The 55,713-nt window shown below is 63.8% G+C and carries 57 protein-coding genes and 1 pseudogene (1 of these 58 running past the window's edge); 30 read left to right on the forward strand and 28 right to left on the reverse strand.

Annotated elements, in window-relative coordinates; translation table 11 throughout:
- Positions 1-78 precede the first annotated feature (78 nt).
- Positions 79-435 carry a hypothetical protein gene (locus H7F36_RS08115; protein ID WP_187054187.1) on the forward strand — a complete coding sequence of 119 codons (357 nt, stop codon included), beginning with the start codon at positions 79-81 and terminating at the stop codon, positions 433-435.
- A 6-nt stretch (positions 436-441) separates the two neighbouring features.
- On the opposite strand, the gene aqpZ is transcribed toward H7F36_RS08115, so the two are convergent.
- Complete coding sequence (aqpZ, locus tag H7F36_RS08120; protein ID WP_187054188.1) at positions 442-1,185, reverse strand: aquaporin Z; 744 nt, start codon at positions 1,183-1,185, stop codon at positions 442-444.
- Positions 1,186-1,296: 111 nt separating this feature from the next.
- On the opposite strand from aqpZ, the gene H7F36_RS08125 reads away from it, so the two are divergent.
- The 4 genes from H7F36_RS08125 (at position 1,297) to H7F36_RS08140 (ending at position 6,503) form a co-directional block, all read left to right on the forward strand.
- A complete protein-coding gene (locus H7F36_RS08125; protein ID WP_187054189.1) occupies positions 1,297-2,340 on the forward strand; it encodes an ABC transporter substrate-binding protein in 1,044 nt (347 codons plus the stop codon).
- A 67-nt stretch (positions 2,341-2,407) separates the two neighbouring features.
- On the forward strand, positions 2,408-4,402 hold the full coding sequence (gene htpG, locus H7F36_RS08130; protein ID WP_187054190.1) for a molecular chaperone HtpG: 1,995 nt from the start codon (positions 2,408-2,410) through the stop codon (positions 4,400-4,402).
- 2 nt (positions 4,403-4,404) lie between these two features.
- Positions 4,405-4,704, forward strand: coding sequence for a hypothetical protein (locus tag H7F36_RS08135; RefSeq protein ID WP_187054191.1), 300 nt, complete (start codon positions 4,405-4,407; stop codon positions 4,702-4,704).
- A gap of 164 nt (positions 4,705-4,868) precedes the next feature.
- Positions 4,869-6,503, forward strand: a complete 1,635-nt coding sequence (locus H7F36_RS08140) for a hypothetical protein (protein WP_187054192.1) — start codon at positions 4,869-4,871, stop codon at positions 6,501-6,503.
- 24 nt (positions 6,504-6,527) lie between these two features.
- On the opposite strand, the gene H7F36_RS08145 is transcribed toward H7F36_RS08140, so the two are convergent.
- The 7 genes from H7F36_RS08145 to H7F36_RS08175 form a co-directional block, all read right to left on the reverse strand.
- Positions 6,528-7,586: a serine/threonine protein kinase gene (locus tag H7F36_RS08145; RefSeq protein WP_187054193.1), complete on the reverse strand. Its 1,059-nt coding sequence runs from the start codon at positions 7,584-7,586 to the stop codon at positions 6,528-6,530.
- A 90-nt stretch (positions 7,587-7,676) separates the two neighbouring features.
- Positions 7,677-8,774: a DUF2855 family protein gene (locus tag H7F36_RS08150; RefSeq protein WP_187054194.1), complete on the reverse strand. Its 1,098-nt coding sequence runs from the start codon at positions 8,772-8,774 to the stop codon at positions 7,677-7,679.
- A 115-nt stretch (positions 8,775-8,889) separates the two neighbouring features.
- The gene (locus H7F36_RS08155; protein WP_187054195.1) at positions 8,890-9,315 is read right to left on the reverse strand and encodes an organic hydroperoxide resistance protein; all 426 of its coding nucleotides are present in this window, start codon (positions 9,313-9,315) and stop codon (positions 8,890-8,892) included.
- A gap of 70 nt (positions 9,316-9,385) precedes the next feature.
- On the reverse strand, positions 9,386-9,835 hold the full coding sequence (locus tag H7F36_RS08160) for a MarR family winged helix-turn-helix transcriptional regulator (protein ID WP_187054196.1): 450 nt from the start codon (positions 9,833-9,835) through the stop codon (positions 9,386-9,388).
- A 124-nt stretch (positions 9,836-9,959) separates the two neighbouring features.
- Positions 9,960-11,291, reverse strand: a complete 1,332-nt coding sequence (locus tag H7F36_RS08165) for a serine hydrolase domain-containing protein (RefSeq protein WP_187054197.1) — start codon at positions 11,289-11,291, stop codon at positions 9,960-9,962.
- Between the two features lie 14 nt (positions 11,292-11,305).
- Positions 11,306-12,121: a crotonase/enoyl-CoA hydratase family protein gene (locus H7F36_RS08170; RefSeq protein ID WP_187054198.1), complete on the reverse strand. Its 816-nt coding sequence runs from the start codon at positions 12,119-12,121 to the stop codon at positions 11,306-11,308.
- A gap of 32 nt (positions 12,122-12,153) precedes the next feature.
- Complete coding sequence (locus tag H7F36_RS08175) at positions 12,154-13,002, reverse strand: 3-hydroxybutyryl-CoA dehydrogenase (protein WP_187054199.1); 849 nt, start codon at positions 13,000-13,002, stop codon at positions 12,154-12,156.
- Between the two features lie 104 nt (positions 13,003-13,106).
- On the opposite strand from H7F36_RS08175, the gene purT reads away from it, so the two are divergent.
- Both purT and H7F36_RS08185 read left to right on the forward strand, forming a co-directional pair.
- On the forward strand, positions 13,107-14,351 hold the full coding sequence (gene purT / locus H7F36_RS08180) for a formate-dependent phosphoribosylglycinamide formyltransferase (RefSeq protein WP_187054200.1): 1,245 nt from the start codon (positions 13,107-13,109) through the stop codon (positions 14,349-14,351).
- Positions 14,352-14,414: 63 nt separating this feature from the next.
- On the forward strand, positions 14,415-15,353 hold the full coding sequence (locus H7F36_RS08185; RefSeq protein WP_187054201.1) for an alpha/beta hydrolase: 939 nt from the start codon (positions 14,415-14,417) through the stop codon (positions 15,351-15,353).
- Between the two features lie 115 nt (positions 15,354-15,468).
- Here H7F36_RS08185 and H7F36_RS08190 read toward each other — a convergent pair whose 3' ends face one another.
- From H7F36_RS08190 to H7F36_RS08200, 3 genes are all read right to left on the reverse strand, one after another.
- Positions 15,469-15,903 carry an RNA recognition motif domain-containing protein gene (locus H7F36_RS08190; RefSeq protein ID WP_187054202.1) on the reverse strand — a complete coding sequence of 145 codons (435 nt, stop codon included), beginning with the start codon at positions 15,901-15,903 and terminating at the stop codon, positions 15,469-15,471.
- Positions 15,904-16,079: 176 nt separating this feature from the next.
- The gene (locus H7F36_RS08195; RefSeq protein ID WP_187054203.1) at positions 16,080-16,316 is read right to left on the reverse strand and encodes a DUF3820 family protein; all 237 of its coding nucleotides are present in this window, start codon (positions 16,314-16,316) and stop codon (positions 16,080-16,082) included.
- A 5-nt stretch (positions 16,317-16,321) separates the two neighbouring features.
- Positions 16,322-16,705, reverse strand: coding sequence for a translation initiation factor Sui1 (locus tag H7F36_RS08200; protein ID WP_187054204.1), 384 nt, complete (start codon positions 16,703-16,705; stop codon positions 16,322-16,324).
- A gap of 50 nt (positions 16,706-16,755) precedes the next feature.
- On the opposite strand from H7F36_RS08200, the gene H7F36_RS08205 reads away from it, so the two are divergent.
- The gene (locus tag H7F36_RS08205; protein ID WP_187054205.1) at positions 16,756-18,048 is read left to right on the forward strand and encodes a DEAD/DEAH box helicase; all 1,293 of its coding nucleotides are present in this window, start codon (positions 16,756-16,758) and stop codon (positions 18,046-18,048) included.
- 130 nt (positions 18,049-18,178) lie between these two features.
- On the opposite strand, the gene H7F36_RS08210 is transcribed toward H7F36_RS08205, so the two are convergent.
- Positions 18,179-19,621, reverse strand: coding sequence for an NAD-dependent succinate-semialdehyde dehydrogenase (locus H7F36_RS08210; protein ID WP_187054206.1), 1,443 nt, complete (start codon positions 19,619-19,621; stop codon positions 18,179-18,181).
- A 259-nt stretch (positions 19,622-19,880) separates the two neighbouring features.
- Here H7F36_RS08210 and H7F36_RS08215 point away from each other — a divergent pair, with 259 nt between their 5' ends.
- Positions 19,881-20,198: a hypothetical protein gene (locus tag H7F36_RS08215; protein ID WP_187054207.1), complete on the forward strand. Its 318-nt coding sequence runs from the start codon at positions 19,881-19,883 to the stop codon at positions 20,196-20,198.
- 61 nt (positions 20,199-20,259) lie between these two features.
- Here H7F36_RS08215 and H7F36_RS08220 read toward each other — a convergent pair whose 3' ends face one another.
- From H7F36_RS08220 to H7F36_RS08230, 3 genes are read right to left on the reverse strand one after another with little or no spacing between them, the layout of a single operon-like run.
- The gene (locus tag H7F36_RS08220; protein WP_187054208.1) at positions 20,260-21,099 is read right to left on the reverse strand and encodes an ABC transporter permease; all 840 of its coding nucleotides are present in this window, start codon (positions 21,097-21,099) and stop codon (positions 20,260-20,262) included.
- Between the two features lie 2 nt (positions 21,100-21,101).
- A complete protein-coding gene (locus H7F36_RS08225; protein ID WP_261802535.1) occupies positions 21,102-22,040 on the reverse strand; it encodes an ATP-binding cassette domain-containing protein in 939 nt (312 codons plus the stop codon).
- Between the two features lie 23 nt (positions 22,041-22,063).
- Positions 22,064-22,954, reverse strand: a complete 891-nt coding sequence (locus H7F36_RS08230; RefSeq protein ID WP_187054210.1) for a LysR family transcriptional regulator — start codon at positions 22,952-22,954, stop codon at positions 22,064-22,066.
- A gap of 116 nt (positions 22,955-23,070) precedes the next feature.
- Between H7F36_RS08230 and H7F36_RS08235 the strand changes: the two genes are divergently transcribed.
- The 4 genes from H7F36_RS08235 (at position 23,071) to H7F36_RS08250 (ending at position 26,329) form a co-directional block, all read left to right on the forward strand.
- Complete coding sequence (locus tag H7F36_RS08235; protein ID WP_187054211.1) at positions 23,071-23,751, forward strand: glutathione S-transferase family protein; 681 nt, start codon at positions 23,071-23,073, stop codon at positions 23,749-23,751.
- A gap of 14 nt (positions 23,752-23,765) precedes the next feature.
- Positions 23,766-24,716 carry a pyridoxamine 5'-phosphate oxidase family protein gene (locus tag H7F36_RS08240; protein WP_261802624.1) on the forward strand — a complete coding sequence of 317 codons (951 nt, stop codon included), beginning with the start codon at positions 23,766-23,768 and terminating at the stop codon, positions 24,714-24,716.
- A 91-nt stretch (positions 24,717-24,807) separates the two neighbouring features.
- Positions 24,808-25,566, forward strand: a complete 759-nt coding sequence (locus H7F36_RS08245; RefSeq protein ID WP_187054212.1) for an ArsR/SmtB family transcription factor — start codon at positions 24,808-24,810, stop codon at positions 25,564-25,566.
- The gene (locus H7F36_RS08250) at positions 25,553-26,329 is read left to right on the forward strand and encodes a sulfite exporter TauE/SafE family protein (protein ID WP_187054213.1); all 777 of its coding nucleotides are present in this window, start codon (positions 25,553-25,555) and stop codon (positions 26,327-26,329) included. Before H7F36_RS08245 ends, H7F36_RS08250 begins: the two co-directional genes overlap by 14 nt.
- A gap of 15 nt (positions 26,330-26,344) precedes the next feature.
- On the opposite strand, the gene H7F36_RS08255 is transcribed toward H7F36_RS08250, so the two are convergent.
- The 4 genes from H7F36_RS08255 to H7F36_RS08270 are packed head-to-tail and all read right to left on the reverse strand — an operon-like array spanning position 26,345 to position 30,994.
- Positions 26,345-27,862: an AMP nucleosidase gene (locus H7F36_RS08255; protein ID WP_187054214.1), complete on the reverse strand. Its 1,518-nt coding sequence runs from the start codon at positions 27,860-27,862 to the stop codon at positions 26,345-26,347.
- Positions 27,863-27,896: 34 nt separating this feature from the next.
- Positions 27,897-29,255, reverse strand: coding sequence for a glutathione-disulfide reductase (gorA, locus tag H7F36_RS08260; protein WP_187054215.1), 1,359 nt, complete (start codon positions 29,253-29,255; stop codon positions 27,897-27,899).
- A gap of 56 nt (positions 29,256-29,311) precedes the next feature.
- Complete coding sequence (locus tag H7F36_RS08265; protein WP_187054216.1) at positions 29,312-30,502, reverse strand: alpha/beta hydrolase family esterase; 1,191 nt, start codon at positions 30,500-30,502, stop codon at positions 29,312-29,314.
- A 51-nt stretch (positions 30,503-30,553) separates the two neighbouring features.
- Complete coding sequence (locus tag H7F36_RS08270) at positions 30,554-30,994, reverse strand: CopG family transcriptional regulator (RefSeq protein WP_187054217.1); 441 nt, start codon at positions 30,992-30,994, stop codon at positions 30,554-30,556.
- 91 nt (positions 30,995-31,085) lie between these two features.
- Here H7F36_RS08270 and H7F36_RS08275 point away from each other — a divergent pair, with 91 nt between their 5' ends.
- Both H7F36_RS08275 and H7F36_RS08280 read left to right on the forward strand, forming a co-directional pair.
- Positions 31,086-31,523 (forward strand): rhodanese-like domain-containing protein, encoded by a 438-nt coding sequence (locus H7F36_RS08275; RefSeq protein ID WP_187054218.1) that lies wholly within the window; start codon positions 31,086-31,088, stop codon positions 31,521-31,523.
- 25 nt (positions 31,524-31,548) lie between these two features.
- Positions 31,549-32,334 (forward strand): type III pantothenate kinase, encoded by a 786-nt coding sequence (locus H7F36_RS08280; RefSeq protein ID WP_187054219.1) that lies wholly within the window; start codon positions 31,549-31,551, stop codon positions 32,332-32,334.
- 37 nt (positions 32,335-32,371) lie between these two features.
- Here the strand turns inward: H7F36_RS08280 and H7F36_RS08285 are convergent, their stop codons facing one another.
- The 3 genes from H7F36_RS08285 to H7F36_RS08295 form a co-directional block, all read right to left on the reverse strand.
- Positions 32,372-33,481, reverse strand: coding sequence for a M14 family metallopeptidase (locus tag H7F36_RS08285; protein WP_187054220.1), 1,110 nt, complete (start codon positions 33,479-33,481; stop codon positions 32,372-32,374).
- Complete coding sequence (locus H7F36_RS08290; RefSeq protein WP_187054221.1) at positions 33,478-34,677, reverse strand: M20 aminoacylase family protein; 1,200 nt, start codon at positions 34,675-34,677, stop codon at positions 33,478-33,480. Before H7F36_RS08290 ends, H7F36_RS08285 begins: the two co-directional genes overlap by 4 nt.
- A 91-nt stretch (positions 34,678-34,768) precedes the next feature.
- Positions 34,769-35,962, reverse strand: coding sequence for a glycerophosphodiester phosphodiesterase (locus H7F36_RS08295; protein WP_187054861.1), 1,194 nt, complete (start codon positions 35,960-35,962; stop codon positions 34,769-34,771).
- Between the two features lie 100 nt (positions 35,963-36,062).
- Between H7F36_RS08295 and argE the strand changes: the two genes are divergently transcribed.
- Genes argE through H7F36_RS08320 form a run of 5 tightly spaced genes read left to right on the forward strand, consistent with a single transcriptional unit; the run spans position 36,063 to position 42,241 of the window.
- Positions 36,063-37,277, forward strand: a complete 1,215-nt coding sequence (gene argE, locus H7F36_RS08300; protein WP_187054222.1) for an acetylornithine deacetylase — start codon at positions 36,063-36,065, stop codon at positions 37,275-37,277.
- Positions 37,278-37,335: 58 nt separating this feature from the next.
- A complete protein-coding gene (locus tag H7F36_RS08305; protein ID WP_187054223.1) occupies positions 37,336-38,559 on the forward strand; it encodes a DUF445 domain-containing protein in 1,224 nt (407 codons plus the stop codon).
- A 51-nt stretch (positions 38,560-38,610) separates the two neighbouring features.
- A complete protein-coding gene (locus tag H7F36_RS08310) occupies positions 38,611-40,713 on the forward strand; it encodes a molybdopterin-dependent oxidoreductase (protein WP_187054224.1) in 2,103 nt (700 codons plus the stop codon).
- Between the two features lie 18 nt (positions 40,714-40,731).
- Complete coding sequence (locus H7F36_RS08315) at positions 40,732-41,913, forward strand: aminopeptidase (RefSeq protein WP_187054225.1); 1,182 nt, start codon at positions 40,732-40,734, stop codon at positions 41,911-41,913.
- Positions 41,906-42,241 (forward strand): polyhydroxyalkanoic acid system family protein, encoded by a 336-nt coding sequence (locus H7F36_RS08320; RefSeq protein ID WP_187054226.1) that lies wholly within the window; start codon positions 41,906-41,908, stop codon positions 42,239-42,241. Before H7F36_RS08315 ends, H7F36_RS08320 begins: the two co-directional genes overlap by 8 nt.
- A gap of 23 nt (positions 42,242-42,264) precedes the next feature.
- Here the strand turns inward: H7F36_RS08320 and H7F36_RS08325 are convergent, their stop codons facing one another.
- From H7F36_RS08325 to H7F36_RS08340, 4 genes are read right to left on the reverse strand one after another with little or no spacing between them, the layout of a single operon-like run.
- Positions 42,265-42,528, reverse strand: a complete 264-nt coding sequence (locus tag H7F36_RS08325; protein WP_187054227.1) for an acyl-CoA-binding protein — start codon at positions 42,526-42,528, stop codon at positions 42,265-42,267.
- 28 nt (positions 42,529-42,556) lie between these two features.
- Positions 42,557-43,387, reverse strand: coding sequence for a hypothetical protein (locus H7F36_RS08330; protein WP_187054228.1), 831 nt, complete (start codon positions 43,385-43,387; stop codon positions 42,557-42,559).
- An 8-nt stretch (positions 43,388-43,395) separates the two neighbouring features.
- Entirely contained in the window at positions 43,396-44,103 is a 708-nt protein-coding gene (locus tag H7F36_RS08335; protein ID WP_187054229.1) for a TetR/AcrR family transcriptional regulator, read from the reverse strand.
- 58 nt (positions 44,104-44,161) lie between these two features.
- Entirely contained in the window at positions 44,162-44,608 is a 447-nt protein-coding gene (locus tag H7F36_RS08340) for a phasin family protein (protein WP_187054230.1), read from the reverse strand.
- Between the two features lie 132 nt (positions 44,609-44,740).
- On the opposite strand from H7F36_RS08340, the gene rfbB reads away from it, so the two are divergent.
- The 10 genes and pseudogenes from rfbB to rfbC (H7F36_RS08385) all read left to right on the forward strand — a co-directional run bounded on the left by rfbB (position 44,741) and on the right by rfbC (H7F36_RS08385) (position 53,228).
- Positions 44,741-45,820, forward strand: coding sequence for a dTDP-glucose 4,6-dehydratase (rfbB, locus tag H7F36_RS08345; RefSeq protein ID WP_187054231.1), 1,080 nt, complete (start codon positions 44,741-44,743; stop codon positions 45,818-45,820).
- On the forward strand, positions 45,817-46,707 hold the full coding sequence (gene rfbD / locus H7F36_RS08350) for a dTDP-4-dehydrorhamnose reductase (protein WP_187054232.1): 891 nt from the start codon (positions 45,817-45,819) through the stop codon (positions 46,705-46,707). The genes rfbB and rfbD overlap by 4 nt, the downstream gene beginning before the upstream one ends.
- 31 nt (positions 46,708-46,738) lie before the next feature.
- Positions 46,739-47,626 carry a glucose-1-phosphate thymidylyltransferase RfbA gene (gene rfbA, locus H7F36_RS08355; RefSeq protein ID WP_187054233.1) on the forward strand — a complete coding sequence of 296 codons (888 nt, stop codon included), beginning with the start codon at positions 46,739-46,741 and terminating at the stop codon, positions 47,624-47,626.
- A gap of 34 nt (positions 47,627-47,660) precedes the next feature.
- The gene (locus tag H7F36_RS08360) at positions 47,661-49,175 is read left to right on the forward strand and encodes a glycosyltransferase family 2 protein (RefSeq protein ID WP_187054234.1); all 1,515 of its coding nucleotides are present in this window, start codon (positions 47,661-47,663) and stop codon (positions 49,173-49,175) included.
- Between the two features lie 7 nt (positions 49,176-49,182).
- Complete coding sequence (rfbC, locus tag H7F36_RS08365) at positions 49,183-49,740, forward strand: dTDP-4-dehydrorhamnose 3,5-epimerase (protein WP_187054235.1); 558 nt, start codon at positions 49,183-49,185, stop codon at positions 49,738-49,740.
- 2 nt (positions 49,741-49,742) lie between these two features.
- A pseudogene (locus tag H7F36_RS22365) lies at positions 49,743-49,874 on the forward strand (class I SAM-dependent methyltransferase); the annotation flags it as partial.
- Between the two features lie 129 nt (positions 49,875-50,003).
- Complete coding sequence (locus H7F36_RS08370) at positions 50,004-50,969, forward strand: class I SAM-dependent methyltransferase (RefSeq protein ID WP_315971455.1); 966 nt, start codon at positions 50,004-50,006, stop codon at positions 50,967-50,969.
- 44 nt (positions 50,970-51,013) lie between these two features.
- A complete protein-coding gene (locus H7F36_RS08375; RefSeq protein ID WP_222620448.1) occupies positions 51,014-51,814 on the forward strand; it encodes an NAD-dependent epimerase/dehydratase family protein in 801 nt (266 codons plus the stop codon).
- A gap of 78 nt (positions 51,815-51,892) precedes the next feature.
- Positions 51,893-52,630: a cephalosporin hydroxylase family protein gene (locus H7F36_RS08380; RefSeq protein WP_187054238.1), complete on the forward strand. Its 738-nt coding sequence runs from the start codon at positions 51,893-51,895 to the stop codon at positions 52,628-52,630.
- 49 nt (positions 52,631-52,679) lie between these two features.
- The gene (rfbC, locus tag H7F36_RS08385) at positions 52,680-53,228 is read left to right on the forward strand and encodes a dTDP-4-dehydrorhamnose 3,5-epimerase (RefSeq protein ID WP_187054239.1); all 549 of its coding nucleotides are present in this window, start codon (positions 52,680-52,682) and stop codon (positions 53,226-53,228) included.
- Positions 53,229-53,272: 44 nt separating this feature from the next.
- On the opposite strand, the gene H7F36_RS08390 is transcribed toward rfbC (H7F36_RS08385), so the two are convergent.
- Positions 53,273-55,240 carry a hypothetical protein gene (locus H7F36_RS08390; RefSeq protein ID WP_187054240.1) on the reverse strand — a complete coding sequence of 656 codons (1,968 nt, stop codon included), beginning with the start codon at positions 55,238-55,240 and terminating at the stop codon, positions 53,273-53,275.
- Positions 55,237-55,713: the 3' portion of an NAD(P)/FAD-dependent oxidoreductase gene (locus H7F36_RS08395; protein ID WP_187054241.1), read on the reverse strand. The gene runs 852 nt beyond the window's last position; the window shows 477 of its 1,329 coding nt (coding positions 853-1,329); its start codon lies beyond the right edge, outside the window — the gene reads right to left on this strand; it ends in the stop codon at positions 55,237-55,239. The genes H7F36_RS08390 and H7F36_RS08395 overlap by 4 nt, the downstream gene beginning before the upstream one ends.

Below are 55,713 nucleotides of genomic sequence, written 5' to 3' on the forward strand. Positions count from 1 at the left end.
CATGCCTAGAGTGATCTCAGGTCGGCCGACGAGCATGTCGCTTCCGGTGCAAGACCGACGATCCCCAAGGAGACCACCATGCAAGCTTCCACTCGATTTCTGGCACTCGGCGCCATTGCTGCCGTCACCGCTTTCGGCTCTGTCGCGGCCTCGGCGCAGACCGCCAAATGGGACGGCGGCGGTAGCGAGGCGATCGGCCAGTCCACCAGCATGTCCATCGAAGGCACGGCGTCCAGCGACGAAGTGACCAAGGGTGCGATGGCCGCTGCCCGCCCGACCGACACCGAGGCAAGAGGTCAATCGACCTCGATGCCGATGCCCGCCGGCGGCATTTCGTCGGACGAGGTCTACAAGGGCGCCGTGCTGGCCTCCCATCCGAGCGGCACCGAAGCGCTCGGCCAGTCGACCTCGCTGCCAATGGGCTCTGGTTCCTGAACGGCCTCAGGCCACCGGAACGTCGCGCGCCAGCGTCGGGTGCGGTTCATCCGCAGGCGAGGTGAGCAACAGTTTGTAGATCAGCGCACCGAGGATGGCGCCGACGATCGGCGCGACCCAGAACAACCACAGCTGGTCGAAGGCATAGCCGGGGCCGAACAGCGCAGGGCCGGTGCTGCGGGCCGGGTTGACCGACGTGTTGGTCACCGGGATCGAGATCAGGTGGATCAAGGTCAGGCACAGGCCGATGGCGAGACCGCCGAAGCCCGCCGGATTGCGCTTGGAGGTGGTGCCGAGGATGACGATCAGGAAGATGGCCGTAAGCACCACTTCGATCAACAGCGCAGACATCATGTTGTAGCCGCCGGGCGAGTGCACGCCATAGCCGTTGGTGGCAAAGCCGCCGATGTCGGCGCCCGTCTTGCCGGTCGCGATCAGATAGAGCACGCCGGCACCGGCGATGGCGCCGAGCACTTGCGACACCACATAGCCCGCGAGTTCGCTGGCGCGAAAGCGGCCACCGACCACCAGACCGACCGATACGGCCGGGTTGAAGTGGCCGCCCGAGATGCCGCCCAGCGCGTAGGCACCGGTCAACACGGTCAGGCCGAATGCCAGCGAGACGCCGGCAAAGCCGATGCCGAGTGCCGGGAAGGCCGCAGCCAGAACTGCGCTGCCGCAACCGCCGAAAGTGAGCCAGAACGTTCCGATGAATTCGGCCGCCCACTTTTTATAAGTGCTGTGTTCCATATCCCTAATTCCTCGTTGTGTGTGAAGGGCGGATTCTAGGCAGACACGTAGGACGAGTCGTACATTCATATGGAGGGGAGCGCAGGCCGCTTTGCCGCTACGCTTTCGGGCATGAATCCTCGCGCCTTCAAAAACCTCACTGTCGGCGTTCTGGTTGCCAGCGCTTTCGCCATGGCCCCGGCCAGCACACAGGCGCAGCAGGGCAGCGTCAATGCGCTGTGCAGCACCGACGTCGGCTGGTGCGAGCAGGCCGCGGCGGCGTTCACTCGTGCGACCGGCATCAAGGTGAATCAGGCGCACAAGGGAACCGGCGAGATCGGTGCGCAGCTGCGCGCGGAGGCGGCCAACCCCAAGACCGATATCTGGTGGGGCGGCACCGGCGATCCGTTCTTGCAGGCCGCCGAGCAGGGCTTGCTCGACCCTTATCGGCCGGCCTATATCAACGACCTGCACGACTGGGCCGTGCGGCAGTACGCGATGTCCGGCAACCAGGTCGGCGGCTTCTACACGAGCGTGATCGGCTTCGGCTTTAACACCGACGTGCTCAAGAAAAAGAAGCTGGCCGAGCCCAGGTGCTGGGCCGACCTGGTCAAGCCCGAGTACAAAGGCGAGATCGAAATTTCTCACCCCGCATCGAGCGGTACGGCCTACACGATCATCGCTGGCCTGGTGCAGCAGATGGGCGAAGACGCCGCCTTCGACTACCTCAAGAAGCTGCACAAGAATGTGACGACCTACACCCGGAGCGGACAGGCGCAGGCACCCAGCGTGGCCAAGGGCGAGGTCGCCATCGGCGTCAGCTTCTTGTTCGGCTTCGAGAAGTGGCGCTACGACAAATTCCCGGTGAAGACGGCGGCGCCGTGCGAAGGCACCGGTTACGAAATCGGCGGCATCGCGCTGGTCAAAGGCGCACGCAACAAGGCCAATGCCGTCAAGTACTACGACTTTTTGATGAGCCCGGAGGGCCAGGCGATCGGCGCCGCGGCGGGCAGCTATCAGACCCCGGCCAACAAGACCTTCAAGCCCGATCCGCGCATCCCGTCGTCGAACGGCATCAAGCTCATCAAGTACGACTTCGAGAAGTACGGCAAGGCAGCCGAGCGCAAGCGGCTGATCGAACGCTGGACTCAGGAAGTCGAGTCGCAGCCGCGCTGAACGGGGTGTTCAGGGCGGGCGGCGCGGGGCGTCTAGAATTTTCGTCTTTCGCACCCACGTCTGAGTCATGTCCGATACCTCCAGCACCAAACTCCCCTTCCAGGCCGAAGTCGCCCAACTGCTTCACCTTGTCACGCACGCCTTGTATTCGAACAAGGAGATCTTTCTTCGCGAGCTGATCTCCAACGCGTCGGATGCCTGCGACAAGCTTCGCTTCGAAGCCATCGACCAGCCCGACCTCTATGAGAACCAGCCCGAGCTCGATGTCCGCATCAGCTTCGACAAGACGGCCCGCACGCTGACCATCGCCGATCGGGGCATCGGCCTGTCGCGGCAAGAGGCGATCGACAACCTGGGCACGATCGCCAAGAGCGGCACCAAGGACTTCATGAGCAAGCTCTCCGGCGACCAAAAGGCCGACGCACAGCTCATCGGCCAGTTCGGCGTGGGCTTCTACTCCGGCTTTATTGTGGCCGACAAGATCACGGTCGAGTCGCGCCGTGCCGGCCTGCCGACCGAAGACGGCGTGCGCTGGGTCAGCGGTGGCGCCGGCGACTTCGACGTCGACACCATCACGCGCGTCGACCGCGGCACGACGGTCACCCTGCATCTGCGCGACGACGCCGAGGAATACCTCAACGCCTGGAAGATCAAGCAGATCGTCGGCAAGTATTCCGACCACATCTCGCTGCCCATCCTGATGGAAAAAGAGGAGTGGAAAGAGGGCGAGAACGATCAGCCCGGCGACATGGTCAAGACGGGCGAATGGGAAACGATCAACAAGGCCAATGCCCTCTGGAGCCGCGCCAAAAAAGACATCACGCCCGAGCAATACGTCGAGTTCTACAAGGCCATCAGCCACGACTACGAGGCACCGCTGACCTGGAGCCACAACCGGGTCGAAGGTTCGACCGAGTACACGCAGCTGCTCTACATCCCGGCCAAGGCGCCCTTCGATTTGTGGAACCGCGACAAGAGCGCGGGCGTCAAGCTCTACGTCAAGCGCGTCTTCATCATGGACGACGCCGAGGCGCTGATGCCCAGCTATCTTCGCTTCGTCAAAGGCGTGATCGACTCGGCAGACCTTCCGCTCAACGTGAGCCGCGAGCTGCTGCAAGAGAGCCGCGACGTGAAGGCGATCCGTGAAGGCAGCACCAAGCGCGTGCTGTCGATGCTGGAAGACCTGGCGAAGAAGGCGACTGCACCTGTCGAAGCCGCTGCACCTGCAGCAAAGTCCGACGATGGCGTGACCGATGTCGTCGACAAGAAAGACGACGCGGTTGAAGAAGCCACGTCCGAAGACGCCGGCAAGTACGCGAAGTTCTATGCCGAGTTCGGCGCGGTGCTGAAAGAAGGCCTGGGCGAAGACAACGGCAACCGCGAGCGCATCGCCAAGCTGTTGCGCTTTGCCTCGAGCACCACCGACGCGGTGAGCGTGAGCTTTGCCGACTACAAGGCGCGGATGAAAGAGGGCCAGGACGCCATCTACTACATCACCGCCGACACACTGGCAGGCGCAAAGAACAGTCCGCAGCTCGAGGTCTTCAAGAAGAAGGGCATCGAAGTTCTGTTGATGACAGACCGTGTCGACGAATGGGCGCTCAACTACCTCAACGAGTTCGATGGCACGCCGCTGCAAAGCGTGGCCAAGGGTGCGGTCGACTTGGGCAAGCTGCAAGACGAAGGCGAGAAGAAGGCGGCTGAAGAAGCTGCCGAGTCGTTCAAGCCGATGCTCGAGAAGTTGAAGGCGGCGCTCAAGGACAAGGCCGAAGACGTGCGCGTGACCACGCGCCTGGTCGACTCGCCCGCGTGCCTCGTGGTGCAGGACGGCGGCATGAGCACGCAGCTCGCGCGCATGTTGAAGCAAGCCGGCCAGCCGGCGCCTGACCTCAAGCCGGTGTTGGAAGTGAACGCCGACCATCCACTGGTGAAGAAGCTGGAGACCTCCACCGACTTCGACGATTTGGCGAACATCCTTTTCGACCAGGCCTTGCTGGCCGAAGGCGGGCTGCCGGCGGACCCTGCCGCTTACGTGCGCCGCGTCAACGCGCTGCTGGTCTGACGATGCCGGCGCGCCATCGCATCGGCGTGTCGATGGTGTTGCGCGTTGCTGCCTGGCCTGCTTCGCTGGTTTCTCTCATTTCTCTGACGCTGGCAGGCTGCGCCGGCATCGGTGTCGGCGTGGCCGGAGCCTCGGGTCAAGGCTTCGGTGTCGGACTGAGCCTGTCGCCGGATGCGTTGTTCCGGCGGTCGTCGCCCACGGGTGCTGTGGTGCCGCCGCCGCGTTTCGCAGATCCATCGATTGCACCTGTGCCGCCCATCGCCGAAACATTCGAGTCGGCATCGCCAGCGACCGCGCGCTGAAGTAATCGGGGGAACGTACAGCAACGTACAGCAGGGGCAGCGAGGCTTTACCGCAAGTTTGCGAAGGCTTTGCGAGGCCTTTGCGGGGGTCTGTCGCTCGCTCATTTTGGGCTAAGAAACGCAGCCTAGATTCTCGGCCAGCCCATGCCCAGCGCCACCCGCCGATGACACCCCTACGCTTCGACCACGTCGTTTTCGCGGACGATTTTTTTCGCTCCGCTGTCAATGGGCTGGCCTACCACGATGCCAACCGCAAGTTCTTGCGCGGCCTCTTCGAAACCAGCCTGCAACGCCTCGGCATCACCGCCCGTGACGAGGCGGCCGTATCCCATGGCGGCGCTGTCGACGTTGCGCGGCTCATGGCGCGCCTTCGGCTCCCGTGCACGTCGGCCGGCTGGGCCAGCGCCTGCACTGCAGACCTCACCCCGCTCGCCGGGCAAGACGGCCTGCCCGCATTCGGCCCCGGCTGTCTCGTGATCGGCTGGGGCCTGACGCCGGCGCTGCAGGGTTGCATCGACCGGAGCGGCGCGTCGTACATCGATATCGAGATCGACCCGGTCCGCTTCACCAGCCACCTGCATCTGTGCGCGAGGACCAACGACCCGGTCATCGCGGCGGCATTGCGCGCGTGCACGGTCGACGAAGAAGATTTCTGGAACCACGCGGCGGCCATCAAGGGCTACTTCGCGCGGCGTGGTGCCAGCAGCGTGTTCGACGAGCGACTGCGCGTCGGCGTGTTCTTCGGGCAGAGCCTGGTCGACCTGTCGCTAGTGAGCGGTGGCCGCACGATGCACCCTGCGAGCGTGATCGCGCCGCTCAAGAAACTCGCGGACAGCGTCGACCTGCTGATCGTCAAGCCGCATCCTTATGAGCCGGCGCTGCACCACCTCGCGCCGATCGCGCGGGCGATTCCCAACGTGGCGTGGACCCGCGAGAACAGCTATGCGTTGTTGTCGGCCGCCAATGTGGAGTTCGTCTGCGGCATGTCGTCGGGCGTGCTGACCGAGGCCCGCTATTTCATGAAAGTGGCGCATCCTTTGATCCGGTCGGACCGCAACGCGAGAGACCGCTTGCCGTCGAACTGCTCCGACTGGATGTCCGTCGGCCCCGAGATCGCGGCGATGAACTTCATGGCCACGGTATGCGGTGCAGACCATGCGCCGCACGCGGCCCACTGGCCTTCGACGACGCTCGACCGTGCCTTTGCGACGCGCTGGGGTTTCGACGACCAGAGCCCGGGGCTGGCCGCGTTGCCGGTTGCCGCGATCGGCCGGTCGCATGTCTTTCACCAGGGCAGCGCGGCAACGGCCTGGCTGAGCCACGGATGGACCGAGCCCGAGCCTTGGGGCGTTTGGACCGAGGGCGAGCACGCGTGCCTGGTGATCCCGTTGCCGGCTCCCCTGGACTGGAGCGTGGAGGCGGGCGCGCGAGCCTTCGATGTGCACATCGAAGGCTCGCGCTACCTCGGTGCGACCGAAGCGCCGAGCGTCCTCGCAGTGGTCAACGGCACGGTCGTTCCGGCGCAGCGCTCGGCGTACCTGCCGCTCGACGCGCTCGAGTTCGTGCTGCAGGTCGTGCCGCAAGGCGCGCCAGGTCGCCAGGTGCTGGTGATCCAGTTCGCGATCGGCGATCCGGAGCGCCCTTGCGATGCCTGTGGCAGTGGCGACTCGCGCCGCCTGGGGTTCGGGCTGAAGAGTCTGAAAGTGAGCTTGCCCAGGGCGCCGCGCCTCCCGGTGTCGGCGCGCGAGTCGCAGAAGGCGCCATCCTGGATGAGCAGCGTGTTTCGCACGCGGGTCTGAGCGCGGCCGCGCTCTGCCAGTACCTCAGGCGTACAAAGGTTCTTCGGCCATCTGCTCGCACTGCTCCTGCAGCATGAGCACCTGGCCTTTCCAGTAGTCGCTCGAGCCGAACCACGGAAAGTTGATCGGGAAGATCGGGTCTTCCCAGCGCCGTGCGAGCCAGGCGCTGTAGTGGATCAGTCGCAGCGTGCGAAGCGGTTCGATCAGCGCCAGCTCGCGACGGTCGAACGAGCGGAATTGCTCATAGCCTTCGAGCAGGCCACTCAACTGGCCGGTGCGCTGCGCCCGGTCGCCCGACAGCAGCATCCACAAATCCTGCACCGCGAAGCCGGTCCGAGCGTCGTCCAGGTCGACGAAGTGCGGGCCGCCGCCGGGGCGATCGGTCGGCGTCCACAGGATGTTGCCGGGGTGGCAGTCGCCATGCAGCCGCAGGCTCTTGAACTCGCTGCCGAAGCGGCCTTGCGCATCCGTCGCGAGGGCAGTCTTGGCGATCATCTCGAGCGCCTCGTTGCACGTCGTTTCCCACAGGCGCTGTACGTCGAGCGGAATTTTCTCGTTCCCCAGCAACCAGTCGCGCGACGCCGTGCCGAAGCTCTGCAGGTCGAGCGCCGGGCGCGACTCGAAAGGCCGCTTGGCGCCGACCGTGTGAATGCGCGCGAGAAAGCGGCCGATCCATTCGAGCACCTCGAAATCGTCCAACTCGGGAGGGCGTCCACCGCGGTACGGGCTCACGCTGAAAGCGAAGCCGGCGTGGTGGTGCAGCGTGGCGCCATTCAGTTCCAGCGGGGCCACGGCCGGCACTTCGGCCGCGGTGAGCTCGGCAGAAAAGGCGTGCTCTTCGAGGATCTGCACTTCGCTCCAGCGGCCGGGCCGATAGAACTTGGCGACCACGGCGCTGCGGTCTTCGAGGTGGATCTGGTAGACCCGGTTTTCATAGGAGCTGAGGGCCTGCAGTCGGCCGTCGCCGTGCAGGTCGAGCGTGGCGAGCGCATCGAGCACCACGTCGGGCGTGAGCGTCTCGTAGGGATGGAGCGAGGGCTCTGAAGGGTCGGCGTCGGCGCCTGCTGGCGAGTGAGGTTGCATGAGGCATTGTCGTCCTCGCGGCGCCAGCAGAGGCCGACACATCAGGGTCGCTTGCAGGGCCAATGCAGCCCCGGGCCCCGGGCGGCGGGCCTACAGCGCCTTATGGAACGACAGCATGTGCCCCATGCGTGGATGGCTGCGGCCGCCCAGCACTTCGGCGTAAGCGGCTTGCACGGCCTCCGGCCCGTGATGCCGGTCGGGCACCAGCCACGGCGCGGCCGGGTCGGTCACTTGCGCGGTGAAGGCCTTCCACGCCGTCAGCAACTTCTCGCCCATCACCGCGCCGCCCCATTCGTCGGTGCGCTTCTTGATTTGCGCCGGTGCGAAGAACAGGGTGGCGCGAGGTCCAGGCAAGTTCTTTGCACCCCCCAGGTGCTCGACGTGCGTGCCCCCTATCGAGCTGCTGAAGCGCAGGTTGACGAAGCGTGTGTGGACCGCCAGCCTGAACGCCGCGTTGCCTGCGAAGTCGACATACACGCACAAGGCATCGGCCGGAATCAGCTCCAGCTCGTCGTAACCGACCACGCGGCTGTAGCAGCCCAGGCTCTCGCAGAACAGCTTGTTGCCGGGCGAGGTCAGGCCGATCACTTCGATGCCGGGCCGCTGTGCCAGCTGAAAAGCCGTGCCGTAGGCGGTCTTGCTCGATGCACTCGACAGCAACACCGTGTCGGCGCCGAAGAAGTCGTTGTCCGCAAGGAAGTCGTCGATCAGCCACGAGGTGATGAAGAGCGGCCGCAGCAGCGCCTGGATGTCTTCGGTATCTGCTGTGTAGAGCGGGTCGGCGCCGCATCGCATGTAGCGGTTGTAGACGGCATGCAATTCGCTCCGATGCGGGGCTGCGTCGGTGAAGCCCTCGGGCCTGAGCCGGTCGGGTTGCAACACCACTTGGTCGGCCATCGGAAAGTAGCCGTACACGCGCTCGCCGACCGCGACGCCCGGATGCATCGACTGCGCGACACTGCCAAAGCCCCAGACCGGAATGCGGCCCCAGCCTTCTTCGCCGCTCGGGAAGAACTGCCAGTAGCTCATCGCGTCACCGAAGGCGCCGTAGGTGATGTTGTTGGACGTCAGCGCGAAGGTGTCGATGCGCACGCGGACCTGGCCATCGGCCAGTGGTGCATCGCTGGAATTGCGCAGGCGTGTCGTGCCCAGGGCGTCTTTGCGGATCAGGAGGTCGGTGGTGCTCATCGGCAAACCATAGCGCAGGGTCGTGACGCGTGCACGAAAAAAAGCCCCGGGTCGTCGCGTGGGCGACGTGCCGGGGCTCGGTCGATCGGGTCGGGCGACCCGATCTGTCTGTCGATCAGGCGATCACGAGTTCGACGTCGATGTTGCCGCGCGTCGCGTTCGAGTACGGGCAAACCTGGTGGGCCGTTTCGACCAGCAGTTTCTTCTGTGCATCGTCCAGGCCCGGCAGGGTGATAGCGAGCTTGACCGACACGCCGTAGGCAGCGCCGCCGTTCGTGGGGCCGAGGGCGACGCTGGAGTCGATCGACACATCGTCCGGCACCTTGACGCTGATCTTTGGACCGACGGCCTTCATGGCGCCGATGAAGCAGGCGGCGTAGCCGACCGCGAACAGCTGCTCGGGGTTGGTGCCGGGCTTGCCCGAACCAGGCGAGCTGAGCTTGACGTCGACTGCGCCGTCGCTGGATTTGCCGGCGCCTTCGCGGCCGCCGACCGTATGGGCTTCAGCCGTGTAGAGAACCTTGTCGAGTTTGGTGGTCATGTGATTTCCTTGGGTTGAGGTTGAGGTTGGGGTTGGGGTAGAGAAAGGGTGAGGGGAGAACAAAGAAATTTCAGGCGGCCTTGATGCGGTCGCGCAGCGTTTGCAATTGCTGCGTGAGCGCGACCAGTTCGGATACAGAGCACTGCGTCGCGGCCATCAGGCAGCCCGGCACCGCGGCGGCGCGTGCCTTGAGCTTGCGACCGGAGGCAGTGAGGGTGACGCGCACGCGGCGCTCGTCGGCCACGTCGCGCACACGCGCCACATAGCCGCCGGCTTCGAGCCGTTTGAGCAGCGGCGTCAGCGTGCCGGAGTCGAGCGACACACGCTCGCCCAGCGCCGACACCATGACGCCGTCCTGCTCCCACAATGCGAGCATGACGATGTATTGCGGGTAGGTGAGGGTGAGCTTTTCGAGCAGGGGCTTGTAGAGCCGCGTCATCGCCAGCGACGCCGAATACACCGCGAAGCACAGCTGGTTGTCCAGATGTTGCATGTCGACGGTGGCAGGTTTGGAACGCATGAATAGAATTATATCGAACAATTAAATTGTGTGCAATCTAGTTGCGGCGTCGTTAATTGAAAGAATTTGAAACCGGCTGAATTTTCGAAGCGCCCGCGGCGCCCGCAGCGCCTGAAAAGACTGCTTATCGGGTCGTCATCAACGCGTTGGCGACCGCATGGAACGCGGGCAGCGTCAGAGGGTCGTTGCCCGCGTTGGCAGCGAGGGGGTGCGCTGCGTAGCGCACGATCACCATCTCGGCCTTCGGGTCGACGTAGATGCTCTGGCCGTGGATGCCGCGCGCCATGTAGGCGCCGTGGTCGTTGTTCGTCGACCACCACATGTCGCGGTACGACCAGCCCGGCAGCAAGGCGTAGCCCGCCTTGGCAAACTTCGCCTTGTTACCACCGCCCGTAATCTCGGCGATGGCCGACTGCGGAATGACTTGCTGGCCGTTGGCGCGACCGCCGTTGCGCATGGTTTCGCCGAAGCGCGCCAGATCGCGCAGCGTGGTGTTCAGGCCGCCGCCGCCCGACTCGGTGCCGATGCGGTCGACCATGAAGTAGGCGTCTTGCTCGGCCCCGATGCGGCGCCAGATCTTCTCGGAGAGAAGGTCGGCCAGCGACTGGCCGGAAGCGCGCCGCAATACCCACGCGAGCACTTCGGCGTTCACCGTCTTGTAGGCGAAGCCTTCGTCGTGCAGGCCTTCTTTTTGCAGAGTTTTCAGGAAGTCGTAGAAGCTCCTGGGGCCGGCGTAGCCGGGGCCCTGAACCATCATGCCGCCGGCACGCGCGTAGTCGAAAACCTCGGCTTTCGGGTCGGCGTAGTTCTCCGAGTACTTCACGCCGACGGTCATGTCCATCACTTGGCGCACGGTCGCGTCGCCGTACGCCGTGTCTTTCATTTCCGGCAAATACTTCGTCACCGGCGCAGCCGGATCGAGCTTGCCTTCTGCCACCAGGATGGCGGCCAGCGTGCCGACGAACGACTTGGTCACCGACATCGCCAGGTGCGGCCGCTCGGGCGTGAGCGCACCGAAATACTTTTCGTAGACGACGTCACCTTTGTGCAGCACAAGGATGCCGTCGGTGTAGGTGCGCGGCAGCATCTGGCCGAAGGTCATCGGCTCGCCACCCAACGCGGTGAAGGCGATGCCGTCGAGGTCGCGTGGCGCTGCGGGCAACGGGCTGGGCGCACCGCTGCCGCGCCAGACGTTAGCAGTCGGCACCGACTCGCGCACATGCGAAAAGCTCCAGCGGTTGCGCGGAAAAGCACCCCCTCTCGGGTCGTCGAAGGTGATGAGCTTGTCGGGCGCGGGCGGAAATCCCTGCATCCAGCCGAGCGCGCCGACCGACGTGGCCGCCGGATCGGGGAGCAGTGCTGGCGCGGGTTGGGCGGTGGCTTCAATCACGATAAAAAGTCCGGACAGGGCAGCGAGCGTGAGGGCGGCGAGCCCGGAGCGACGAGGAATGAACATGAAGCGTCTCCGTTTCAGCGTCCGCTGAACCGCGACGGCCGCCGCTCGACAAACGAGCGCACGCCTTCCGCGGCGTCCTCGCTGTTCGACAGCCGCTTCTGCGTCTCGATGAATTCGGCAACCGCAGCCGCCGGACCTTCTTCGACCGCTTTCAGAATGTTGAGACGCGTGGCGACAACGGCGAGCGGTGCCTGCGCTGCAATGCGTTGCGCAATCACCAGCGCCTCGTCGAGCTCCTGGCCCGCTGGCACGACCTTCTGCACGAAGTTGAGTCGATAGGCTTCGGCACTGCCGAACTCGTCGGCGGTGAGCAGATGCAGCATCGCGTTACCCAGGCCCGCCCGCTCGGCCATCCGCAGCGTGGCGCCGCCGGTCGCCATGATCCCGCGCTGCACTTCGAGCTGTGAGAAGCGGCAGTTATCGGCCGCGACCACGATGTCGGCACCGAGCATCAGCTCGATGCCCACCGTGAAGCAAATGCCCTTGACCGCCACCACCATCGGCTTGGTACGCCGCCGGTAGCCCGGCAGGCCGAAGTCGTGCGGCTCGACCAGGCCTTCCGGCACCGCCTTCTCGCCGCGCTTCATGTACTCGGTGATGAGCGGCAGATCGAGCCCGGCGGTGAAGTGATCGCCGAAGGCATGCAGCACGCCGACGCGCAAGGCAGGGTCGTCGTCGAGCCGCGTGTACGCTTCGGCGAGTTGCCTGAACATGGGCGGCGTCCAGCCGTTGCGCTTGGCCGGCCGGTTGATGCCGATCAGCAAGACATGGTCGATGACCTGCGTGTCGATGCAGCCTTCGGCGGGAGGTGTGGTGCCAACGACGTTCATTTTTTGTGTCTCCGGTTTTATATTGTTATTGCTCAGTAAGCGTAGACGCCGCGCTTCGTCTTGCGGCCGAGCTGACCGGCTGCGACCATTTCCTTCAGAAGCGGGCACGGCCGGTACTTGGAGTCCCCGAATTGCGCGAGGTACACCTCCATCACCGCCAGGCACACGTCGAGCCCGATCATGTCGGCCAGCGCCAGTGGCCCGATCGGCTGGTTGCAGCCCAGCTTCATGCCGGCGTCGATGTCTTCGGCGGTCGCGAGTCCTTCTGACAGCACGAAAAAAGCTTCGTTGATCATCGGCACCAGGATGCGGTTGACCACGAAACCGGGTGCGTTCTTGACGGTGATCGGCGACTTGCCCAACCTCACGGCCAGCGCTTTCACCGCATCGTGCGTTTCGTCGCTGGTGAGGTAGCCGCGAATGATCTCCACCAGCGCCATCATCGGCACCGGGTTGAAGAAGTGCATGCCGATGAAGCGCTCCGAGCGCGAAGTGGCGGCCGCCAGCTGCGTGATCGAAATCGACGAGGTGTTCGACGCGATGATCACCTCGGGCGCGAGCAGTTCGTCGACCTGCTTCAGGATCTTGAATTTGAGCGCCTCATTTTCGGTCGCGGCTTCGATGACCAGTTGCGCGCTCTTCAGCTCCGCGTAGTCGGTCGAGCCTTTGATGAGCGCGAGCGCGGCGTCTTTTTGCGCAGCCGTCAGCTTCTCTTTCTTGATGAGCCGGTCTAGGCTGCCCGCCACCGCCGCAATGCCCTTGTCGACCGCGGCCTGCGCGATGTCGACCATGACGACTTTTACGCCGGCCACAGCGCAGGCCTGCGCGATGCCGTTGCCCATGGTGCCGGCGCCGATGATGCCGACGGTCTGAATCGCCATTTGAAAACTCCTCGAAGTGTTGGAAAAACGTTGGAAGACAGGCGCGTTGCGAGGGCGAGCCGATGGGTGTCATTGTGGAACACGCGGTGATTTAAAGTTGTCGCATGACCATCATCGGCACGCCTCTTTCTTCTTCCGCAACCCGCGTCATGCTGCTCGGCTCCGGCGAGCTCGGCAAGGAGGTGCTGATCGCCTTGCAGCGGCTCGGTGTCGAGACCATCGCGGTCGACCGCTATGCCGACGCTCCGGGCCAGCAAGTCGCGCACCACGCGCGCACCATCACGATGAGCGACCCCGCGGCACTCAAGGCGCTGATCGAGGCCGAGAAGCCCGACCTCGTCGTGCCAGAAATCGAAGCGATCGCCACGCACATGCTGCAGGAGCTCGAAGACGCTGGTGTGGTGCGTGTCATTCCTACCGCGCGTGCGGCGCGTCTCACGATGGACCGCGAGGGCATTCGTCGCCTCGCTGCGGAAACGCTCGGCGTGCCGACCAGCCCGTACAAGTTTTGCGATTCGCTCGCCGAGTTGCAGGCCGCCATCGATGGTCACGACAAAGACGAAGACGAAGACAAAGACAAGGGCGAAAAGGGCATCGGCTACCCCTGCATCGTCAAGCCGGTCATGAGCAGTTCCGGCAAGGGCCAAAGCAAGATCGACGGACCGGCCGATGTTCAAAAAGCGTGGGACTACGCCATGGCCGGCGGCCGTGTCAGTCACGGGCGAGTGATCGTCGAAGGCTTCATCGACTTCGACTACGAGATCACGCTGCTGACGGTGCGGGCACGCGGCGCAGCAGGCGCCGTCGAAACGAAGTTCTGTGAACCGATCGGCCATGTGCAGGTAAGCGGCGATTACGTCGAAAGCTGGCAGCCGCACCCGATGGCGCCTGCGGCCTTGCTGAAAGCGCAGCAGATCGCCGAAGCCGTGACGTCCGACCTCGGCGGTCAGGGCCTGTTCGGCGTCGAGCTGTTCGTCAAGGGCGACGAGGTCTGGTTCAGCGAAGTGAGCCCGCGACCGCACGACACCGGCATGGTGACGATGGCGACGCAGTGGCAAAACGAGTTCGAGCTGCACGCACGCGCCATCCTCGGATTGCCGGTCGACACCACGCTGAAAAGCGCGGGCGCCAGCGCGGTGATCTACGGCGGTGTCGACGCCACCGGCATCGTGTTCGACGGCATTGCCGATGCGCTGCAAGTGCCGGGGTCGGACATCCGTCTCTTCGGCAAGCCCGAGAGCTTCGTCAAGCGACGCATGGGCGTGGCGCTGGTGCATGCGGCCGATGTGGACACGGCGCGGTCGCGGGCGAAAGATGCGGCTTCGCGGGTGAAGCCGCGCAAGGCCTGAGGCAGAGGCCAATCCGAAGAGCCGATTCAAATAGCAATCAAAAAACCAACCGGAGACATTCGAATGTTGCACCCCCAAGCCCGCGCACTGATGGACCTGATGGCGGAGCGCGGCGTGCCACCGACCCATACGCTGTCACCCGCCGAGGCGCGCGCTTTCTACCGTGAGCGGCGCACCTTTACGCAGCCTGAACCGCCGCAAGTCGCGGCAGTGCGCGAGCTGACGGCTACTACGCCACAGGGCGACATCCCGCTTCGCCTGTATCGGCCGCTGGGTCCTGACGCCACAACGGTGTTGCCGGTGCTGGTTTATTACCACGGCGGGGGCTGGGTCATTGGCGACCTCGACACGCACGACACGCTGTGCCGCGAGCTGGCAAACGCGGCCGGTTGTGCGGTCGTCGCTGTCGACTACCGCATGGGGCCGGAGCATCGCTTTCCGGCTGCAGTCGACGATGTATTGGCTGCCACCCGCTGGGTGCGCGAGCAGGCTGGTGCGTTGAGGCTCGATCCCGGCCGTCTCGCAGTGGGCGGCGACAGTGCCGGCGGCAATCTGGCCGCTTTGGTCGCGCTGGCGGCCCGTGATGCCGGCGATCTGCCGATCGCGTTCCAGTTGCTGATCTACCCAGCCACCGACATGCGCCGCGGGCATCCTTCGCACACGACCAACGGAGACGGCTATGTGCTGACACGCGACACGCTCGCTTACTTTCACGACCACTACATCGCTGACCCCGCGCACGATCTCGATTGGCGCGCATCGCCGTTGCTGCACACCGATCTGGCGGGATTGCCGCCGGCACTGGTAATCACGGCTGGCTACGACCCATTGCGGGATGAAGGCCTGGACTACGCCCGCGCACTGACCGAGGCCGGCAACCGAGCGACCTGCGTCTGCTTCGAGCGGCAGATTCACGGCTTCATCACGATGGGCCGCGTGCTCGACGAGGCGAACACGGCGGTGGCTTTGTGTGCGGCCGAACTTCGGCGCGTATTGGGTTAACCGCGCGGGCTAGCCGCGGACAGGCCCGGCGCGCTGACCCACATCGCGCCAGATGCAAAAAAGGCTCCCGAGGGAGCCTTTTTATCTATTGCGTGAGCAACCGAGCTGCTAGAGCTTAGTAACCGCCGCGGCTTCCGCCGCCGCCGCCACCACCGTAGCCGCCGCCGCCACCGCTGCGGCCACCGCCGCCGCCGCCACCACCGTAGCCGCCACCGCCACCACCGGCGCCGCCGCCGCCGTATCCACCGCCGCCGCCGCTACGGCCGCCACCACCACCGAAACCGCCGCCAGCTGGGCGGGGTTCCATCGGACGGGCTTCGTTCACGGTCAGGGCGCGACCGTCGAGCGAATGGCCGTTCATGCCTTCGATGGCTGCCAACGCTTCAGCGTCGGTACCCATTTCGACAAAGCCGAAGCCCTTCGAGCGGCCGGTGTCACGTTCCATCATGACCTTGGCAGATGCGACCGAACCGTACTGGCCGAAGGCCTGCTCGAGGTCGTTGTCACGGATGTTGTAGGACAGATTGCCTACGTAAAGTTTCTTGCCCATGGAGGGACTCCTAATTCAGACCAACAAAACAAAGCGATGGAGTCCCAGAATCACAACAAACAAATGCGCTGTGGCGCGAAACTGACCGATCACCGGATCACGTGCTCACAAAGATAAATTGCTGGCACGTCCATCTATTATCCGCCTGATTTGCAGTTTGGGTACGAAATCGTGTTTTATTGATCGTTCCGGCGTGGCGCCGAGCGATTTCGCAACGGTTTGAGCAGGTCCGAAAGCCCGTTGTGGTCGATTTCATGCATCAGCGCGAGCAGGCGGCCAATTTCTCCCGAGGGAAAACCCTCGCGCGCGAACCATGTGAGGTAGTTGCCGGGCACATCGGCGATCAGTTTGCCTTTATGTTTGCCAAATGGCATTTCCAGCGTGACGAGGCGTTCCAGGTCTTCGGGCTTCATGTGCTTCAGCCGCCGCTGCGTTTCACGCTGCGGCCTTGCTTCACCAGCGCCGTGGTCACGACATCGCGATGATCGCCCTGGATCTCGATGACGCCGTCCTTCACCGTACCGCCGGAGCCGCAGGATGCCTTGAGTTGTTTTGCCAGCAATGCCATCGCATCGGCATCGAGCCCAAGGCCTTTGATCAGCGTCACGCCCTTGCCTTTGCGGCCCTTGGTCTCGTGCGATAGACGCACAATGCCGTCGGTGGGTGGCGCGGGCGCCCTGACTTGGCCGCAGCACACGCACGAAGCGACCGGCTGACGGCAATCGGGGCAGATGCGCCCAGCGTCGGTGGAATAGACCAGCCGGCTGGAGGATGCTCCGGACGTGACGGTGCGCTTGATCATTTCGACGATTTTATTTGTGACGTTTATATTTTTATCAGCACGCTGACCTCATGCCATTTTCTTCACTGGGCTTGATTCCCGCCCTCTTGCGCGCCGCAACCGAGTTGGGCTACGCCACGCCGACCCCGATCCAGTCGGCTGCGATCCCGCCGATTCTGCAGGGCCGCGACGTGCTCGGTTCGGCCCAAACCGGCTCGGGCAAGACGGCCGCATTTTCCTTGCCGATGCTGCAACGCCTGGCAGCCGGGCAGCATCACACGCCGCGCCGTGTCCGTGCGCTGGTACTCGTGCCCACGCGGGAGCTCGCGGCGCAGGTCGGCGAGGCGCTGCGCAGCCTGGCGCAGCATCTGCCCGAGCCGCTGCGCATTGCCATCGCCTTTGGCGGCGTCTCGATCAATCCGCAAATGATGGGCTTGCGCGGCGGCGCCGACATCATGGTCGCTACGCCGGGGCGGCTGCTCGACCTGGTGGCGCACAACGCGCTGAAGCTGGCGTCGGTCGAGACGCTGGTGCTCGACGAAGCCGACCGCCTGTTCGATCTCGGCTTTGCCGAAGAGCTCGGGCGCATCCTGGCGATGCTGCCTGCCGAGCGGCAGAACCTGCTGTTTTCAGCGACTTTTCCTGCCGCGATCCAGGGCCTGGCCGACAGCCTGCTTCGCGACCCAGTGCGAGTCGAAGTGCAAGGCGCGCCCGGCACCGAGCCGGCCATCGTGCAGCGTGCGATCGAGGTCGACGCCAACCGCCGCACCCAGTTGCTGCGGCACCTGATCAAAGAAAGCAAATGGGAGCGCGTGCTGGTGTTCGTCGCGACCCAGCACGCCGCCCAGACGGTGGCAGAAAAGCTCTACAAGAACCACATCTACGCCGTGCCGTTCCACGGTGACATCGCCCAAGGCACGCGTACCGACATCCTGGCGCAGTTCAAGGACAGCCGCTGGGACGTGGTGGTCGCCACCGATCTGGCTGCGCGCGGCCTCGACATCGCCGACTTGCCCGTCGTTATCAATTACGACCTGCCGCGCTCACCGGTCGACTACACGCACCGCATCGGGCGCACCGGCCGCGCAGGGGAAACCGGGGTCGCGATCAGCTTCGTCACGGCGGAGAGCGCGGCGCATTTCAGCTTGATCGAAAAACGGCAAGGCTTGAGCTTGCCGCGAGAGCGTATCGAGGGCTTCGAGCCGACCGAAGCAGCGGTCGCGGTCCTGGAGGCAGTGGCCATCGCTGCGCCAACGTCGAGCACGGGCGGCGTCAAGGGCAAACGGCCGAGCAAGAAGGACAAGCTGCGCGCCGCGGCAGCGCAGGCAGTGGGCGCTCCCGTCGTCGACGTACCGCAAGACTGACGGGCACACCAGGCAGGCGAAAAAAAAGGCATGGGCGCAGTGCCCATGCCTTTTCTCATTTGCAGACCATCACGGTCTGCTGCAGTAGGTGCCGCGCGGGGCGGCACCTACTGCGCGGTCTCGTTCGGTGTCAAACGCCGAGGATCGACACCGACTTAGTCACCAGGTACGACTCCAGCGCCTCCGGGCCGCCTTCCGAGCCGTAGCCCGAATCCTTGACGCCACCGAAAGGCATCTCGGCCGATGGCATGGCAGGCTGGTTGATCCACAACATGCCGAGTTCGAGCCGCTGACCGAGGATGTGCGCCGTCTTGATCGACTTGGTGAAGGCATAGCCAGCCAGGCCGAAGGGCAGGCGGTTGGCTTCGGTGATGGCTTCTTCGAGCGTGTCGAAACCGCGGACCGCTGCGACCGGGCCAAAAGGCTCGTTGTTGAACACGTCGGCGTCGAGCGACACGTTGGTGATGACGGTCGGTGCATAGAAGTTGCCTTCGCCGCTGATGCGTTCACCGCCGGTGGCGATGGTGGCGCCCTTGGCGCGCGCATCGTCCATCACCTTGGCCATGGCCGTGATGCGGCGTGCGTTGGCGAGTGGGCCGAGGGTGGTGCCGGCGGTCAGGCCGTCACCGAGCTTCAGGCTTTCAGCGTGCTTGACCAGTGCCTTCGAGAACTCGTCGACCAGGCTGTTGTGCACCAGAAAGCGGGTCGGCGAAATGCAGACCTGGCCGGCATTGCGGAACTTGGCAGCACCCGCCGCCTTGACCGCGAGCGCGACGTCCGCGTCTTCGGCAACGATCACAGGCGCGTGGCCGCCGAGTTCCATCGTCACGCGCTTCATGTGGGAGCCGGCCAGCGCGGCCAGTTGCTTTCCAACGGGCGTCGAGCCGGTGAAGGTGACCTTGCGGATGATCGGGCTGGCGATCAGGTAGCTGGAGATTTCAGCCGGGTCGCCGAATACCAGGCCGACGGTGCCGGGCGGGATGCCGGCATCGACGAAGCATTGCAGCAGCGCGGCAGGCGATGCCGGCGTTTCTTCCGGCGCCTTCACCAGGAACGAGCAACCGGTGGCCAGAGCCGCGCCGAGCTTGCGCACGATCTGGTTGATCGGGAAGTTCCACGGCGTGAAGGCGGCGACCGGGCCGACCGGCTCCTTGAGCACGAGCTGTTGCGCAGCCAGGTTGCGCGACGGCACGATGCGGCCGTACACGCGGCGACCTTCGTCGGCGAACCATTCGATGATTTCGGCGCCAGCCATCACCTCACCGCGGGCTTCGATCAGCGGCTTGCCTTGCTCTTGCGTGAGCAGGCGCGCGATGGCGTCGGCGCGCTCGCGCAGCAGGCCGGCGGCCTTGCGCATGACGTTGGCGCGCTCGGGAGCCGACGTGTTCTTCCACGCATCGAAACCGCGCTGGGCAGACGCAAGCGCCTGGTCGAGGTCGGCGATGCCGGCGTGCGCGACCTTGCCGATCGGCTTGCCGGTGGCCGGGTTGATCACGTCGATGGTCTTGCCGCTCTTGGCGTCGGTCCATTCGCCATTGATGAGCAGGCGGGTGTCGGTATAGCTGGTTGTCATGAAGGTGCCTTTTCCTGAGGAGGAGTGAGGGTGGGATGAAAGTGGCCGCGCTGAATCTGAAGTTGGCCAAAACGGCGCCAGGCCAAGCGGAGCGACAGCAGCGAGGGCGACAACTTTACCAACGACCGGCGACCGCCTCGTGCGTGGGGTCGCAGCGGGACTGCATCGAGGGTCGGGCGCTCCTCCTACGCGCGGCCGAATGGACGTACTTTCTTTTTGGCTAGAGTGTCGGGAGACACGCAGAAAAAAGGAGCGCACCGTGGCAGACACCGACGACAACTTCGACCCGACAGCCAAGTTGGTTTTCGACCTCAACCTCGCTCTTTACCTCGACCTGGTGGCGGTGCTTGAAAAGGCCGGCGTGGTCACGTACCGGCAGATGGCGGCACGCGTCTTGAATATCAGCATCGACGCGCGCGACGATGGCGATGTGCCGTTGTCCACCGCGCTGGAAGGCATCGCCAAAGGCTTTGCCGGTCAACGCGATGGCTTGTCGATCGGCCTGCTCAAGGCAGCGGGCGATCTGCGCAATGACGAGGCGCTCGGCGACATCCCCCGGCTGCCGGACGACATCTGACACCGACCCGGCCGTCCTTGGCCGATGGGCCGCTCTCGGCTGTCCTGCCGACGTCGCGCGCTCAGCCTCGAAACCGTTTGCGCGTCAGCCCCAGCGCAATCCAGAACGCTGCCACGGCATACACCGCCAGCACCACCGCGTGGCGTACCCAGTCGGCTGGCCACTGGTCCATGAACAGCGGCCGTACCAGTGCCACCGCGTTGGCCAGCGGCAACCAGGCCGCGATGACGCGCACTACGCCAGGCAATTGCTCCAGCGGAAAAAACACGCCGCTCAGGAACATCATCGGCGTCATGAAGAGCGTGAAGTAATAGGTGAAGAAGTCGTAGCCCTTCGCAAGCGCATTGAAGACCAGTGCGATGCTCGAAAACGTGATGCCCGAGGCGATGAGCACCAGCCACGCGACGATGAGCTTGGGGCTGTGGCTGATGCCCAGCGCCAGCATCACGAAGAGGATGGCGGTGACCGTGAAGATCGACTTGAACGCGGCCCACAGCATCTCGGCCAGCACGATGTCGTCGAGCCCCACGGGCGCGTTCATGATGCCGTCCCACGTCTTTTGCACATGCATGCGCGAGAAGGCCGAGTAGAGCGCCTCGAAGCTCGCCGCGTTCATGGCGCTCATGCAGATCGAGCCGCTCGCGAGGAACAGGATGTACGGTACCTTGACGCCATCAACCGCGACCTGGCCGACCAGCGCGCCCATGCCGTAGCCGAAGGCGACGAGCCAGATCAACGGCTCGGCGATGTTGCCGATGAGGCTCGGGATCGCCAGCTTGCGCCACACCAGCAGGTTGCGCAGGAACACCGGCCACCAGCGCATGGAGAGTGCCGGCGGCCGCCAGATCGATGGGGCCGCGGCGTTCGCCGCAATGGTGTTCTTTGCAGTGGTCGTGGTCATGCCTAGCCGTCCTCGCGAATCTGGCGGCCGGTGAGCTTGAGGAACAAGTCTTCGAGGTTGGCCGGCCGGTGAAAGGTGCGCAGCCCGCCTTGCCGGGCGCCCAGCGCCGCCAGCAACGCACGCGCATCCTGCGTGTAGAAAAAAACCGTCTCGCCACTGACCTCGACGCGCGCGGCCATCGCCTTCAGTTCGGGCACCTCGGCCAGCGCGACGGCGCCGTTGCCGTACACCTCGACGACGTCGGGTTCCAGATGTTCGGCGATGAGATCGCGCGGCTTGCCTTCGGCGATCTTGCGGCCATGGTCGAGCACCAAAAGGCGGGAACACAGCCGCTCGGCTTCGTCCATGAAATGCGTCGTCAGCAAGATCGATTTGCCTTGTTGCAACAGAACCTGCAGCCGCTCCCACATCAGGTGGCGCGCTTGCGGGTCGAGCCCGGTCGTGGGCTCGTCGAGCAGCAGCAGCTTGGGATCGTTGACCAGCGCACGCGCCAGCGACAACCGCCGGCGCATGCCGCCGGAGAGTTCACCTGGCTTGGCATCAGCCTTGTGCGAGAGCGCCGCGAACTCGAGCAGCTTGGGCACACGCGGCAAGATCTCGCGTTTGCTGAAGCCGAAGTAGCGGCCGTAGACGACCAGGTTTTCGGCGCAGCTGAAATCAGGGTCGAGCGTGTCGAACTGGGTGACCACGCCGATCTGCGCCTTGATGGCCAGCGCGTCGCGCGGCATCGACAGCCCGAGCGCCTCGATGGTTCCGCTGTCAGGGACAGTGAGGCCGAGGCACATGCGGATGGTCGTGGTCTTGCCGGCGCCGTTCGGCCCGATCACGCCCAGGCATTCGCCGGGCGCGATGTCAAAAGAGAGATCGTCGACGACCGTGTTGCTGCCGTAGCGCTTGCTGAGGTTGCGGGCTTTGAAGAGAGAGTGGGTGGAAGCTGTCACCGACCCATTGTGGGCCCGCGCCGTCACAGCGCGAGGCCGGTGAACTCCGCCTTCATCCAGTCGACAAAGGCCCGCGTGCGTGCAGGCAACAAGCGCGCATGCGGATAGATCACGTGGACCGGCGTAGGCGGCGGCTCGAAGGCATCGAGCACGATCTTGAGGCGGCCTTGCGCAACGTGCGGCAGCACCTGGTAGGAGAAGAACAAGCCGAAGCCCATGCCGACCGCGCACGACTCGATGGCTGGCGCGATGTGGTTGAAGTCCAGGTTGCCTCGCGTCGCGACGGAGAACGGCTTGCCCTGATGCTCGAACCCCCACGGCGCGGTGCTGTTCGGATGCACGCGCACGCAGTTGGCATGTGCCAGTTCGCGCGGGTGCCCGGGCGTCCCGTGGCGCGCCAGATAGTCGGGGCTCGCCACCACCACGTGCCGCACCGTGCCGAGCCGCTGCGCGACCAGAGACGAGTCGGCGAGCGGGCTGATGCGGATGCCGACGTCGACGCCTTCTTCCAGCAGGTTGACCTGGCGATCGTGAAGCAGCACGCTGCAATGCATGGTCTCGTAGCGCGCCAGAAAGCGCGTGATCGCCGGTGCGACGTACATGTGGCCGAAGAGTACGGGCGCGGTCACCGTGAGCCGGCCTGCAGGTTCGCTAGCCTCGGCTGTCAGCGCCAGATCGGCCGCGTCGGCGGCTGCCAGCACATCGCGCGTGCTTTCCAGGTAGCGAACACCTTCTTCGGTCAGCGAGTTGCGCCGCGTGGTGCGATGAAAAAGCCGTACGCCCAGATGCGCTTCGAGTGCGGCCAGCGACCGCACCACCGCAGGCAACGAACTGCCCATGGCATCGGCGGCTTTGGTGAGGCTGCCCTGATCGGCGATCTGCACGAAGGTCTGCATGGCTTTGAGTCGGTCCATGGTGCAGATTAAACCGATTAAACCGAAAAGTGCAGCAGTCAAATGTCCAAATCGCTATTCATGCTTGGGCTGCAAGAGAAAAGAATCGGGTCATTGCATTCATTTGAAAGCCGACCATGTCGAACCCGACCCGCAACAATCCGCCGCCAGCGCAACCCATCAAGCTCTACAGCAACGTCATCTCAGGGCATGTGCACCGCGTGCGGTTGTTCCTGTCGATCCTCGGGCTGCCATTCGACTGCTGCGAGATCGACTTCATGCAGCGCGCGCACCGCACGCCGGAGTTTCTGGCGCTCAACGCCTTCGGCCAAGTGCCGGTCATCGAGGATGGCGATGTCGTGCTGGCCGATTCGAACGCCATCCTGGTCTACCTGAACGAACGTTATGCGCCCGACCCGGCGCGCTGGATGCCGCGCGATGCGCTCGGTGCGGCGCACGTGCAGCGCTGGCTGTCGGTCGCGGCCGGACCGCTGGCGAACGGCCCGGCGGCGGCGCGCGTTCTGGTGGTGTTCAACCGTCCGGCCGATCCGACCGAGACGGTCGCACGCTCGCATGCGCTGCTGCAGGTCATGGAGGCGCAACTGGGCACGGAAGTGTTTCTTGCCGGCGCGACGGCCACGCTGGCCGACCTCGCCAACTACGCTTACGTGGCCTGTGCGCCAGAAGGCAACGTGTCGCTTGAACCGTACCCGCAACTGTGCGCGTGGCTCGAACGTGTTGAGGCGCTGCCGGGTTTCGTGCCCATGCTGCGCACGCCGGTCGGGCTTGCTGCTTCGTCGGCGGCAATGTTGGCCTGACTGCCGTGAACGCAATAACCGACGAAGCTTTTCATCTGGGCGAGCAGGCGCTGCAGGCGCGTGTCGGCTTGCGCGAACGCCTGGCCGAGATCGGCCCGCTCGTGATGCGCGATGCAATGCCGGACCAGCATCGCGCCTTCTTCGCGCAGTTGCCGTTCGTGATGTTCGGCAGCGTCGATGCGAGCGGCCAGCCGTGGGCCAGCGTGCTGGCCGGGCCGCCGGGATTCGCTCACGCCCCGAATACGCGGCATCTGCGCATCGATTCACTGCCAATGAGGGACGACCCTTTGTCCGATGCGTTGAAGGTCGGTGCGCCGATCGGAGTTCTGGGCATCGAGCCTCACACGCGTCGCCGCAATCGCATGAACGGGTGGCTCGATCAAGTCGATGCAGAAGGCTTCGGCATCGCGGTGGGACAGAGCTTCGGCAATTGCCCCAAGTACATCGTGCGGCGGCAAGCCAGCTTCGCGCCTGCTGCTGAGGACGCTGCGGTCGAGTCGTCTGTGCGTACTGCGCACCGCGCATCGACTGCAGCAGTGCGACTCGACGCGCTCGACGACCAAGCGCGTCTGTTGATCGCCAGTGCCGACACTTTTTTCATCGCCACCGCGCATCCCCGTAGCGGCACCGATGACCAGCCATCGCACGGTGTCGACGTGTCGCATCGCGGCGGGCCGTCCGGCTTCGTTCGCATCGACGACCAGGGTGTGCTCACGGTGCCTGATTACAGCGGCAACCGCTTCTTCAACACGTTGGGGAATCTCGCACTGAACCCGCGCGCCGGCCTGCTGTTCATCGACTACGACAGCGGCGATCTGCTGCAGCTCGCCGTCACGGCGGAGATCGTCTGGAGCGGTCCGGAGGTCGATGCGCTCCCGGGCGCAGAGCGGCTCGTTCGGCTGCGTGTCGATCGCATGCTTCGGCGGCCCGCAGCGCTTCCGCTGCGTTGGGTTCAGTCGCTGTAGGGGGCGGGTTGGTGCTGACGTCGACGTAAACGCTTTCGACACTTCGCTGATGAACGAAGTGTCCGATGTGGCGCCGCCGTAGCATCGACCGATGAAATCCGATGCCGCTCCTGATTCGTCCCCGAATGCCGATGTGCGGCTCGCCCGGCTCGCCGGTGCCATCGCCGAGCCGGCGCGCGCCCGGATGCTTTGCTGCCTGATGGACGGACACGCGCGCACTGCGACCGAGCTCGCAGTCGTTGCCGAGGTTGCCGCATCGACGGCCAGCGCGCACCTCGCGCGCTTGAAGGAAGCGCGTCTTGTCGAGTCGCTCGCGCAAGGCCGGCATCGCTACTTCCGGTTGGCCGACGGCGATGTCGCTGCCGCGCTTGAAAGCCTGCTCGTGGTGGCCGGCGCACCGCTCCCGGCCTTCGAGCCCAACACGCCGACGCGTTTGCGCAGCGCCCGCACTTGCTACGACCACATGGCCGGCACCGCAGGCGTCGCGCTGCACGATCGCCTTCATGCGCAAGGCTGGCTGAGCGGTCTGCAAAGCGGCTCATACGACCTCACGACCGATGGCGCCGTCGCGCTTGAAAGCCTGGGCCTCGACGTCGATGCCGCACGACGATCGCGACGACGCTTCGCGTGCCCCTGCCTCGACTGGAGCGAGCGGCGGCCGCATCTCGGTGGCGCCCTGGGCGCGGCGTGCCTACAACTGGCGGTGCGGCGCGTCTGGGTGCGGCAGGCGCTCGATGGCCGTGCGCTCACCGTCACGCCGAAGGCCGAGCGCGAGATGCCGGAACTGTTCGGCCCGAGCACACAACCACTCGCGGTGCGTGCAGCGCCGTCGACCCATGCTCGCCGCTGAGTGGAGCGTGCCGGCCGCGGCGGCCATGGCAGCGGTCGCCGGTGTCTTCGTCGCTGCCGGTGTCGTCAAGGGTGTGATCGGCCTCGGCTTGCCCACCGTGTCGATGGCGCTGCTGGCGCTCTGGATGGCACCGGTCGAGGCTGCGGCTTTGTTGATCGTGCCTTCGCTGGTCACCAACCTCTGGCAGATCCGCCCGTGGTCCTCTGTGCCAGCGATGTGGCGCCGCATCGCTGGCATGCAGGTCGGCGTTTGCGTGGGCACCTGGGCCGGCGCGCTGCTGTTCGGCGCACCGGCGGGCGCGTGGGCGTCGATGCTATTGGGCGTCGCCCTGATGGGCTATGCGGCGTGGGGCTTGCTTGGCCGGAGCTTCGTGATCGGGCCGCGCCACGAGCGCTGGCTCGGGCCGCTGGTCGGGGTCGTCACCGGGCTGGTCACTGCGGTGACGGGCGTCTTCGTGGTACCGGCCGTGGCCTACCTGCAGGCGCTCGGCTTGCAGCGCGATGCGCTGGTGCAGGCGATGGGCATCTCGTTCACCACGTCGACCGTGGCGCTGGCCGTCGCATTGGTCTTCGACATGGGTCACGGCGGCAGCTATTCCGCCATGACACTCGCCCTGTCGGTGGCCATGCTGTTGCCTGCGCTGGTCGGCATGGCGGCGGGGCAATGGTTGCGCGAACGCCTGTCGCCGGCCGTTTTCAAGCGCTGTTTCCTGATCGGCCTCGGCTTGCTCGGCGCTTACATGGCCGCGCGGGCAGCCTATTGAAACCGCGTTGAAACTTTACTGAAACGCCACCTCGGCAAAGCTGCGCAGCTTGCGGCTGTGCAACTTGCTCGACCCTTCGCTGCGCAGGATGTCGATGGCCGCCATGCCGATGCGCAGGTGCTGCTCGACGCGCTCGCGATAGAAATGATTGGCCATGCCCGGCAGCTTGATCTCGCCGTGCAGCGGCTTGTCGCTCACGCACAGCAGCGTGCCGTAGGGCACCCGAAACCTGAAACCGTTGGCGGCGATGGTCGCGCTTTCCATGTCGAGCGCGACGGCGCGGCTCTGGCTGAAGCGGCGCTGCGGCTGGTTGCCGGGCAGCAGTTCCCAGTTGCGGTTGTCGGTGCTGGCGACGGTGCCGGTGCGCATGAACTTCTTCAGATCGGGGCCGCTCACTTTCGTCACCTGTTCGACTGCGCGCTCCAGCGCCAACTGGATTTCGGCCAGCGCTGGAATGGGCACCCACAGCGGCAACTCTTCGTCCAGCACGTGGTCTTCTCGCACGTAGGCGTGGGCCAGCACGTAGTCGCCGAGTTGCTGGCTCGGGCGCAGTCCGGCGCAGTGGCCGAGCATCATCCAGGCATGCGGGCGCAGCACCGCGACGTGGTCGGTGATGGTCTTGGCATTGGCCGGACCGACGCCGATGTTGACCATCGTGATACCGCTTCGGTCTTCACGCACCAGGTGATAGGCCGGCATCTGCGGCAAGCGCGGTGGCGCCGTGCCCTGGCTGCCGTCGAGCAACTCGCGATAGGTCGTGTCGGCGCCAGCGGCCAGACCGCGCCGTCGCGTGATCACGTTGCCCGGCTCGATGAAGGCGACGTACTCGCTCTTCTCGTCGGTCATCGCTTCATGACCCAGCCGCACGAACTCGTCGATGTAGTACTGGTAGTTGGTGAACAGCACGAAGTTCTGGAACCACTCCGGCACCGTGCCCGTGTAGTGGCGCAAGCGGTGCAGCGAGTAGTCCACGCGGGCGCCGGTGAAGAGCGCCAGCGGCTGGGCCTCGCCGGGTTTGGCTTCGAAGGTTCCGTTGGCGATGCCGTCGTCCATCGCGTGCAGGTCGGGCAGGTCGAACACGTCGCGCATCAGCGCGCGGCGGTCGAGGCTCATCGAGACTTCGACGTGGTCGTTGTCGGTGAACGAAAAGTGGATGGGAATCGGCTGCGTGCTGGTGCCGATCTCGAGTTCGACCTGATGGTTCTCAAGCAGCAGGCGGAACTGTTCCAGGTAGTAGCGGTTGAAGAGGTCGGGCCGCGTCAACGTCGTCTCGTAACGCCCCGGACCGGCCACGAAGCCGTAGCTCAGGCCGGCGTTGGCGGGTGGCGTGTTGCGCGAGACGGTGTGCGTGTGCACCCGCACGAACGGGTAGCACGCCCGCACCCGGCCCGGCAGGCTGTCCCCATCGACGAAGCGCTGCATGGCGTCACGCAGATGCTGCAGGCCGCCGTTGTAGATGCTGCGAACCTGTTCGAGTGCTTCGGCGGCATCGGTGAAGCGGGCGGGTGCGATGAAGGCTGGCATGTAGGGCATGCGGACATTGTGCAGCGCCCGAAAGCATTGCGAATCAGCCGGCCACAGGCTCCCGCATCGTCACGAATTCTTCGGCAACGGTCGGATGGATGCCGATGGTGCTGTCGAACAGCGCCTTGGTCGCGCCGGCGCGCATGGCCACGGCGAAGCCCTGCACCACCTCGCCGGCATCGGGGCCGACCAAATGCAGCCCGACCACGCGGTCGCTGGCCTTGTCGACCACCAGCTTCATGAAGGTGCGTTCGGTGCTCGCCGACAAGGTATGGCGCAGGGCGCGGAATTCGGTGCAGAACACGGTGACCTTGCCGAACTTCTCGCGCGCATCGGTCTCCGAATAACCGCAGGTGCCGATGTTCGGATGGGTGAACACCGCCGTCGGGATGAACTCGTAGTCGAGCTTTCTCTGTCGATCGCCGAAAAGCGCATCGACCACGACCATGGCCTCGGCCAGCGCGACCGGCGTGAGCTGCACGCTGCTCGACACATCGCCCACGGCGTAGATCGACGGCACCGATGTCTTGTAGTGCGCGTCGACCGCGATGGCGCCGCGCTCGTCGACGGTTACACCCGCCGCCTCCAGCCCGAGCGCCTGGGTGTTGGGTACACGACCGGTCGCGAAGAGCACCGTATCGACTTCGATGGAGTTCCCACGCGCGAGCATCACGTTCAGCCCGCCCGGGCCCCGCGAAATGGAGTCGATTTCGCTGCTGAGGCGGATGTCGACCCCGGCCTTGCCCATTTCACTTGCGAGAAATTGGCGCACGTCGTCATCGAAGCCGCTCAACAGGTGCGCCCGGCGATGGACTTGCGTGACCTTGGCGCCGAGACCGTTGAAGATCGACGCGAACTCGCATGCGATGTAGCCGCCGCCGACCACCAGCAGGCGCTTGGGAAACGGGTCGAGGTCGAACATGGCGTCGGACGTGACGATGTGCTCGCGGCCGGGCAGTTCGGGCACCCAGGGCGTGCCGCCGGTGGCGATCAGCAGGCGCTTCGCGGTGTAGCGCGTGCCGTCGACATCCACGGTGTGGGCGTCGACCAGTTGCGCCCAGCCGTTCAACAGCGTGACGTTGGCAGTCTTCAGCAACGAGGCATAGACGCCGTTGAGCCGCGTGATCTCTTTTGCGCGCTGCGCCTTCAGGTGCGCCCAGTCGAAGCGCGGCGGCTCCGACAGCGTCCAGCCGAAGCCAGGCGCTTCCGCAAAGGCTTCCGCATAGCCGGCCGCGTAGCTGTAGAGCTTCTTGGGAATGCAACCGACGTTGACGCAGGTGCCGCCGAGTTCGGCCGCCTCGGCCAGCGCAACACGGGCACCGCGTTGCGCGGCCATGCGCGATGCGCGCACGCCGCCGCTGCCGCCGCCGATGACAAATAAATCGAAGTCGTATGTGGGCATGAAAGCCTCCTTGACGACGACTGTAGCCGGCTGTCGATATGCGCTGGTGGCAAGGCCTATTGAACGGCTACCGGCTCGCGCCGCAGTGGATGCGCAAGAAAAAAGCGCAGCATTTCTGCGCTGGCGTCCGCCCCGTTCGGCTGGGTGAAGCTGCCTTGCGAGCTCCCGCCCGACCAGGCGTGGCCGCCGCCGTGCAGGCGCCAGTGTTCGACCGTATTGCGTCCCGGCGCGGCCGCGTAGACGGTGCGCGTAAAGCGTTGGCCTGCCGTCGAACTGCCTTCGGCGATGCGCGGCGTCGACGGATCGGCGCCGACTGCGGCGTCGACCACGGCATCGCCGTTGCGCGGGTTGACAGTGGTGTCGGCATCGCCGTGGAACACGATGAGCGGCGGCATGGAGGCCGTCGTGTTGGAAGAGGTCGAGGAAGCGGCGGCGTGGGGCGTCGCGCCCGCGCCGCTGCGCATGACCGACAGCGCCGCCATCACATCGGTCGCCGCGCCGCTGGGCAGACCGGAGTGCACGCCGACGCCCGCGAAGACATCGGGATAGCAGCGCCCGAGGATGTCCGCCATGGCACCGCCGGCCGACAGCCCCGCGACGTAGACCCGCGCCGGATCGACGTGGTTCTCGGCCATGACCGCTTCGGTCAGCGCGACCAGCAACGCGGGCTCGCCGCGGCCGCGCTGCTGGTGCTGCGGCTTGAACCAGTTCCAGCATCGCTGCGCATTGGCATGCTGCGTCTGCGCCGGGTACAGGACGACGACACCGAGCTCGCGGGCCAACGTGTTCATCTGCGTGCCCGTGGCGAAGTCGGCCGGGTCTTGCGTGCAGCCGTGCAGCATCAGCAACAGCGGTCTCGGCGTGATGGCCGAGCCTGGGGTAGCGGCGGCGCTCGGTGGCACGTACAGCTTGTAGTCAAGGGTGCGGCCTTGGTGGGTAAAGCTGCCGTCGGTCCATTGCTCGGGGAGGGCTTCGGCCTCGGGGGCTGCAACAGCCGGCGTGTCCACCATTCGCGTACAGCCATCGAGCACGACGCTGGTGTTGTCAGGTGGCGTCGTGCGCGCAGCGGCATCGGGCTTTGCCCGATTCGAGGACTCGAACGCCGAAGTTGCTTGTGAAGCACCGGTTTGCGCCGCCTGCGTGGCCCCACGCAACGCCCGCTGGATCGCATCGGTCGCGGCCTGCAACTGCCCGCTGTGGGTCAGCTTCGTCGCTTCGGTCATCAATTTTTGGAAGAGGTTGTTCATGACGTCTTTGGGTCGGGTCTTCGGCTGTTCGGCTGTTCGGATGTTCAAGGTCTAGCGGATGCGGCCGGCGAGCGCGGTCTTGACGGCAGCGCTGGCATGCAGCGCCCCCAGCACGGTGATGGAATCGATGGTGGCCAGTGCGAGCTCCGGCGTCACGTCGAGGCCGATGGCCGCGAGCCCCAGTACGCGGATCTGCAAAGTCTGGCCGGCCGCGCGCACTGCCTCGAGCGCAGCCGCGTCGAACTGCTGCAGCCCGAGCACCAGCATCTTGCGGGCGACCACCTGCTTGAGCGCTTCACCGTGCGCGGTGAGCTGGTTGCGGATGGCGGTTCGGATGAAGTCGGTGCGGTTCGAATAGAAGCCTTCGCTCACCAGCAGATCGATGTGGCCGAGGTCGACGTAGCCGAGGTTGATGGTGATCTTCTCGGAGTCGAGCGGCTTGGCTTTGGCGGGCTGCAACGCGACGGCGGTGGCGGTGGCGGTCTGGTTCATGAAAAGCATCCTACCACCATCCGTACGGATGGTAAGGGGCTGATTCGTAGGCGAATAACTTTAAGTAGGCGCGCGCTGGCAGAATTTCCGGATGACCCAACCATCTGACAAATCCGCGCCTTCGGCCATCGATCCCGCCGAAGGCTACGCCGGCGACATCACGCCGCAAACGGCAGCGCAATGGGTCGCCACCGATGCGGCCGTGCTGATCGACGTGCGCAGCGACGCGGAGCGCGAATGGGTCGGCTACGTGCCCGGCGCGGTGCCGCTGGCATGGAAGCAGTGGCCGGGCATGGCGATGAATGAAGGCTTCGACAGCGCGATGCGTGCAGCGGTGCCGCAAGGCAAGAAGGCCGTGCTGCTGTGCCGCAGCGGCGTGCGCTCCATCCCGGCCGCCAAACGCGTGACGCAACTGGGCATCGAGGCCTACAACATCCTGGAAGGCTTCGAAGGCAACCCCGATGCCGAAGGCCATCGCGGACGCACTGGGGGCTGGCGGTTTCATGGCTTGCCGTGGAAGCAGAACTGAGGCGCCGAGGCTGATAATCCCGCGCATGGCGTTTCTCGCGATCGATATCGGCAATACTCGGCTCAAGTGGGCCCTCTACGACATGGCACGTCCCGGTGCCGTCGCGCTGGCTTCGGGGGCCGAGTTTCTCGATCACATCGAGAAGCTGGCCGACGGCCCGTGGGCCGATCTGCCGATCGCGCCCGTCTCGATGCTCGGCTGCGTGGTAGCCGGCGATGCCGTGCGGCGTCGCGCCGAAGAACAGGTCCACGAGCGCTTCGATTGCTCGCCGCGCTGGGTGGTGTCAAGCGCGGCGGAGGCGGGCATCGTCAACGGCTACGACCATCCGACGCGGCTCGGCGCGGACCGCTGGGTGGCGATGATCGGCGCGCGCCATCGCATGCTGGCGCAACAGCGCGAGCTCGACAAAGGCTCGCGCCCGATGGTGGTCGTGATGATCGGCACCGCGGTCACGGTCGAGGCGATCGACGCTGAAGGCAAGTTCCTCGGCGGCCTCATCTTGCCGGGCCACGGAATCATGCTGCGCGCGCTGGAGTCGGGCACCGCCGGGCTGCATGTGCCGACCGGCGAGGTGCGGGAGTTTCCGACCAACACCAGCGATGCGCTGACCAGTGGTGGCACCTACGCCATCGCAGGTGCGGTCGAGCGCATGGTGCAGCACGTGCGAACGCACTGCGGGGCCGAGCCGGCCTGCTACATCACCGGCGGTGCGGGCTGGAAGATGGCGCCTTCCATGAACGTGAACTTCGAGCTGGTCGAGAGCCTGATCATGGACGGGCTGCTGGTCATCGCCGAAGCGCGCGCCGCCTGAGCGCGGCCTGCCGCGGAATGCCGCGGCCTCAGTCGACTCAGCGAGCGGAATCGGCGGCCGTGAGGCCATCCACCGCCTGGAACATCGCCTGTCGCGCCTGACTGATGATCTGGCCCTTCCACGCATCCATGTCGGTATAGAACGCTTCGAGCATGCGCGCGCGGATCGATGACGCCAGCTCAGCCGGCGCCTCGGGATGCTGGTACAGCCAGTGGTCGGCCCGCAGCGCGCCGGTCACCTCCATGATGGGCTGCGTGCCGTATTCGAGGGCGATGCCGGTGTAGTCGGCCGCGGGGCATTCGTCGTATATCGCGCCGCACATCAGGCCGGTCAAAAAGGCCGAGGTCGACGAGCCGTCGTAGATCGAGGTCACCGGCATCGCCGGCGTGCCCCACCAGGCGTTGGCGCGCGCGTACGCGGCCTTGTCGTCGCGGGCCGCGAAGATGCGTTCGCCGAGGCCGTTGGGTCCGAGGCCGGTGTGCAGGTCGATCCATGCCAGTCCACGCGCCGATTGCGCATGCGTGCGCAGCACCGTGCGGAAGGTCTGGTTGCTCCAGGTCGGCGCCTTGCCGCCGAAGAACAAGCCGTCTTCGAACTGGTACTGCCCTCCGGTAACGGCAGCCTGGTAGGCCGCCACGCCGTGCGTCGCGATCCACGCGTTGATGGCTTCCTGGTTGTCCGGTGTCGGTGGCCAGGCGGCTGGCAGCAGCAGCGCGTGCAGTTCGGCGTAGGCCGCATTCACCGGCAACGGCTTCGTGTAGTCGGAGAAGTTGCGGTTCAAGTCGACGTTCTCGTTGGTGACGCGCCGTCCGTGCGAAAAGCCGTGCGGGTTCAGCGCATGAACATAAAGCACGGCAACGCCGGCTGCGCGCGCCTTGTCGCGCCACTCGTCGTCGTACAGCGAGAACACCTGTACGCCGCTGCCGCAATGGCCTTCGACGCCGTGGCATGCGCTGGTGACCATGAGCAGCTGCTTTGCATCGGCTGCCCCGTCGAGCGCGACGTCCATCGCGATCTCTTCGCCTTCACCGCCCTTGAGCGGATGCACATGCGAATCGACCGTCAGGCCAGCCGCGGCGCACGCCTTCAGGAACTTGGCACGCGCGATCGAATAGGTCGGGGAAAAGGCTTCGACAACCCCGATCACGCGATGCTCCGCGCTTTGAGGAATTGCTCCGCCAGCTCGACCCAGCAGGTTGCGCCGAGGGGAATCAAATCGTCGTTGAAGTCGTAGCTGGCGTTGTGCAGCGTGCACGGCCCACCGCCGTGGTGCATGTCGCGGTGCGCGCCGTCGCCGTTACCGATGAAGGCATAGGCGCCGGGCTTGGCCAGCAGCATGAAGGAGAAGTCTTCGGCTGTCATCGCCGCTTCCTGCACCAGCACGTTGTCTTCGCCGACGATGCTCGCCATCACGCCGCGCGCGAAGTTGGCTTCATCCGTCGAATTGATGGTCGGTGGGTAGTTGCGGTGAAAGTAGAAGTCGACTTCGCAGTCGTGCGCGGCGCCGATGTGCTCCGCGATCTTCTTCATGCGCGACTCGATCAAATCGAGCACTTCATGGGTAAAGGTGCGCACTGTGCCTTGAAGCTGGCAGGTGTCTGGGATCACGTTGCTGGCTTCGCCGCCATGAATCATCGTGACCGAAATCAGGCCGGTGTCTGTCGGCTTCTTGTTGCGCGTGAGGATGGTCTGAAACGCGAGCACCATCTCGCAAGCCACCGGCAGCGGGTCGACGCCGGTGTGCGGCAGCGCCGCATGGCCGCCCTTGCCGTGGATCGTGATCTTGAATTCGTTGCTCGACGCCATCGCAGGTCCGGGGCTCACCGCGAACTGGCCGACCTTCATGCCCGGCCAGTTGTGCATGCCGTACACCGCGTCCATCGGAAACTTCTCGAACAGGCCTTCCTTGACCATCTCGCGGGCGCCGCCGCCGCCTTCTTCTGCCGGTTGGAAGATCAAGTAGACGGTGCCGTCGAAATTGCGGTTCTTGGCCAGGTGCTGGGCCGCAGCAAGGAGCATCGCCGTGTGGCCGTCGTGGCCGCAGGCATGCATCTTTCCCTGGTTTTGGCTGGCGTGGGCGAAGGTGTTGAGCTCGGTGACCGGCAGGGCGTCCATGTCGGCGCGCAGGCCGATCGCGCGGTCGCTGGTGCCGTTCTTGACGATGCCGATCACGCCGGTGGTCGCAAGCCCTCGATGGATCGGGATGCCCCATTCGGTGAGCTTGGCTGCCACCACATCGGCGGTGCGCACTTCCTTGAAGCAGAGTTCAGGGTGCGCGTGAATGTCGCGCCGGATCGAGGCGATGCCGGCGGCCTGGGTAACGAGGGAGTCGATGAGTTTCATTGGGGGTGGACTGGCGTGGCGATCAAAACGCCAGTCTAGCCAGTACCGTGCCGGGTGGCACGGCGCGGCTTCCTTGCCCCCGGAATGCTGCTCAGCGCCCGATTTCTCTCATGTACGTTGTGCGGGCAGCGATCGCGGTGTCGGTGAAGTCGGTGAACACGCCATCCACGCCCAAGCGGTAGTACGCCAGGTATTCGTTCTTCGGGTCGCCCGCGTAGTCGATCGGCAAACGACGGTTTTCGTTGCGGAAAGTGAAGGGGTGCACGAAGAGGCCGGCCTTGTGCGCGTCGGCAACGAGCGTCGTCGGCGTGATCGAGGTGGCATCGGCATCGTTGATCTTGCCGTCCTTGTTGACGTCGACCGGCTTGCCGTCGGCGCCGATCGTGCCCTTGACGCTGATGATGTAGCGCTTCCACGGGCCGATGCCGTCTGCGTAGGTCTTGATTTCAGCCAGGCCGGCCGGCGTCACCATCGCGCTGAAGGTGCGCGCGTCGCCCGCCTTGGCCCATTCGTAAGGCCGGTCGACCGGAATCGCATAGGTCATGGCGCCGGTCTTCATGTCGATGCCGTCGCCGTCGATGAGCTGGATCAGCTTGGTGTTCAGGCCCTTGCTCTTCATGTATTTCAGGCTGCCGGGCTCGAACGACTGGACGTAGATGGGCGCGGTTTTGCTGTTCAGGCCCGCGGCGTTGATCATCGCGATGAGCTTGTCTTCTAGCGGCAACCCCATGTCGCGGAACCAGGTCGGGTTCTTCGTTTCCGGGTAGATCGCGATGGCGCGGCCGGTTTCGCGCGTCTTCAGCTTCTGGAAGTCGAGGATCTCCTGGAAGGTCGCGACCTTGAACTTGCCGTTGAACTGTTGGGGCCGCTCTGCGTCGGTCGAAATACCGCCCAGCGTCTTGACTTCTGCCAGGGTGAAGTCTTGAATGAACCAGCCGGTCTGCGTTTCGCCGTCGACTTTCATCGTCTTCTTGCGCGCGGCAAATTCGGGATGGCTCGCGACGTCGGTGCTGATTGCCAGGTTGGGGTCGTGCCGCGCGACCAGCACGCCGTCCTTGGTGATGAGAAGGTCCATTTCGATGACGTCGGCACCCAGCTCGACGGCGCGCGCATAGGCTTCCATCGTCTCTTCCGGGAGATACCCTGAAGCACCACGGTGCGCGACGACCAGCGGCTGCTTGCCGTCGAGGGTGATCAGGCCCTTGGCCGAATCGGCACCGGGCATGGCGCATGCAGCGAGTGCGAGCGTGGCGGCGGCAGTGAGTGCCGTTGCAAATGGTTTCATCATCAAACTGGCTCCGTGCGAGTAAAACTGCAGCCTACACCGGCACTATGACGCTTCAGTCGAATGCGCGGCGCATCCGACTTCCCGGACAATCAAATTCATGTCGCAAACCCTTTCTGCCCGCAGCCTCGAATTTGCCCAGACCCTCGTGCGCATGAACACGGTGAGCGCGAACAGCAATCTCGAGTTGATCGACTTTGCCCGCGACCACCTTGCCGGCCTGGGCGTGCGCAGCCGCCTCACCTACAGCGCCGACAAGAAAAAGGCCAACCTCTTCGCCACGCTGGGCGCCGGCAAGCCCAACGGCATCATCGTTTCAGGCCACACCGACACCGTGCCGTGGGACGGCCAGGACTGGACGGTCGATCCGCTCTCCGCCATGGTGCAGGACTGGCCGCAAGAAGGCCTGCGCGCCGATGGCGAGGTCGAGCGCGCCGAGCCGCGCCTCTACGGCCGCGGTTCCGCCGATATGAAGAGCTTCATTGCGATCGCGCTGGCCAATGCCGAGCACTTCATCGAGAGCGACTCGCCCTACGCGGTGCATTTCGCTTTCAGCTACGACGAAGAAGTCGGCTGCTTCGGCGTCAGGGAGCTCATCGCCGACATGAAGGAGCAGCTGGTGAAGCCGGTGGCCTGCATCATCGGCGAGCCCACCAACATGGTGCCGGCCATCGCCCACAAGGGCGTGTACCGCTACAAGTGTTGCGTGCGCGGCAAGGAGGCCCATTCGTCGCTCACGCCGCAGTCGGTCAACGCCATCGAGATGGCGGCGCGCGTGGTCAACAAGGTGCGCGACATGGCCGATGGCTTTGAGAACAGCGAGCGCCGCTACGAAGGCTTCGATGTGCCGTTCAGCACCGCCAGCGTCGGCCAGTTTCATGGCGGCATCGCCGACAACGTGGTGCCGCGCGACGCTGAGTTCCGCTACGAATTCAGGAACCTGCCCACTGCCGATGCGGCGGCCATGCAGAGAGAGGTCGTCGCCTACGCCGCGCGCGCCGAAGAAGCCATGAAGCGGGTTGCGCCCGACGCCGGCTTCACCTTCGAGACGATCTGCGAGGTGCCGAGCTTTTTGAGCACCGCCAACGAGCCGATCACCAAGCTGGCCCAGCGCCTGTCGAAAGAGCAGCGCACCACGCTGGTGGCTTTTGGCACCGAAGCGGGCATCTTCAAGAGCGCCGGCATTCCGACGGTGGTGTGCGGCCCAGGCAGCATCATGCAGGCGCACCAGCCGGACGAGTTCGTCACCTTGGCGCAACTCGCGCGCTGCGAGCAGTTCCTGCAGGGGCTGTCGATCACGCGCGATATCCGTTGAACTTGCTGGCGTTGAAACTGCCGGCGTTTTTGCCTCTGCATTTGCCGCAGTCGCCGTCTTGAAACGCATCGCGCTCGGCCTGCTCTGCGCCGCAGCGCTGCTTTACGCGCTGGCCAAAGCCTTCGAGCCGCGCCATCCGTGGCTCGGCTACGTGGCCGCCTTTGCGGAGGCCGCGATGGTCGGCGCCATTGCAGACTGGTTCGCGGTGGTCGCGCTGTTTCGGCATCCGCTCGGCCTGCCGATTCCCCACACGGCCATCATCCCGGCCAACAAAGACCGCATCGGCGCCAACCTCGCCGGCTTTATCTGCAACAACTTCCTGAGCACCTCGCAGGTGCTGTCGAAGTTGAAAGAGTTCGACGCCGCCGCGCGGCTTGCCGACTGGCTGGCTTCCCCCGCGCACGCCCGCGCGCTGGGTGACCACGCGGTCACGGTGGCGCGCTACGCCCTCGGCGCGCTGGACGACGCACGGGTGCGCGACTTTCTCGGTCGTACGGTGACCGCCGGGCTGGCGCAGATCGACCTGTCGCGCTTGCTCGGCCAGGCGCTGGACGCACTCACCGCAGGTGGCCGCCATCAGGCGCTGCTCGACGACGTGCTGGAGCAGGTGGCCGGGCTGATCGAAGGCGATGAGCTGCAGGGTCGCATCACCGAAGCCATCGCGCGGGAAATCAAGACGCTGCGCTATGTCGGGCTCGATCAGGTGGCCGCCCGCGCCGCCACGCGAAAGATCGTCGCGGCCGTGGCGCGCACCATCGGCGAACTGGCCGCCGAGCCGGCGCACCCGTTGCGGCAGCGCTTCGATGCGTTCGTCGACGACTTCGTGGTCAAGCTCAAGCACGACCCTGAATTCCAGGCGCGCGGCGAGCAGATCCGCGCCGAGCTGCAGGCGCACCCAGCGCTGGCCGAATACACGCACGGCCTGTGGGACGAGTTGCTGGCCTGGCTGCACGCCGACCTGGCGCGAGACGATTCGAGCATCCGGCAGCGCGTCGTCACGATGGCGGGCTCGCTCGGCGCACGGTTGCAGCGCGACGAGCCGATACGCCGCTGGATCAACGAGCAGATCGAGGCCGGCGCTCCCGCCGCCATCGAGCGCTACCGCGAAGACATCCGGCGCTACATCGTCGAGCGCGTCCAGGAGTGGAATGCCGACGAGATGACGGCCGAGCTGGAGCGCAACATCGGACGCGACCTGCAGTTCATCCGGGTCAACGGCACGCTGGTGGGTGGGCTGGTCGGGCTGGCGATCTATTCATTGACCCGCATGCTGTCGCCTTGAGCTTTTGCGGCGCTCGCAATCTTTTCGGCGCTTGCGTTTTAGACTCGGGCGATGGCCCTCGCATCCCCTGTGCTTCCTGGAAATTCCAGAACTTCCACCGTGCTGGGCGCCTGCCCGCACGACTGCCCCGACACTTGCGCGCTTGTCACCACCGTGCAGGACGGCAAGGCGATCAAGCTGCAAGGCAATGCCGATCACTTTCACACGGGCGGCGTGCTCTGCACCAAGGTCTCGCGCTACATCGAGCGCAACGACCACGCCGAACGGCTGGTGCAACCGCTCAAGCGCGTCGGGCCCAAAGGCTCGGGCCGGTTCGAGCCGGTGACATGGGAGGTGGCGCTCGACGACATCGCCGCGCGCCTGAAATCCATCGCTGCCGTGAACCCTGAATCGATCCTGCCGTACAGCTACGCCGGGACCATGGGGCTGGTGCAGGGCGAGTCGATGGACCGGCGCTTCTTCCACAAGCTCGGCGCGTCGTTGCTCGACCGCACCATCTGCTCGACCGCCGGCGGTGAGGCCATGGTCTACACGCTGGGCGGCAAGGTCGGCATGCGGGTCGAGTTCTTCGCCGAGGCCAAGCTGATCCTGATCTGGGGCAGCAATTCGATCGGCAGCAACCTGCATTTCTGGCGCCATGCGCAGGCCGCCAAGCGCGCCGGCGCGCGGCTGGTGTGCATCGACCCGCGCAAGACCGAAACCGCCGACAAGTGCGACGAGCACATCGCGTTGCTGCCCGGCACAGATGCCGCGCTGGCATTGGCGCTCATGCATAAGCTCATCGTCAACGACTGGCTCGACCACGACTACATCGCGCAGCACACGCTGGGCTGGGACGCGCTGCGCGAGCGCGCGCTGCAATGGCCACCCTCGCGTGCGGCCGCGGTGTGCGGCGTGCCGGAGGCGCAGATCGTCGCGCTGGCGCAGGCGTATGGCACGACCAAGCCAGCGGCCATCCGGCTGAACTACGGCATGCAGCGGGTGCGCGGCGGCGGCAATGCGGCGCGTGCCGTGGCCTGCCTGCCGGCCCTCGTCGGGGCTTGGCGTCATCGCGCCGGTGGCTTGCTGCTGAGCAGCTCCGGCCAGTACCCGGTCGATCGCGCCGCGCTGCACCGGCCAGATTTGATGCCGAGCCCACGTCCGCGCACCATCAACATGAGCGCCATCGGCGATGCGTTGCTCGATGCGGCCCACCCGGTCGAAGCGATCGTGGTCTACAACAGCAACCCGGTCGCGGTCGCGCCGGACTCGGGCAAGGTGGTCGCGGGGTTCGCGCGCGAAGACCTCTTCACGGTGGTACTGGAGCAGTTTCAGACCGACACCGCCGACTATGCCGACTACCTGTTGCCCGCGACCACCCAATTGGAGCACTGGGACATCCACACCAGCTACGGCCATACCGATGTGCTGCTGAATCGCCCGGCGGTGGCGCCGCGTGGCGAGGCCCGCAGCAACGCCTGGGTGTTCCGCGAACTGGCGCGGCGCATGGAGTTCGACGAACCGTGCTTTTCGGACGACGACGAGGCAATCTGCCGCAGCGCGTTCGCCGAAGGCGCGATCGACTACGCACAGTTGCTCGCGCAAGGCTTCACCAGCGTGAAGTTGCCTGAAGCGCCTTTCGCCGAGGGCAACTTTCCAACGCCGTCCGGCCGCTGCGAGTTCTTCAGCGCGCGCCTACAGGCCCAAGGCCAGGACGGCTTGCCCGACCACGTGCCCAACTACGAACCAGCCGGCAGCTCGACCGAATACCCGCTCGCCATGATTTCGCCGCCGGCGCGCAACTTCCTCAACTCGACCTTCGTCAATGTGAGAAGCCTGCGCGCGATCGAAGTCGAGCCGCTTTTGGAGATCCACGCAGACGATGCGGCTGCACGCGGCATCGAAAACGGCGCGACCGTGCGGGTTTTCAACAGCCGCGGCGAGCACCGCTGCCGCGCCGAAGTCTCGCGCCGCGCCCGTCCGGGCGTCGTGCATGGCATGGGCATCTGGTGGCGCAAGTTCGGCATGGACGGCACGAATGTCAACCAGCTCACCAGCCAGCGCCTCACCGACATCGGCCGTGGGCCCACGTTCTACGACTGCCTGGTGCAGGTAGAACGCGCCGCGTTATCTCCGCTCCCCGCGTTATCCCCTCTGCCCCCGGGAGAGGGTTAGGGTGAGGGCACCGTACCTGTGAGAACGCTCCCATCCATAGCCCTGGCCGCCGCCCTGTCCCTCCTCACTGGCTGCGCCGACCTAGGCTACTACTGGCAATCCGCCCACGGCCACTTAGACCTCATGCGCGCCGCCCGTTCTGTGCCCGCCTGGCTCGCCGACCCCGCCACCGCCCCGGCCCTCAAGGCCAAGCTGGAACTTACCCAACGCATCCGCCGCTTCGCCGTCACCGACCTCGGCCTGCCCGACAACCGCAGTTACACCGGCTACGCCGACCTGCATCGATCTGCAGCCATCTGGAACGTGGTCGCTGCACCGGAGTACTCGCTCCAACTGAAGACGTGGTGCTTCCCGGTCGCGGGTTGCGTCGGCTACCGCGGCTACTACGACGAGGCCGCCGCCAAGACAGAAGCCGCAGCGCAATCCGCGCAAGGGCTCGAAGTCGCCGTGTACCCCGTGCCCGCCTACTCGACGCTGGGCTACATGAACTGGGCCGGCGGCGACCCGCTGCTTTCGACCTTCATCGGTTACCCCGACGGCGAACTGGCGCGCATCGTCTTTCACGAGCTGGCGCACCAAGTTCTCTACGTGCCCGACGACACGCTGTTCAACGAGTCCTTCGCGACCGCGGTCGAGCGCATCGGCGGCGCGATGTGGCTGCAGCGCGAAGACACCGCACAGGCACGCGCCGACTATGCGCAGTTCGACGGCCGCCGCCAGCAATTCCGCGCACTGGCCCTGCAAACCCGCCGCGCGCTGACCGCCATCTACGAATCGAAAGAAGCCGAATCGCGCGACTGGACCGCCGTGGCCGCGATGAAGAAGGCCGCGCTCGACGACTTCCGCGTGCGCTACGCGACGCTCCGGGCAAGCTGGCCCGGCGCGCGCCAAGGCGCTTACGACGGCTGGGTCGCGCGCGCCAACAACGCGATGTTCGGCGCGCAGGCGGCGTACGACGATCTGGTGCCCAACTTCGAGGCGCTGTTCGAGCAGCAGGGCCGCGACTGGCCGCGCTTCTATGCGGCCGTCAAGCGGCTGGCGGCGATGGAAAAGCCGCAGCGCACTGCCGCGCTCGAAGCTCTGGGCGCCCCGGCTGACAAGGCACTCGCCGCATCTGCTGCGATGATCGTTCCCGCGACACGGGCAGCCACGTCGCCAACCACCACAACCATAAAAAATACGGGAGGCCACGGTGCCTGACATTCACATCGAACGCACCCACACGCTGGGCATGAAAGGCGCACGAGCCGCCGCCCGCAAATGGATCGAACGGGCCGGAGAACAGTTCGAGATCGAGTGCGACTACACCGAAGGCAAGGCCCGCGACGTCGCGCAGTTCACCCGTCCCGGCATCGACGGCACGCTGGAAGTCACCGCCGATTCGCTCACCCTGACAGCAGAGCTGGGCTTCTTGTTCAGCGCGTTCAGCGACCAGATCAGCGCAAAGATCGCCCGCAATATCGATGAGGTGTTGGGGACGAAGCCGGCGGAAGAAGAGGACGACGGGTACGGGAAGGGCTGGCTTTAAGAAGGCCAACACGACCCACGCGGTCAGCGCAGCGATTCGATCAAGTCGATGTACTTCTGCTTCGCCTCATCCGCGGTTACGCCTTTTTGCGCCGTCCACGCGTCCCATTTGGCGCGCGCCACGAAGTCACTGAAGCTGGGCTTCTTCTCGGCGTTGTCGGCCAGCGTGGCTTGCTTGTAGAGGCCGTAGATCTTTAGCAGCGTGATGTTGTCGGGGCGTTCCGGCAGCAGTTTGGACTGGGCCTCGGCTGCTTCGAAGCGAGCCTGGATATCGTTCGTGTCGGACATTCGTCGTGTGTCTGGAAATTGAAAGACGTCAGTCTGACAGCCCCGCGCGCGCGAGTTCCACGTCGAGCCGTTCGCGGGCATCGACCGGCTTCAGAGCCGCCGCCTTTTCATAGAGCCGCGTGGCTTCTGCCATGCGGCCATCGCCGTGCAGCGCGAGCAGCCCACGGGCGTATTCCATCAGGCCGCTGGCGGAATCGGGATGCAGTTCGAGGCCGCGTTCGAACAGCTCGATGGCGGTTTCTGCGCGCGCGCCGTAAGTCATACGGGCCACCAAGGGGCCGACCTTGTCGATCACCTCCGCATGAAAGGCGCCGAGCGAGATGTGGGCATCCGCATGATGAGGCTGCAGCGCGATCACGCGTTCGAGCGAGTGCTTCACCTTGCCGCCCAAGCCCTGAGCCAAAGCACGCGCCACGCTGATGCCTTCGGCGTAGCGACCCAACGCGTAGGCCTGCCAGTAGAGCGCCTGGCAGTTGTCCGGCTCGGCGGTCGCTTGTGCGCCGGCGCGTTCGGCGACCTGACGAAACAGTGCGAGGCGCACCGACTCGCGCCGCTCCAGGTAGTTGGCGTAGACGGCGGTCGCCTGGTTGGCGAGCGCCAAACCGTGGCTGCCGTGCAGCAGCCCGATGTCTACGGCCTGTTCGAAATCGCCACGGTGATAGCGCACCCAACCCTCGATCAGCGGCTCGGGCGGCGGCGTTTGCAGGCCTTGGCCGGCGTGCAGCTGCCGCCACTGCACTTCGAGTGTCGCTGCATCGATGGCCGGCACATCCGGGTATGGCACGCGTGCCCAGACTCCGACCACCGGTGCGGTGCCGGGCGTCATGAGCGAGATCGGTCTGAAATCGTGAGGAGGCATCGGTGGCTTCAGGCGGCAGCCATTTTTGGCGAGTTGCCGGGCGTGTCCGGCGTGCGCGACGCGCTCGGCGAATAGGCGGCCGTCAGCGTCATCAAATGCTTGCGCTGCGCAAGCTCCAGATACGGCGCGAGCAACTGCAGCGTGTGCTGTGCGCCGCGTAGCAGGGCGCCTTGTACGTGCTGCGGCTCGAGCGCCTCGCGCGGGTTGCGAACGTATTCGTAGCTCAGCCAGTAGGTCAGCACCACGACCATGCTTTGCGCCAGCGCATCGACCTCTCGCATGTCGATGTCGAGGTGCCCCGCGCGGCTCAGGCCCGCGAGCAGCGCCCGCATGGCGCGCACCTTGTTCTTGAGCACCAGCTGAAACTGCGTCTCCAAGTGCCGGTTCTTGCTGAGCAGATCGTTCAGATCGCGGTACAGAAAACGGTAGCGCCAGATCAGCTCGAACAGGCTGTGCATGAAAAACCAGGCGTCTTCGACGTCGTGCACGCCCTCGCTGGCGTGCAGCAACTCGTCGAGCTCGGTTTCGTAGGCTTCGTAGAGCCGGTTGATCAGCTCGTCTTTTGCGGGGTAGTGGTAGTAGAGATTGCCGGGGCTGATGCCGAGTTCGCCCGCCACGAGCGTGGTCGACACGTTCGGTTCCCCGAAGCGGTTGAACAGCTCCAATGCTGCTTCGAGGATGCGTTGCGCTGTTCGGCGTGGCGCCTTCTTGGCCATGACGGTGCCTCGGTTTTTGTCTCTGAGGTCACTCTAGCGCAACTCCGGGAAAAAGGGGTTAGCGCGGACCCGCTGGTTTGCGTGCGGGGCGAGGCGTTGCCGCGGCGTCGGTCGGCTGGCTAGGCTCGGATTGCGCCAATTGCGCTTCGAGCGCCGCTACTCGCGCCTGCAATGCAGTCCACTCCGCAGCCGACGGCAGGCCGAGCTTTTCGAGCGCGCGCGCCACGCGCTCTTCAAAAATGTTCTCCAGTTTGCCCCAGCCGCCCGCCGCCTTGGTGCCGATGTCGCTCGCCAGCCCGGCCATGCGAGCCTGCGCTTGTGCCAGGGTCTCTTCGGCCGCCTGCTGCGTCTTCTTCTGCATGCCCGCGCCGTCTTTCACCAGCGCCTCGAAGGCCTTGCTGCCCTCCTGCTGCATCTTGGCAAAGGCGCCGAGGCCGGCAAGCCAGATCTGCTGGGCGGAATCCTTGACGCGGTCGGCGGATTTGTCGTCGTCTTTGGTGGGCATGCGGTTCCTGATGAGTGAATGCGATGGGGCACTCTAGCGGGAGCGGTGCGCTGGCTTTAGAGCGGCACGTCTAGCTGCTTTTTGCAACATGGCCCGATGTGATAATTGTCTGCAACAACAGCAGGGGACCCCATGATCCTGGTTACAGGCGGTGCCGGCTTCATTGGCGCCAACTTCGTACTCGATTGGCTCGCGCAAAGCGACGAGGCCGTCGTCAATCTCGACAAGCTCACTTACGCCGGTAACCCCGAGACGCTCGCGTCGCTGAAGGGCAACCCCAAGCACGTCTTCGTGCAGGGCGACATCGGCGACAGCGCCTTGCTCGACCGCCTGCTCGCCGAACACAAGCCGCGCGCGATCGTCAACTTCGCGGCCGAGTCGCATGTCGACCGGTCGATTCACGGGCCTGAAGACTTCGTGCAGACCAACGTGCTCGGCACCTTCAGGTTGCTCGAATCCGTCCGCGGTCACTGGGCTGCATTGCCAGCAGATCAACAAGCCGCCTTTCGGTTTCTGCACGTCTCGACCGACGAGGTCTACGGCTCTTTGTCGGCGACCGACCCAGCCTTCACCGAAGACCACAAGTACGAGCCCAACAGCCCATATTCGGCCAGCAAGGCTGCCAGCGACCATCTGGTGCGCGCATGGCACCACACCTACGGCTTGCCGGTGCTGACGACCAATTGCTCGAACAACTACGGGCCGTTCCATTTCCCCGAAAAACTCATCCCGCTGATGATCGTCAACGCGCTCGAAGGCAAGCCGCTGCCGGTGTACGGAGACGGCATGCAGGTGCGCGACTGGCTGTACGTCAAGGACCATTGCAGCGCCATCCGCCGCGTGCTGGAAGCGGGCCGGTTGGGTGAAACCTACAACGTCGGGGGGTGGAACGAGAAGCCGAACATCGAGATCGTCAACACGGTGTGCGCACTGCTCGACGAGCTGCGGCCCAAGGCCGGCGGCAAGAGTTACCGCGAACAGATCACCTACGTGACCGATCGCCCCGGCCACGATCGCCGCTACGCCATAGACGCACGCAAGATCGAAAAAGAGCTCGGCTGGAACCCCGCCGACACCTTCGACACCGGCATCCGCAAGACGGTGGAGTGGTACTTGGCCAATGGCGAATGGGTGCGCAATGTGCAGAGCGGTGCGTATCGCGAATGGGTCGAAAAGCAGTACGACTCTAAACCCACGAAGGCGCCCTCATGAAGGTGCTGCTGCTAGGCAAGGGCGGCCAGGTCGGCTGGGAGCTGCAACGCAGCTTGGCGCCGCTGGGCGAACTGGTCGCACTGGATTTCGACAGCACCGACTTCAACGCCGACTTCAGCCATCCCGAACAGCTGGCAGAGATGGTCTTGACAGTGCGCCCCGACGTCATCGTCAATGCGGCCGCCCACACCGCCGTCGACAAGGCCGAGAGCGAGCCAGACTTCGCGCGCAAGCTCAACGCAACCTCGCCCGGTGTCGTGGCCAAAGCCGCGAAACAGATCGGCGCGTTGATGGTCCACTTCTCGACGGACTACGTGTTCGACGGCAGCGGCAGCAAGCCTTGGCACGAAGACGACGCGACCGGGCCGCTCAGCGTCTATGCCCGCACCAAGCTCGAAGGCGAACAACTGGTCGCGGCGAACTGCCCAAGGCACCTGATCTTTCGCACGAGCTGGGTGTATGCCGCGCGCGGCGGCAATTTTGCCAAGACGATGCTGCGGCTGGCAAAGGAGCGTGATCGCCTGACGGTCATCGACGACCAGTTCGGCGCGCCGACTGGTGCCGAACTGCTGGCCGATGTGACTGCGCACGCGATTCGGGCGACTTTGCAAGACGAGAAAAAGACGGGGCTGTATCACCTCGTCGCAGGCGGAGAAACCTCGTGGCACGGCTATGCAAAGTTCGTCATCGAACAAGCGCGAGAAGCCGGCGTCGAGTTGAAGGCGTCGCCATCGACCGTCGATGCCGTACCGACCAGCGCCTTTCCGACACCCGCCAGGCGGCCGCAGAATTCACGGCTCGACACATGCAAGCTGCGATCGACGTTCGGATTGACGTTGCCGCATTGGCAAGCGGGTGTGGCACGGATGCTGCGCGAGACCCTTTGAGCGCCCTGAACAAAGAACGAACGAAGACAACATGACTCAACGCAAAGGCATCATCCTCGCCGGCGGCTCAGGCACTCGCCTGCACCCCGCCACGCTCGCGATGAGCAAGCAACTGCTGCCGGTGTACGACAAGCCGATGATCTATTACCCGCTGACCACCTTGATGCTCGGTGGCATGCGCGACATCCTGATCATCAGCACGCCGCAAGACACGCCGCGCTTTCAGCAGCTGCTGGGCGATGGCAGTCAGTGGGGCATGAACCTGCAGTACGCGGTGCAGCCGAGCCCTGACGGCCTGGCGCAGGCCTTCATCATCGGAGAGCAGTTCCTGGACAACGCGCCGAGTGCGCTGGTGCTGGGCGACAACATTTTTCATGGGCATGACCTGGAGCATCTGCTGAAGGATGCCGATGCAGTCGCTTCAGGCGCGACCGTGTTCGCGTATCACGTGCAAGACCCGGAGCGCTATGGCGTCGTGGCTTTCGATGCGAACGGCAAGGCCAGCAGCATCGAAGAAAAGCCCCTCAAGCCCAAGAGCAGCTATGCCGTGACCGGCCTGTACTTCTACGACAACGAAGTCACCGCCATCGCCAAGGCAGTGAAGCCCAGCGCGAGAGGCGAGCTCGAGATCACCGCGGTGAACCAGGCCTATCTGGACAGCGGCAAGCTGACCGTCCAGATCATGCAGCGCGGCTATGCGTGGCTGGACACCGGCACGCATGAAAGCCTGCTCGAAGCAGGGCAGTTCATCGCGACGCTGGAGCATCGGCAGGGGTTGAAGATTGCGTGTCCTGAAGAGATTGCGTGGCGACGTGGGTACATCAATGCGGCTCAGTTGGAACGGTTGGCCGCGCCGCTGCAGAAGAGTGGGTATGGGCGGTATCTGACGCGGCTGTTGGCGGATGAGGTGCGCTCTTGAGGTCTTCGTTTGCGGTTAAAGGCGCCCGACGTTTATGACTCGCCCTCGCTTCAGCGTCGTCATCCCCACGCGCAATCGGGCGGACACGCTTCGGTCATCGCTGGCAACCTGCATCGACCAGAATTTCGACGATTACGAAATCGTCGTGTGTGACAACGGCGAGGGCGCCGAAGCCGAGCAGGTCGTTCGTGACGCCGCCTCTCCGCGGGTTCGCTACCTTGCGCCGACTCAACCACTTGCCATGAGCGCCAATTGGGAGAGAGCCGTCTCCGAAGCGCAAGGCGAGTACATCACCGTGCTGGGCGACGACGATGGCCTCATGCCGTACGCCCTGGCCGAACTCGACGCGCTGATTACGAAATACGAGACGCAGGCCGTCGTCTGGCAGCGTGGCATCTACACCTGGCCGACCATCGGCGTTCCGGGTGAGGCAGACCTGTTACGCGTGCCTCTTGCAAGAAGCGTCGTGGAGATGAACGGCCGAGAGCAGATCCTCAAGGCGGTGCGCTTCGAAGCTGGCTACGACACCTTGCCGATGATTTACTCCGCGGTTGTTCATCGGGACCTTATCGAGCGCCACCAGCAATTGGCTGGCAGGATGTTCCTTAACGTCTACCCGGATGTCTATTCCGCATTCGGCCTCGGATACCTTGCAGATCGCTACATCTGGACTAGCGTGCCGATGGGCATCGCGGGCCTTTCCCGTGCCAGCAATGGCGTAGCCACGCTGATGAACACTAGCAACAACGCTGTGTCGACCGACTTCGATCGTCTCAATGCGGCTTTTGGTTACATCCGCCATCCGAGGGTTCCAGACAAGATGATTCTGGGTCCAGTGCATGTCGTGGACTGCTTCCTGCACGCGAAAGACGCCCTGTTTCCCCATGACGATTCGCTTGTAGTCGATCGAAAGGCTTTCACGGTGCAATGCCTTGCGGCCATCTTCGACGTCGATCAATCTCGGCGGCAGGAAGCGCGACTAATCGTCCGGGCGTCGCTGGCCGACAATCAGTCGCTGCTGGACTGGTTTGATTCTGAAGCACCTGATTTGCCGCCCGGCAAAATATTCAGTTTCCAGCCTCTGCAGCTCGGCTTCGATGGTTCCATGCTGAGCTTGCGTACCACGCCCTATGACGTCAAGGACATCGCGGGCGCGGTTACTTTGACAACCCAGCTGCTCGGGCTGACCTCGGGGCAAATTACTTACGAGGTTGCTTCGTGGGAGCAGATGCACGCATCCGTCGCAAATGCCTGGAAGACGGCAGAGGTGGCACAACAGGCGCAGGCAGCAGCCCAGGCAGAAACCGCGGAACAGGGCACGTACATCCTTGCTGCCGGTGCGCAGGTGGAACAAGCAGAGTTGGAGTTGCAAGCTTCCCGGCGACAAGTGGAGCAGCTGCAAATCGAGCGGACTATCGCAGCAGAGGCGGTTGCCCAACTGCAGCACCAACTGGGAGAAGCACAGCTCGCCGCGTCTTTGAGGTACGTTCCCAAAAGGCTTCTTGCCAAGTTGACAGGGCGGAGTCCGAAGGGCAAATTGACGCGATGAACGAGAGATGACCACGCGCTTCAAATTTATCGAGACACCATTGTCTGGACTGGTCAGCGTCCAGCGGCAGCGCACCGAAGATCCGCGCGGCTTTTTCAGCCGACTCTTCTGCGCTGAAGAATTGGCGGCGATCGGCTTCTCTGGATCCGTTGCGCAAATCAATCACACGCTAACGCGACGGCGTGGTTCGGTACGCGGCCTGCACTTTCAACGTCCGCCGCATGGCGAGGTGAAGCTCGTGAGTTGTTTGAGCGGCGGAGTGTTCGATGTCGCGGTTGACATTCGCAGGGAGTCGCCCACGTTCCTACAATGGCACGCAGAGCATCTGAGCGCGGAGAACGGTCGCAGCTTGCTGATCCCGCAAGGCTTTGCGCATGGTTTCCAGGCACTCAGCGAAGATGCGCAACTACTGTATCTACATTCGGCGCCCTATCAGCCCGGCGCAGAAGGCGCGCTGAATCTTCGGGATCCCAATTTGGCGATCAAGTGGCCATTGCCGCTTGCCGATATCTCCGAACGCGACGCCGGCCATCCGCTTCTTGACAATAGCTTTAAGGGAATTTGATTGTGAGATGCCGCCATTGCCAGGCAGAGGTCGAGCTGCCGTTCATCGATTTGGCGACGGCGCCGCCATCTAATGCGTACCTTCGCCCGGCGCAATTGAGCGCACCCGAGACGTTCTTTCCATTGCGCGTGCGTGTCTGCACATCATGTTGGCTGGTCCAGACGGAAGACTATGCAGACCATGCACAACTTTTTGCGAGCGACTATGCGTATTTCAGTTCAACATCGAGCGCGTGGCTTCAGCATTCTGCGCGTTATGTCGAAATGGTCACCAAACGCTTCGCGCTGCGCGAGAACTCATACGTCATAGAAATCGCCTCCAACGATGGCTACCTGCTCCAATACATGCGTCAAGCGGGCATCGGCTGTCTTGGCATCGAACCGACTGCCAGCACGGCGGCAGCGGCGCGGGGCAAGGGAATAGAGGTGATTGAGGAATTTTTCGGCGAAGACCTGGGCCGGCGCCTTGCGCAGCAAGGTCGGCAAGCCGACTTGATGATTGCCAACAACGTGCTCGCACATGTGCCGGGCATCAACGATTTCGTCACGGGGTTCGTGCAGGCGCTAAAGCCGCAAGGCGTGGTCACCTTCGAATTTCCTCACCTACTGCGCATGGTGGCCGAGTGTCAGTTCGACACCATCTACCACGAGCACTTCTCATACCTGTCTCTGGTCGCGGTGCAACGCGTGCTCGAGCGCAACGGGCTCACGGTCTTCGATGTCGAGGAACTGCAGACGCATGGAGGGAGCTTGCGGGTGTTCGCGCAACGGCTCGACACCGGGAAGCGCGCGGTCGACTCGTCCGTTGGTACGTTACTGCGGCGCGAGCGCACCGCCGGCGTCGAAAGTACGGCTTACTACGAGGGATTTCAGAGCCGGGCAGACGACATCCGAGACGGACTCATGACCTATCTGGTCGAAGCCCGTCGCCAAGGCCGACGGGTCGGCGCATACGGTGCCGCAGCCAAGGGCAATACGTTGCTGAACTACACGGGTGTGCGCGCCGGGCTGCTGCCCTGGGTAGTTGACCGCAGCCCCGGTAAGCACGGCATGTACATGCCTGGCAGCCGCGTTCCGATCGTCGATGAAGAGTATCTCCGGCGGGAGCGCCCAGATGACGTGCTGCTGCTGCCCTGGAACCTCAAAGAAGAGTTGATGGCGCAACTCGAGTACGTCCGTGATTGGGGCGGCCGCTTCGTTGTCGCCGTGCCGAGGATCCAGGTGCTGTGACGAGGATTGCCGTTACAGGTGCGAGCGGATTTGTTGGCCGTCACGTGTTGAAGGCGCTGCAGAACGCCGGAAATAAGAGCGTGACCACCGTGTCGCGCACTGAAGCAAAAGATTGGCTCCCCGACGGAATGAGACACGTGCGAATGGATCTGTCGGATCCGCCGGCAGCGGCTTACGAAGCCTTGGGCCGGCCAGACGTGTTGATCCACCTGGCTTGGGGCGGGTTGCCACATTACGACTCGTACCATCACTATGAAATCGAGTTGCCATCGAGCTACCGATTTTTGAAAGCATTGGTCTACCAAGGTCTGCCGTCGATGCTATGCGTCGGAACCTGCTTTGAGTACGGCATGCGAAACGGCGTGCTCGACGAGTCTCTTGCCGCCTTGCCACACAACGCCTACGCGTTCGCGAAGGACTCGCTCAGGCGACAGTTGGAATTTCTCCGTGAAGGCAAGTCTTTCCAGCTGACATGGGCGCGCCTGTTCTACATGTATGGGACGGGCCAGACACCGGGCTCTTTGTACGGTCAGTTCAGTGCTGCAGTGGAACGTGGCGAGGCCCGTTTCCCCATGTCGGCCGGCGAACAATTGCGCGACTATCTATCGGTCGAGAATGTTGCACAAAATATCGTCGAGTTGGCAATGCGTGCGCCTGATGCAGGTGTCGTCAACGTTTGCGCCGGAAGCCCGATTTCAGTTCGCACTCTGGTCGAAGGTTGGGCGCTCGAGCGCAAATGGGACGGCGTGCTAGCACTCGGCCAAGTCCCCTATCCGCCCCACGAGCCGATGGCGTTCTGGGGCAGCAGCGCCAAGCTCAGACGGTTGCTGGAGTCGGCCACATGATTTTTATGAATTCCCACCATTCGATGGAGTCGATTTTGCAATGTGCGTTCGACTCCCTTGTTGCAAAGGCAGGTCAAGATGAGCTTTGATGAAGAAGTAACACGTCGGATCGCGACCAACGGCGAGAGCGCAGCTCTTCGCGATGCCGCCACCCGGCTGATGACGGTCTCTACAGAGGCGGGCTATTCGTACAATTTCAGTTGGCTCGGGCGCCCGATCATTCAGTACCCCCAAGACATCCTGGCAATGCAGGAAATCCTTTGGCGTGTGCAACCCGAACTGGTGATTGAAACAGGCATCGCACACGGCGGCTCGCTGATTTTCTGGGCCTCTATGTTGGAGCTCAATGCGGCCTGCGGTGGGCCTTCCGATGCGCGAGTGGTTGGCCTGGACATCGACATCCGCGCGCACAATCGAGAGGCGATTGAAGCGCATCCAATGTTCAAGCGCATCTCGATGATCGAAGGATCAAGCATCGCTCCGGATATCGTCGAAAAAGTGCGCTCGCTCGCGGCCGGAAAAAACCGAGTGCTGGTGTGTCTCGACAGCAACCATACGCACGCGCACGTGCTCGCCGAGCTCGAGGCGTATGCGCCATTGGTGACGCCAGGCAGCTATTGCGTGGTGTTCGATACGATCGTCGAGCAACAGCCCAAGAGCTTCTACCCCGATCGCCCGTGGGGCCCGGGAGACAATCCGATGACGGCGGCGCGCAAGTACCTCGAGTCGCATCCCGAGTTCGAAGTCGACCGCTCTATCGACCACAAGCTCCTGTTGAGCGTCGCTCCGGAAGGCTATCTTCGTCGCGTCCGATGAACGCCCAGTCACCTATGTCCATACGGTTGTTATTGAACGGAGACAGCGCATGAGAGTTACCAAGACGGCGATCGAAGGAGTCCTCATCATCGAGCCCAAGGTGTTCGGCGATGCCCGCGGCTTCTTTTTTGAGAGCTTCAACAATAAGGCCTTCGACGAGGCGATCGGTCGGCATGTGGAGTTCGTTCAGGACAATCATTCGCGCTCGGCCAGGGGGGTGCTGCGCGGACTGCATTACCAGATCCAGCGCCCGCAGGGGAAGCTGGTTCGCGTGATCAGCGGCGCCGTGTTCGACGTGGCGGTCGACATCCGCAAGTCGTCCGCGACCTTCGGGGAATGGGTGGGCGTGGAGCTCACCGCCGAGAACCAGAAGCAGATGTGGGTGCCCGAGGGCTTCGCGCACGGTTTCGTGGTCTTGAGCGAAACCGCGGACTTCCTCTACAAGACGACGGACTACTACGCGCCCGCGTACGAGCGCTGCATCGTCTGGAACGACGCGCTCCTGCGCATTGACTGGGGTATTCAGCTTGCCGACGTGAAATTATCCGCAAAAGACACAAAAGGTGCCGGCTTTTTCAATGCAGAGGTCTTCGCCTAGCTGATCGTAACTTGCCAGCGCGAGAAGCAGGAGTTGAACTCCTGCTAGTGATCTGGATAACGGATTTTTTCCAGCCCGACGCCCAAAGGGCGGTCATCATCCGACAAAGCCAATTGTTTAGGTGAGCGGAAGTGATCTGCAGTAATAGTTATGAGTACTCGATTCTTCGAGTCGCATGAATTTTTACTAACAAGGATTGGGATGACCTGCACGGCTCCACCCAGCACACCTTCAAAAAGTATATCTCTACCGTTTGCGATGCGCAGCATTGTAGGTGGGTTTCCGGGCGCTGTGAATGGGCGAATAGTGACGTCCACTTTGAAGCTATTCGTATCACCAAGCTTGCACGGAGCGCTCAACTGCGCGGGCGCTTTGGACCATATTCCCCACGATTCGGCCCGGTGCCAGCCGGAGCCTAAAAGGCCGAGAGAAAAGTCCCCCTCCCGAAAAAAGTATGAGCGTGTCTCGGCCAACATTTGCGGAGCCCCCGTACCTACAATTCGAATATAGCGAATTTCCGAAGAGCGGCGTCTAGCTTCCGCGATCTCCTTCAAAATAATATCCTTCGTGAAAACACAATGAGCTGGCAAGGAAATCCGACCTGCGTCTCTGTTGGGAAATACAAGCGCCTTGTCGCATGATGGCCCGACAATTGCGGAAAGAGACTGTGTAGCTACGCTATCTCCGCTGTCAGAAAATCGTTTTGCAAAGACCTCTGTCGGTGGGTCGTATAGCGAAGGCGCATAGGTTTGTAAAAAAGACGACAAAGGCGAAGGGGTTACGTAGCTTTCCGGCTGCCTTGGATCATAAATGTAGGAATTTATTCCGAAGTAGATTGCGAGTGCTGCGAGCACCGACGTTGTCAAATAGATCTTCGCCTGTGTGAGCAAACGATTGCCAAGAAAAATTGCAAAAGGGTAAAAAACAGGAATGTACCATAACGCGTATCGTGCCAAGCCGGGCGTTGCGCCAGAATTGAGAGTAGTCGTCGATGACTGCGCAAATAGGTTAATTGACAGGTAGGCTACTATAAAAAGAATTTGCGGTGAAGCAAGCTTATCGCGTTTGATTCCTGAAACAAAGAAAAGCATTGCAAATACGATCAACAATCCGAGTGGCCAATTGGGGAACAAACCAAGATCAGGATCAAACAGCCAAACATAAGAGGTAAAAAAATTCCCGCCAATTTTCGCGCCGCCCGCTAGCAATTGCGGAGTAGGAACACCAAAGCGTGTAAAATAATACAGTGGATGAACTATTATTAGAAGGCCAACGCCAACGGCGCCAATGAACTCCCGTCCTTCAGGTTTGCAGGTGCGCGGTAACAAAAAGCGTATAAGCAAAAGAAGAATAGAAAGTATCGCAAAGGAAGGATTTTGTGTCGCAGCGACTGCCATACAGCCAGCAGCTGCAACATAGCGTTTCTGAGAAACCAGGATGAACGTGCTTAGTGCAAGAGAATAAGTAAAGAACTCTGTATGCACTTTGTCCGCAAACCAAACCATTGGTGAGCAGATTGTCAAGGCGAGCACGACGCCAGCACCGAGGGCGCCACGAGCTCGATATGCGAGGCGCATTGGTATGAAAAAGAGGAACGCGTGCCACGCTAGAAAAGCACTTTGAACCGAAATTTCAATTCCCGCCGATTCGACCAATTTTGCAAGAAATGCAGGCGGGAGACTGTAAAACCAAAAATGGTTAAAATCAGCTGTTTCTCCGAGATTTAGCGCCGGAAAGGTATTGCGCAGGATGTCCGAACTAACCAAGCCTTTGATTTGATTGGATGCGTATAGCAGGCCATAGTCGTCATAGGCCCCTGCCGTCATCCAGGGCACATTATGATTCTTGATTGCCAAAAACAAGCCGTAGTATTCGGAGCCGTCCCCGACTCTTAGAGGGGTGTTGTAGAAAAGCGTCGAGAATAATAGGCCAACAATTACAGCGAGTGCGACATCGATCTTCCAAGATGAAATTTTGTCTTGGGTTGGACTGCTATTAAAGACGCTGCTCACGTCGCTCGACCTTTCAGGAGTTCAAGCATCCTCATCGCTGCACTGCGCCCCTCTCTGATGGCATAGTTTGTGCCACGGTCCTCAGGATAGACCTGAGCCATCGTCGATATGGATCCATTCTCAAATGGCGTTTCAACACCCGGAACGTAGCTTGAATATCCACGTTCTGTGACCGGCTGGGCGAATTCGGCGTGCCAAACCCTGTAGTCAACAATCCACGATTTGTTAAAATCGGGAAACATGCGGGTCAAATGCGTCAGCGCAAACTGTAGGTATTCTTCGTCAGAATACGCCCATACAGGGTCTTGAACTGCAAGGTATCGCGATAAGAATGCGATACGACTTCCGTTGTAATTTTCCGGCGCGTCAAAATTTGTATGCTCGATGACGCCGACAAAGGGAAAACCAGGATCATTGACGTTGAGCCAGTAAGTGTCCGAGAGGCTTCGGTTCAGGCGGAGAACCAAACACAC

Source organism: Variovorax sp. PAMC28562 (assembly GCF_014303735.1).
GTDB lineage: Bacteria > Pseudomonadota > Gammaproteobacteria > Burkholderiales > Burkholderiaceae_C > Variovorax.

Coding starts and splice junctions, on each gene's coding strand:
- H7F36_RS08195 (WP_187054203.1), bottom strand. CDS start 16,316: ATGAAGCCCGAAGACCTGGAACGCCTCGTCACGCTGGAAATGCCATTT.
- H7F36_RS08380 (WP_187054238.1), top strand. CDS start 51,893: ATGAGCTTTGATGAAGAAGTAACACGTCGGATCGCGACCAACGGCGAG.
- H7F36_RS08325 (WP_187054227.1), bottom strand. CDS start 42,528: ATGTCCGACACGAACGATATCCAGGCTCGCTTCGAAGCAGCCGAGGCC.
- H7F36_RS08160 (WP_187054196.1), bottom strand. CDS start 9,835: ATGCGTTCCAAACCTGCCACCGTCGACATGCAACATCTGGACAACCAG.
- H7F36_RS08360 (WP_187054234.1), top strand. CDS start 47,661: ATGACTCGCCCTCGCTTCAGCGTCGTCATCCCCACGCGCAATCGGGCG.
- H7F36_RS08370 (WP_315971455.1), top strand. CDS start 50,004: ATGGTCACCAAACGCTTCGCGCTGCGCGAGAACTCATACGTCATAGAA.
- H7F36_RS08250 (WP_187054213.1), top strand. CDS start 25,553: ATGCTCGCCGCTGAGTGGAGCGTGCCGGCCGCGGCGGCCATGGCAGCG.
- H7F36_RS08125 (WP_187054189.1), top strand. CDS start 1,297: ATGAATCCTCGCGCCTTCAAAAACCTCACTGTCGGCGTTCTGGTTGCC.
- H7F36_RS08165 (WP_187054197.1), bottom strand. CDS start 11,291: ATGTTCATTCCTCGTCGCTCCGGGCTCGCCGCCCTCACGCTCGCTGCC.
- H7F36_RS08280 (WP_187054219.1), top strand. CDS start 31,549: ATGGCGTTTCTCGCGATCGATATCGGCAATACTCGGCTCAAGTGGGCC.
- H7F36_RS08140 (WP_187054192.1), top strand. CDS start 4,869: ATGACACCCCTACGCTTCGACCACGTCGTTTTCGCGGACGATTTTTTT.
- H7F36_RS08185 (WP_187054201.1), top strand. CDS start 14,415: ATGTTGCACCCCCAAGCCCGCGCACTGATGGACCTGATGGCGGAGCGC.
- H7F36_RS08310 (WP_187054224.1), top strand. CDS start 38,611: ATGGCCCTCGCATCCCCTGTGCTTCCTGGAAATTCCAGAACTTCCACC.
- H7F36_RS08200 (WP_187054204.1), bottom strand. CDS start 16,705: ATGATCAAGCGCACCGTCACGTCCGGAGCATCCTCCAGCCGGCTGGTC.
- H7F36_RS08335 (WP_187054229.1), bottom strand. CDS start 44,103: ATGGCCAAGAAGGCGCCACGCCGAACAGCGCAACGCATCCTCGAAGCA.
- H7F36_RS08230 (WP_187054210.1), bottom strand. CDS start 22,954: ATGGACCGACTCAAAGCCATGCAGACCTTCGTGCAGATCGCCGATCAG.
- htpG (WP_187054190.1), top strand. CDS start 2,408: ATGTCCGATACCTCCAGCACCAAACTCCCCTTCCAGGCCGAAGTCGCC.
- H7F36_RS08145 (WP_187054193.1), bottom strand. CDS start 7,586: ATGCAACCTCACTCGCCAGCAGGCGCCGACGCCGACCCTTCAGAGCCC.
- H7F36_RS08150 (WP_187054194.1), bottom strand. CDS start 8,774: ATGAGCACCACCGACCTCCTGATCCGCAAAGACGCCCTGGGCACGACA.
- argE (WP_187054222.1), top strand. CDS start 36,063: ATGTCGCAAACCCTTTCTGCCCGCAGCCTCGAATTTGCCCAGACCCTC.
- H7F36_RS08275 (WP_187054218.1), top strand. CDS start 31,086: ATGACCCAACCATCTGACAAATCCGCGCCTTCGGCCATCGATCCCGCC.
- H7F36_RS08155 (WP_187054195.1), bottom strand. CDS start 9,315: ATGACCACCAAACTCGACAAGGTTCTCTACACGGCTGAAGCCCATACG.
- H7F36_RS08255 (WP_187054214.1), bottom strand. CDS start 27,862: ATGCCCTACATGCCAGCCTTCATCGCACCCGCCCGCTTCACCGATGCC.
- H7F36_RS08210 (WP_187054206.1), bottom strand. CDS start 19,621: ATGACAACCAGCTATACCGACACCCGCCTGCTCATCAATGGCGAATGG.
- H7F36_RS08340 (WP_187054230.1), bottom strand. CDS start 44,608: ATGCCCACCAAAGACGACGACAAATCCGCCGACCGCGTCAAGGATTCC.
- aqpZ (WP_187054188.1), bottom strand. CDS start 1,185: ATGGAACACAGCACTTATAAAAAGTGGGCGGCCGAATTCATCGGAACG.
- H7F36_RS08190 (WP_187054202.1), bottom strand. CDS start 15,903: ATGGGCAAGAAACTTTACGTAGGCAATCTGTCCTACAACATCCGTGAC.
- rfbC (WP_187054239.1), top strand. CDS start 52,680: ATGAGAGTTACCAAGACGGCGATCGAAGGAGTCCTCATCATCGAGCCC.
- H7F36_RS08220 (WP_187054208.1), bottom strand. CDS start 21,099: ATGACCACGACCACTGCAAAGAACACCATTGCGGCGAACGCCGCGGCC.
- H7F36_RS08235 (WP_187054211.1), top strand. CDS start 23,071: ATGTCGAACCCGACCCGCAACAATCCGCCGCCAGCGCAACCCATCAAG.
- gorA (WP_187054215.1), bottom strand. CDS start 29,255: ATGCCCACATACGACTTCGATTTATTTGTCATCGGCGGCGGCAGCGGC.
- H7F36_RS08175 (WP_187054199.1), bottom strand. CDS start 13,002: ATGGCGATTCAGACCGTCGGCATCATCGGCGCCGGCACCATGGGCAAC.
- purT (WP_187054200.1), top strand. CDS start 13,107: ATGACCATCATCGGCACGCCTCTTTCTTCTTCCGCAACCCGCGTCATG.
- H7F36_RS08245 (WP_187054212.1), top strand. CDS start 24,808: ATGAAATCCGATGCCGCTCCTGATTCGTCCCCGAATGCCGATGTGCGG.
- rfbC (WP_187054235.1), top strand. CDS start 49,183: ATGACCACGCGCTTCAAATTTATCGAGACACCATTGTCTGGACTGGTC.
- rfbD (WP_187054232.1), top strand. CDS start 45,817: ATGAAGGTGCTGCTGCTAGGCAAGGGCGGCCAGGTCGGCTGGGAGCTG.
- H7F36_RS08170 (WP_187054198.1), bottom strand. CDS start 12,121: ATGAACGTCGTTGGCACCACACCTCCCGCCGAAGGCTGCATCGACACG.
- rfbA (WP_187054233.1), top strand. CDS start 46,739: ATGACTCAACGCAAAGGCATCATCCTCGCCGGCGGCTCAGGCACTCGC.
- rfbB (WP_187054231.1), top strand. CDS start 44,741: ATGATCCTGGTTACAGGCGGTGCCGGCTTCATTGGCGCCAACTTCGTA.
- H7F36_RS08290 (WP_187054221.1), bottom strand. CDS start 34,677: ATGAAACTCATCGACTCCCTCGTTACCCAGGCCGCCGGCATCGCCTCG.
- H7F36_RS08135 (WP_187054191.1), top strand. CDS start 4,405: ATGCCGGCGCGCCATCGCATCGGCGTGTCGATGGTGTTGCGCGTTGCT.
- H7F36_RS08270 (WP_187054217.1), bottom strand. CDS start 30,994: ATGAACCAGACCGCCACCGCCACCGCCGTCGCGTTGCAGCCCGCCAAA.
- H7F36_RS08295 (WP_187054861.1), bottom strand. CDS start 35,962: ATGAAACCATTTGCAACGGCACTCACTGCCGCCGCCACGCTCGCACTC.
- H7F36_RS08205 (WP_187054205.1), top strand. CDS start 16,756: ATGCCATTTTCTTCACTGGGCTTGATTCCCGCCCTCTTGCGCGCCGCA.
- H7F36_RS08330 (WP_187054228.1), bottom strand. CDS start 43,387: ATGCCTCCTCACGATTTCAGACCGATCTCGCTCATGACGCCCGGCACC.
- H7F36_RS08265 (WP_187054216.1), bottom strand. CDS start 30,502: ATGAACAACCTCTTCCAAAAATTGATGACCGAAGCGACGAAGCTGACC.
- H7F36_RS08115 (WP_187054187.1), top strand. CDS start 79: ATGCAAGCTTCCACTCGATTTCTGGCACTCGGCGCCATTGCTGCCGTC.